The organism is Hymenobacter crusticola (assembly GCF_002154225.1).
Lineage (GTDB): Bacteria > Bacteroidota > Bacteroidia > Cytophagales > Hymenobacteraceae > Hymenobacter > Hymenobacter crusticola.
Map to the genome: position 1 here is coordinate 1 of NZ_MTSE01000023.1, position 57133 is coordinate 57133.

Consider the following 57133-nt stretch of genomic DNA (forward strand, 5'->3'; position numbering starts at 1 on the left):
TAGAGAGAGGATGCAAGGCAAGAAGCAGTTCTCCGATCAAGTGGTCACGTACTTTCGGCTCTCCGAGCGGGTACCCACCCATAACTTCTACCGCCGACTCGACGAGTTACTATGACGTAGACTTCCTCTACGAGGCCACACGCGAGCTCTACAGCCACACGGAGCAGCCCTCATTGGACCCGGTCGTGTTCTTCAAGCTCGTACTGGTGGGCTACTTAGAAAATATCACCAATGATCGGCGCCTACTCGAGCACTGTGCGATGCGGCTGGACCTGCTCTACTTTCTGGGCTACGAGCTCGACGAAGCCCTGCCCTGGCACTCGACCGTAAGCCGTACCCGCCAGCTCTATCCGGCTACCGTGTTCGAGCAACTCTTCGACCGCGTCTTTGGCCTGTGCGTGCAACAGGGCCTGGTGGCCGGGTTATAGACCTCGTGCACCGCCGAGGCAGCTAAAGTGCTGGTCACCCCGCCAATGACGTGGATCAGACCGGCGGCATCGGTGATGGCCGCCTGCCCGTTGCGGGCGGTGGGCATGGGCGCCCCGGCCGTCCAGCTATCCGTGGTCGGGTTGTAGATCTGGGTGTTGTTAACGACAACGGCAGTAGTAGTATAGCCGCCAAAGACGTAGATGCTGCCGTCAGCGCCCGCGGCCGCGGCGGCCTCGAAGGCGCCCGTAGGCAGGGCGGCAATCGTACTCCAGGTGTTGGTGCGCACGTTGTAGCGGAAAGCGTTGCGCGTAGAAGCATTGCCACCGAAACCGTAGAGAAAGTCCCCACTGGCCGCCACGGCCTGGGAGCGTTCGGCCACGGGCATGGGCGCGCCGCTACTCCAGGTATTGGTCGCCGTGTTGTAGATCTCCAGGCTGTTGAAGACGGTACCCGGTATCGAGTTATTGGTGGTGGCAATGTAGCCACCCCACGTGTAGATGTTGTTGCCGATGGCCGCGGCTCCGTGCTGGCTGCGCCGTTGCGTGAGCGGGGCCACCGGCGTCCAAGCCGGGACTACTAGAACTTGTGGCGCCGGGGTGCCTACGGCCTGGGCGGCGTGCTGCGCGGGCGGCTGGCGGCCCGGGGGCGTCCACGGGCCGGGCGCCCGTGGGGAGCGGTTCCGCCTGTTGAGCGTACGCCCCTAGGCTAGCGGCGAAAAGGCCCAGCAGGCCCGCGGCCCGCCGGCCCCAGGCCGCGGTCAGATGGAGTAAGGGTTGGGTCATGGAGAAGGGGAAATAATGGAAGATAACAGCAGGTACTCGGCTCAATAGCAGGGAGGAAACAGCAGAAGAAGGCGCTCTTGACTAAAATAATTGAAACTTAATCTGCTGATAGTGAAACTAGATATCAACGACCGGCGGTGGCGTGTAGATGACCGTTTTTGGTCGGTGGCGCTTGGTGGGTTGTTCCACAGGATTGACTGCTGGAAGCACTGGCAAGCGAACCCCCTGATTGCGACCGAACCCCCGTTAAGGTCTCTGCTATAACGGTAGCCAGGCGCCCATACACTCTTCCAATCCTGCGTTTAGAAAACGTGACAAGCGCGAACCTACGCTCTAGCCACTGGGTTCGGTTGAGCTAGTTACCGGGTTAGATAGGCCGTAAGAAGCGGAGGCCCCAATGCGAATAAATACTTCGTTCTCAAGCATCAGCACCATGTGCACAGGTTCGCTGCCTAGCTGTGGTATCAACCGCGTCATATCCGACTCTGCGGGCTCTTAAAAGCCGATCAATTCGAGTCCGATAGAAGTGGGCGGGACCATAAAGCGCGCTTTTCAGGCGCCCTTTTGCAAAAAGAACCCCGTTTACGCTTACTGCTTAAGTAGTTGGTTCTTTCTGAAAGATATTAATGAAATTGCCATCATTGTCCCGTATCATCGTCGAAAAGTTGCCCTGCCCCGAAAGGTCCACTCCTTTCCAGGCAAAGGTCACGCCCTTTTCTTCCAGCTCCACGGTCGCCCGGTGCAGGTCGTTCACCTGCAGCACCAGCGATTTGTTGCCGATGGGCAATAAGTGATTCGGCGCATCGGCAAACATTTCGTCGAGGCGAAAGCCATCTTTCGCCTGTAACACTTCCAGCCGAATATCAGCCAATTGCAGAAAGGCGACTTGCGCACCGATGGCCGGAAAAGCTGTTCTCGTCAGCACCTTAAAACCAAGGGTGGTTTCGTACCAGTGGATGGTTTTTTCGATATCCGATACGGTGAAGGCCAGATTATGCAAACCAAGGCTTTGCAAGCCATTAGCTGAGGAAGGGTTCATAGGACGTGGAGGTGATGAAGTAACTGCTCGCTGAAAAGAGAGGCAACCCGATGTATGTTTGCTTGTAAATTGCAAGTGCAAAGGTACAGTCATTTACTTTTAATTTGCAAGTGCAATTTATAGAGCAGCTAACGCCTCGTCCCGACTGCCCCATCAGCTTTTCCCGGGATGTGCTGGGTGATAAGTGGGCGCTCTTGATTTTGCGCGACCTGGTATTCGCTGGCAAATCGACCTAGGGTGAGTTCCTGCAGTCGGCCGAAAAGATGGCGACCAACCTCCTAGCCAACCGGCTGGCCACGCTCGAATCTCAGGGTTTTGTTGCCAAAGAAGTTGCGGCTGATAAGCGGTCGAAATTCACCTACCGCCTTACGGAGAAAGGCCTAGACTTGCTCCCGCTCCTCCTAGAAATTACCCTTTGGGGACCTAAGTAGCTTCCAGCCGGAGGCAAGGCCTCCCTGCTCCAGGAGCTGGCAGCCGATAAGGAGACCACTGTCCAGAAATATTGCCAGCTCGTGCAGGCTCGAAATGCCAGCTAATAGCTACCGAATTTGTCCCAGCGGCCACCGCACAAGGTCATTGATGGGTGATGTTACCCGGCTAGCTGATGGCTTAGGCAGCGCGCTATCGACCCTTTCTGTAAACAGATAATGGAGGTATCGGTGGGCTAAAGGTTGTAATCAAAACGTTCCTGAAGACACCTCCACGCATACTCCATAGAAAGCCCCTCGATAGATAGCCGATGAGGCTTCTTATTCGAGGAAATGTAGCGCGTATTCGCTTCCCAATTGCAGCCTTTCAATCGACGCGGTAACCCCGGCGATTGAGCCTAATCGGAATGTCCGGGGATTTGTGTACTAAAAGCGCTGGTTTGTATACCTCTGGAGTTTAGTGAGTACCGGACCTTTGTAGAGTACATCAAGCACTTCTTTTAAGGTCAACCCCACGGATTATGAGCATTCTCAAACAAGTAGCGCTGGGCCGCCAGGGCCTGCACGCATCGGCCGAAGGCCGGGGCCTGATGGGCCTGACGGGAATGGCCGGCGGGCAGATGAGCGTGTACGGCGCCGACGACGAAACGGAAAGCATCGCCACCATTCACCGCGCCCGGGAACTGGGCGTAACCCTGCTCGACACGGCCGACATCTTTTGGGTATGAAACATCCCGCTAAAGAATTCCAGGTACTGGCCACGGTGACGGATTACACCCGTTTTTGCGGCCTGCCCGCGCCCGCTCACCCGCTGCTCACGCTCATCGATCTGGAACTGGCCCGCAACCAGCCGTCGCCGGCGCGGCTCACCCCCATCGTGCAGCAACTCTACACTGTCTGGCTTAAGCGCGACTTCAAAGGGCGCCTACATTACGGGCATCAGTCCTACGACTTCAGCGAGGGCGTACTGGGCTTCGTGGCCCCCGGCCAAGTGTTTTCCGTGGACGAAATGTTGGACGTTTCCGAACTCAGTGGGTGGATGCTGGTCTTTCATCCCGATCTGTTGCTGAAATATCCGCTGGGCCAGAAAATGGCCGGCTACGGCTTCTTCTCCTACCAAGTGCACGAGGCCCTGCACATCTCGGCCCAGGAGGAAAAGGTGCTCGATGGCCTGATGGCCACCATCCGGGACGAGTACGAGCGGCCCATTGACGCCTTCAGCCGGGACGTGCTGGTCGCGCAAATCGAGCAGCTGCTCAGCTACGCCAACCGATTTTACCACCGCCAGTTCCTGACCCGGCGCGCCCCCGAGCGCGACCAACTGAGTCGCTTCGAGGTCCTGCTCGCCGGCTACTTCGCGCAGGACGGCACCTTGCCCCTGCCCACGGTGCACTACTTTGCCGAGGCGTTGCACGTCTCGCCCGCATACCTCAGCGACATGCTGCGCTCCCTCACGGGCCAAAACACGCAGCAGCACATCCACCACGCCCTGCTTGAAAAAGCCAAGCGTTTACTACTGACCACCTCGTTGTCAATCAACGAAACCGCCTTTCAACTCGGCTTTGAGTACCCGCAATACTTCAACCGGTTGTTCAAGAGCAAAACGGGCCTGACCCCCGCCGCCTTTCGCCGCTCGGCCAATTAAGCGGCCGGGAAGCCAGGCCGTAGCCTGCCAGTGGCTTTTACGGGTAATCGAACCCGCCGCCTAACCTCCCGCCCAACAGACCCTTTTGGATGGCTTCGGCCCTTATGGCTTTCGTGCTGAAAGCCGACGGGCTGCCTTATGCCTTTTAGCAAGGCCATTGCCTGCATTTTTTATTGTCCATCACCTTTTTAATCAACCACTTCTCTTTATGAATAACGTAATTGAAACGGATTCGCGCGTCAACCAAGCCGCGTTGAACTTCATCGCCAACGGCCCCAAGCACTTGCTGATTGACGGGCACTGGGTGCCGGCCGTGTCCGGCCGCACGTTTGACGTTATCGACCCAGCCACCGAGCAGGTGCTGACCAGGGTGGCCGAAGCCGACAAAGCCGACGTGGAACTGGCCGTGCAGGCCGCTCGCCGGGCTTTCGAGCACCCGTCCTGGGCCACCATGAGCCCCCACGCCCGGGAGGCCTGCCTCATTCGGATTGCCGAACTCATTGAGGCCAACGCCGAAGAGTTGGCCACCATTGAATCGTTGGATAACGGCATGCCCATGGGCATGGCGCATTTCTCCGTAACCGCCGCTGCCAACACCTTCCGCTACTACGCCGGCTGGCCCACCAAAGCCTACGGCAAGACCAACCCCACGGATGGTTCTTCCTTCAGCTATACCCTGCGCGAGCCCATCGGGGTGTGCGGGGCCATCATCCCCTGGAACGGACCGTTCATGTTCGCGGCCTGGAAAATAGCGCCGGCCATCGCCTTCGGCAACACCGTGGTCATCAAGCCCTCTGAGTTAACACCGCTTTCCATTCTGCGTCTCGGGGAATTGCTGCTCGAGGCCGGGTTGCCGGCCGGCGTGGTGAACATCGTGCCCGGTTACGGGCAAACCGTGGGGGCCGCCATCGTGGAGCATCCGGACGTTGATAAGATTGCCTTCACCGGCTCCACGGCCGTGGGCAAAGGCATTCTACGGGCTTCGGCCGACACAATGAAAAAAGTGACGTTGGAGTTGGGGGGCAAAAGCCCCTTCGTCATCTTCCCAGATGCGGACCTGGACAAAGCCATTCAAATGGCCGTGGTGGGCTTTACGGGCAACTCCGGGCAGGCCTGTACCGCCGGTAGCCGCGTGTTCATCCACGAGAGTATTTACGAGGAAGTGGCCGCCAAAATCGTGGCCATTGCCAACCAGTTGGTCATCGGGCCGGGCCTGAACCCCGCCACGCAAATGGGGCCTATTACCACCGAAAAGCAGTTCGAAAAAATCGAATCCTACGTGGCCATTGGCCACGCCGACGGCGCCACGCTGGCCGCTGGGGGCGCGCGGGTGGGCACCAAAGGCTTTTTCATCCAGCCCACGGTGTTCACGCACGTAACCAATGGCATGCGCCTGGCCCAAGAGGAAATATTCGGTCCGGTGGTGGCCCTCATTGCCTTCACCGACGAAGACGACGCGGTGCTGCAAGGCAACGACGTGTCCTACGGCTTGGCCGCTTCCATCTGGACCAAAGACTTGAACCGCGCCCACCGCGTGGCCAGCGCCCTGAAAGCCGGCACCGTGTGGGTCAACACTATGTACGAAATGGACCCCATCTCCCCGTTCGGCGGCTTCAAGCAATCGGGCCTGGGCAAGGAGTTGGGCGCCGAGTCTGTGGATGCCTACACGCAGATTAAATCGGTAGTGGTTCGGTATTGAGTCACAAGCGAAGCAGGGCAAGGCAATCAACCGGTGATTGCCTTGCCCTGCTCGCACCGTTGCTACCCTCGGCAGGACTGACGCTTAGTCCCTCAACAGGTTATTACGTCATTGTTGTGTTCCCCCCCCTGCCGCGCGGTTGGGAAGACGTTTGCTTTGTTCCCACCTTCTATGTCATTGCTTCACCAGTCAAAAAACCTGTTATTCGACCACCGATGGTCCGATTTTTTACTGTCGTTGATTCCGGTTGAATTTTGCCTAGCGGTGGACTTTTCCACTGTTTCGTGTATCCGCTGGCCTCTTCGGCAACCTGGGACGGGGTTGCGGAAAATAATTCTTTCTCTACACTATGCTACCCAAGGGAAGTAGGGCGATTAAACGCCTTATTTACGTTCATGGAAAACCTGCCGGAGCTTCCACCTGGGTGGAAACTAACCTACGATAAAGTCTCCAACGGGGTGTATGAAATGGCAGTTAACGTGGCAACGTGGGCCGAAAGTCGAGACGCTAGGGACTGATTTTGAAGCCATGTTGGCATGGTGTATAGCGTCGGCACTTGGCATTGAAGATTTGATGCGCCGAAGAGGTTCCATTCCATAAAACGCTCGTTTCGCGACTCGAGCCGTTTGTGCTTACCCCCCTTTGCTGAACGCCGAAAGCAGGCCATCCACCTGGTACCCAACGGCCCAAATGGCAGAGAGTGAGTACACACGTCTACGAATCATAGTTTACGAAACGCATCCTTTGGTGGCGTTTCGTAAACTATGATTCGTAGACGCGTTTTCGGTGGCCACCAATCGCCTTACGGGCCCCACTTTTTGAACCACCTACAGGGTCCCGGAAGAAACAAATCACCGAGCTGGTCTGATACCTCCGAAAGGCGTGCCTTTCCGGTCCCTACCAGGTGTCGTCAGCGGGCGGCGGCACGCCTTGGCTTCGGGTCACCGAACGGCTATCCGTTTGACTTTTGTACCAAAGCCATTTTGCCAGCTAAACGGTTGGTCGCTTATCTTTTTAAGTATCGCTCTTCAGGTAATTGGTCGATTGTAGCACAAATTTTCGACTTGTGCGAGTGACGCATACTATCATAGAAGGTAGTTACCTAGGTAGTCTACACGGCAGTAACGTGCTGTTTAATTATAAGTTATGCTTTTATAGTCGCTCTTTTTAAAGCCGCTCATGTCGCCTCGCGAATCCCTCGGCCAGTTTCACCAGCACTACTTGCAGCAGCATCTGCCGCAAGTGCCGCAGCCGTTCAACGTCTTTCCCATTGCCACCGGGGTAAGTCAGCCGAGCCTGCCCTACAGCCGACGCGATTTTTACCAAATTAGCCTCTACACGGGCGGCACCACGCAACTGCAATACGCGGGGCACTCGCTGCGGATTGAGAGCCCCGCGCTGCTGCTCTACAATCCGCTCGCCCCCTATGCCTGCACGCCGATTGAGCCGCTGCATGGGTATTGTTGTCTGTTTACCACCGAGTTTCTGCCGACGCCGGGGCAAGGGGTGCCGTGGGTAGATTCCCCCTTGTTTCAGCTGGGCGCTAGCCCCGTGTTTCTGCTCACCGACGAGCAGTGCGCCTTCCTAACCCAGCTTTTCGAGCAGATGCTGGCCGAGGTCAACTCCGCGTACCGCTACAAGTTCGACCTGCTACGCACGCACGTGCACTTGCTGCTGCACGAGGTACTGCGCATGCAACCCGACGTGCCGCAACTGGCCGACCCGAGTGCGGCCAGCCGCCTAGCCACCCAGTTTTTGCAGGCGTTAGCCGCGCAGTTTCCCGTCGCGTCACCCGCCCTACCCCTGCCGTTGCATACGGCCGAGGCCTTTGCCCAGCACTTGGGCGTGCACGTTAACTACCTGAGCCGGGTGCTGCGCGACGTAACGGGGCAACCGACCAGCGCGCACCTGGCGGCGCGTATTACACAGGAAGCCAAGCGCTTGCTACAGCACGCCGACTGGCCCATTGCCGACGTGGCCGAGGCACTGGGCTTCGCCGACCCCACGTACTTCAACCACTTTTTTCGCAAGCACGCGGGCACGTCGCCCAACGCATTCCGGCGGGCCGAGGCCGCGGCGCCCGGGCGGCTGGTCTGGTAAGGCAGGTTTGAATAAAACAAATTTTAGTGGGGTATTCGCTTAACCGGCCGGTGGGGGCCGCCGGACCTTTGTCGGGTTCACAAGTTTCTAATCCAACCCGATGCTAGCTGTTAAAGGATACGCCGCGCACGATGCGCAAACCGATTTAGCCCCTTGGACGTTCGAGCGCCGCGACCTGGCGCCCCACGACGTGCAAATTGAAATTCTGTACTGTGGCGTGTGCCACACCGACTGGCACCTGCTGCGCAACGAATGGGGACACAGCCAATTTCCACTGGTGCCCGGCCACGAAATGGTGGGCCGCGTGGTGGCCGTGGGCGCGCACGCCCAGAAGTTTAAGGTCGGTGACCTGGCTGGCGGCGGCGTGATGGTCGATTCGTGCCGCCACTGCCCCGACTGCGAGAATGGGCAGGAGCAATTCTGCCAGGTAAGTCCCGTGCAGACCTACAACAGCACCGGCCACGACGGGCTACCCACCTACGGCGGCTACAGCAACCACAACGTGGTACACGAAGACTTTGCCCACCGCATTTCCGAGAAGCTGGAGCTGGCCGCCGTGGCCCCACTGCTCTGCGCCGGCATCACCACCTACTCGCCTCTGCGGCGCTGGCAGGTAGGCCCCGGCCACAAGCTGGCCGTGGTAGGCCTGGGCGGCCTGGGGCACATGGGCGTCAAATTCGGCGTGGCCTTTGGGGCCGACGTGACCGTGCTCAGCACCTCCGAAGCCAAGCGCGAAGATGCCAAAGCGCTGGGCGCGCACTACTTTGTCGTCACCAAGAACGCCGCCGAAGTAGCGGCCGTGCAGGGGCAGTTTGATTTTATTTTGGATACGGTGGCGGCCGACCACGACATCAACCTGTACCTGCCCCTGCTGCGGACCAACGGCACCTACATCAACGTGGGCCTGCCGCTGGCGCCCTTACAGGTGCCTTCTTTCAGCCTGGCCAATGGCAACAAAACGGTGACCGGCTCGGGGGCCGGGGGCCTGACTGAAACCCAGGAAATGCTGGATTTCTGCGCCGAGCACAACTTGGTGTCGGACATCGAATTGATTGACATTAAGGATATTCACTCCGCTTTCGAGCGCATGCTGAAAGGGGACGTATGCTACCGCTTTGTCATTGACATGGCCACGTTGTAAGGGCTATCGCCAATGCCAGCCGCTAGCTTAGACAGCTGCTCGAACCAAAGGGAGAAAGAACAGCTGATTCGGGCAGGTATTCTTTCTCCCTTTGGTTCAACTAACTAATTGTAGTTATATGAGCACGCTTGGAATCGCATTGGGTGTGCTTGGTGGTGGGTTGTACTTTGGCGGGGGGAGGGGCTGCTACTGTCGCGTTTAAGCAACTCATGTCTCTTAGTAGTTTCGTTAACTTTAATCGTAAAGGAGCTTCTTAAACTCCGCCAGTCCTGCACGGGCCTATTGGCCACCTTTTGCCGAGGAAGGAAGAGAGTTTAGGAAACCGAGCCCTTTACCCTAGACCACAGCTACACTACCTAAGTTAGGTTGGGCTACCGCGCCCTGCAGTTGGATGATGAAGCGTCGAGCCGTCACCTAGCCCGCTTGAAGGAACCGGCCACCTGTAGCAAGTCCGTCCACTTGTCATCGATGTAGCCGTTACTGAGGGCTGTATTTCTCAGTTGGTTTCGGCAGAAAGCGGTAGTACAGGCACTACACGCTTGGGTGCTTCACCACTTTCGGCAACCCGAACTGGTTAGCAACACCTTGGCGGAAAGCTTCGGGGCCAGCAGTTAGGCGCTGGGCGTAGGCAGCCACGGCATCGGCTCCGGCCGGGTAGCGAAGCTGGTCTTGCTGATCGGTTGCGGCTTGGTACACCACTTCGGCAATGGCCTCGGCGGGAGCGAACGGTATTCCTTCGTGGCTGCTCATCAGCTGCTGCAGCAAGCCGGCGTATGCTTTTTGCTCCGCTACTTCGAGCGAGCGGCCCGTAAAGTCGGTGGCAGTGGCACCGGGCGAAATCGTTTTGATGTCGATGTTATGCAAGGCCAGTTCAAACGACATGCTCTCGCTCCAGCCCTCAATGGCCCACTTGGCGGCGTGATAAATCGAGCACAGCGGGAAGGCGATGAATCCACCCATGGACGTGGTACTGAGAATGCGGCCGGACTTGCGGGCTCGCAAATGGGGTAGAAAGGCCTTCGTTACCCGGATAACGCCCAGAAGGTTGGTGTTGAGAAGCTGCGTAAGCTGCTCTTCCGACGTGGCTTCGAGGGCACCCATAAGGCCATAGCCGGCGTTGTTGAATACCACGTCGACAGGGTGCAGAGCGATGGCACGCTGCACGGTGTCGGTAATTTGAGCCGGGTCGGTCACGTCTAACGGTAGCAGGTGGACGCCCGGCAGTGATGGCAACTCGGTTTCGTGCTCGGGATGCCGCATGGTGGCAATGACATTCCAGCCCCGAGCGGCGAACAGTTTGGCTGTGGCTTTCCCTAATCCCGACGAAGCGCCGGTAATGAAGATAGTTGACATGGTAATGAAAAAAGGGGGTGAAAAGGACTAAAAGAGCGGGCGGGGACGCAACTACTCTTGCTCACGCCGGCGTAGCCGGGCGCGTAAAAGTTGGCCTGTAAACAGTCAAAAAATCTACTTTATAGTGTCCAGCGCGTGGCGCCTATGCTCCGTACTGAGCTTCGGCCAGTCGCTGCCGGTATAAATAACGGGCAGCACAAGGGCGATACCTGAAAATTATCCTACTTGCTCCCGTCCCGAGAAGGAACAGTAGAGCCACAAGGCCGCCACCAACAGCAGGGCTTCCAGCACGATCGTACCCCAAACGGAGTTGGCTACCGGCCACTTCAGCAGGTTGGCCCCTATTTTATACAACAGGACGGGGGCATAAAAACCGACCGAAATAAGCAGCCCCAGCCGGAAATAAGCCGGATCACGGGCCAGCAAGAAGAGAATAGCTAGGCCCAGTTGAAAGCCCCCGTATACGACTAGGTATTCAGCGCGGCCCTGCTCGGAGAGTGTGAGGAAGCCTAAGCCCGTAGCGGTACTTCGCGGGGCCCACGTGGACCGCACGGCGATACCGAAAAACAGCAGCGAGTCGAGGTACAGGTAACCTTGTGCCATGCGGTTGTGAGCTGGTTGGAGTAAAAGACCTTGCTAGTGTTGCTTACCAAAAGGGGGCACGGCAACAGGCGGACAGGGAGTAGCTAGGCCGCAGAATCGCTCCTCTAGGCCTTGCAAATCAGCGAGCTAGGGACGTCACGTACACGCTAGACGGCGGGTGGCCGAATAGTTGCTTGAATGCGTGAGAGAAGTGGGCCAAGCTTTCAAATCCTACTTCGTGGTACACGTCGGAGGGGCGCTTGTGCTCCTCTTGCAGCAGGTAGTGGGCTTCGGCCAGTCGCTGCTGGTAAAGCCACCGGGCGGGCGAGGTGCGAAAAATGCGGTGGAAGTCCCGCTTGAAGCTCGCCAAGCTCCGGCCGGTGAAGTACGCTAGCTGCCGCAGGTCCACGTTGAAGCGGAAATGCTGCCGCATAAAAGTTTCCAGGTCAATTTTGCCAGGCGGTGCGAAATGGAACAGCACCGACTGTAGGGCGGGCTGAGCCTGGAGAAGCAACCCCAGGGCTTCCTGCTGCTTTTGCTGGGCCAGTGGCGCCGGCAAAACCTGCTCGAAATACGGTAGTAGTGATTCGCAGAAGTGCTGAAGCGACGTCGTCATGGCTAGAGCCAACACGGCGGGGCTACCCGCTGGGGAGAACTCGGCTGCCCTAGCAACTGGCGCACTGGCTGCGAGCAGCATGGGCATGTCAAATAATATCGTAATGGCTCGGAAAGGCCCGTTTTCGGCCGGGTGCTTAGTGAACTTGGCCAAAAAGTTTTTGCGGGTAAACAGCAGACTTCCCGCTTCGAACACCTGGCTTTGCCCCGCTTCTTTTACCCCCAAGCGGCCCGCCAATAGGTAGGTCAGGCCGTGCATGGCCACGCACTGGTCAGCTTCTACATAGCGGGTCGCATACTGCGAGTAGATAATGCTTGGTGCAGTAAGGGGGGGCAAGGGCTCCGTTTTCATGTGTTTTCCTGGCTACAATTGCTAGCACAAAGATCGGAGGCTGCGGACACAGGGTGTTTGCGTAGAAAGCTCAACTTTCCGTTCAGTACTTGCCGAGCGTCTTGTTCAGCTGGCTGCCACCTAATCTGACTAGAAAGTCCGTCAGCAGCTGAAAGACGTGCTTCACAAGCAGTGAAAGCCGACAAGGCAGCCGGGACAATCACTTGAATAGCAAATTTCTATTACCAATGAGGGCGGCATCTATGTTAGCTTGTCAGAAAGTTGACTCCCAACTACCCAACAGGTTTTGAGGCTCTTGTATTTCATGCTGTTACCCAGATACCTCATAGGCCATACCTACTGATTAGGTACACCAACGCAGCTATACTAGCTCCCCCTAGTTCTAACTCCCGTCGGTTGACTTTGTCAAACGTATCAGCTGCCGTATGGTGTACATCAAATAGTCGTTGATCGTCCGGGTCGTAACTGATAAGCGCTTTAACCTGGGTTTTCAGGGGACCAATGTCGACGCCGCGTTGGTTGGCCGATAATTTATCGCTCTGGTAGGGTCGCAAGAGATGGCGCCAGCGCTGAAACGTAGTCAGCACTGCCGGCGAGGCCTCTACTCGAAAACCGCGCGGCGTAAATCCCCCAGCGTCCGACTCAATAGCCGCTAGGTGAGTTTCGCTGTTTTGTCTGGCCAGCTCGGCGTACGTAAGGCCGCCACGGTTGCCGTTCTCTTCGTTCATGAATAAGACAACGCGGATGGTGCGCTCAGGATGCAATCCCGTGGCCTTGAGCAAACGCAGCACTTCGATGCTTTGCACTGTACCAGCTCCGTCGTCGTGGGCGCCCTGTCCTAAGTCCCAGGAGTCCAAGTGGCCGCCCACAGTGATGATTTCCTCAGGGTAGGTCTGCCCGCGCCATTCCCCGACCACGTTGTAGCTCAGCACATCAGGCAGGGTTTGGCAGTGCATTTCGAGTTCCAGTTCCAGCCCCGGGGTGAGGCGCAGCTGGTGGCTGAGCTGCTCGGCGCCGAGCGTACTGATAGCTGCCGCGGGAATCTTCGGGGTTTGCTCTTCGTAGCGCACAGCTCCTGTATGAGGGAGATTATCATGAGCCAGGGTTAGACTACGAACCAGTACCCCTACGGCTCCCCTTCTGGCTGCCTGCACGGCGCCTTCATTGCGTTGATCCACGGCTTCGAAATAGGCCTGAAAAGTTTCACTATGCACAGGCTGAAGCGCTCGATTGAAAAAGACAATCTTGCCGGCCACCTCTAGGACGGGCAGTGCTGCCAGTTGGGCCCAGCTGTTGACTTCTACAACGCCAGCCCGTAAGCGCCCACCAGTGCCTATTGATCCCCCTAGTGCACACACGGCCAACGGCTGCTTGTTAGCCCGACCAATGCGCACGAACGCTTTTTCGCGAGCTCCCCGCACCCAATGCGGAACCAGTACTTCCTGCAGGTAAACCCGGTCAAGGCCCAAGTTTTCTAGGGTCTTTTTGCTCCAAGCCACAGCTTGCGCTGCCTGCGGTGAACCGCTCAACCGCCCGCCAATCCGAGTAGTCAAGTGGCGTAGATTCTCGTAACTCTGGCCCCGCAGCAGGGCCTCGTCATAGAGCCGGCGGATCGTCACCGAATCCTGCCGGGTCTGCGCGCTCGCTGCAAAAGATCCGACCAGTAACGCGATAACGCCGGACACCTTCCAACACCGGCGCAAGCCAAGCGGCGCGCGTAGGAATAAAAGCCACTGCATCATGGCCGGGCAGCAATTAGGGTGATTTCAACCTGTGCCTGGCCGGGAAGGGCTGTAACGGCCACGCAGGTGCGTGCCGGAAAATCTGCCGTAAAGTATTGGCGGTAGACCTCATTCAGCGCTACGTAGTGGGTCATATCCGTCAGGTAGATCGTCACGTTAACCACGTCCCGAAGAGTAAGGTGGTTGGCTTGCAGGCGTAGTTTCAGCGTTTGCAGGATCCGGTGCGTTTCGGCGGTTACGCCGCCTGTAACTAGGCGTCCGGTCTGGGGGTCCTGGCCAGTCTGGCCGGAGAAAAAAAACAGATTCTGGGCCACGACCACTGGGCGGTATGGTCCAGTTGAGGCCGGTACCTGCACCCGGTCGGTCGAAGGTTGTTGAGCGAGAGCGGTACTGATTCCGCCCAGTCCGAACAGAAAGCCAAAGACAAAACGCTTCATATAGGTAAGAATGTAAAAACTGAAGCCGCGCCCAGTGATGCCGGACGCGGCTGAATTAGCTGACAGTCAGCTTACTGGGACGCTGTGGCGCCTGCTTACTGGCCCGTGAAATAGGTGCTATAGTTCATCGGTACCCAGTCGTAGGCGTTGCCGGTAGCTCGCACGTGACCAATACCGGGAAAGGAGATGTGGTCGACAGCCACCCAGTAGCCTTCTTTGGCCGCTTCGGCGTAGGCCCGCGCCCGCGTAGCTGCCGCTGCCTTCGCATTGACGTCGTAGACAATCGTGACGCCCGGTTTGGGAAACTGCACAGCGGCTACGTGCATCATATCCCCCCAGAACACGAGTTTCTGCCCCTGGCTTTCCAGCGCGTAAAATGTGTGACCAGGCGTGTGGCCCGGGCTAGCAATGGTACGGATACCGGGCAGCAGCTCTACGTTGCCCGTAAATGGTTGCACTTTTCCGGCTGCCACATAGGGGCTGACCTTGCTTCGGGCTTCCAGAAAATACTTTTTGTTCTCCGCCGCGGCAGCTTTCAAGCTGGCCTCACTTAGCCAGAAATCCAGTTCGGCTTGGCTCACGTGCACGGTCGCATTCGGAAAGACGCGCTGGCTACCCGCCATGAGCCCGCCCGTATGGTCGGTATGAATGTGCGTAATCAGAATGTCGGTGATTTGCTCGGCCCGGTAGCCAGCGGCCTGCAACGTGGCGGGCAAGTGGCCTAGGGTAGGCCCCAATAAATCGCCCGTGCCGGTATCTACCAGCACCAACCGGTTTCCTACTTCCAACAAGTAGGCATTAACGGAGGCCTCCACTGGATAGCTCATGTGCGCCCGCTTGAGCAAGCGGTCCACTTCAGCCGGTGTTGTATTGGTCAGCAGCTCGTGCAGGGGCTGAGGCACGGTGCCATCCGAAAGGGCTGTTACGTTAACTGAGCCAATCTTTAAGCGGTAGTATCCTGGCTGCTGCCACGCGGAAGCGACAGGGATTTGCGCAGTGGCAGATGGACCTGCCCACATACCAGTAACTAGAAAAAAAGCGGCGGCAGTTTGCAGCACACGGGGTCGAATTCTACCCTTACATGCAATGTTTTCCATTGATACACTACCAGTCGGGGAGAAATGACGTCCTACTGGTGAGTACAAAGGTGGCGGCAGTATAACGCCAGTAGCAAGTACTGCTAAATTGTTCAGGTACTGATAATTTTATCCCTATACCCCATTAGGAACGGTATAAGGTCAGATGTGTAAATCCCTTTTTATCTTTGGCCCTGCCTTGCGTAAGGCCATATCCTATGTACAAGCACAAACTAGAACGTCCACTCTTATACTGTGGCGTTGGGGTGACGATGGAGATTCTGGGCGGCAAGTGGAAGTCTTGCCTCATTCATAATATTCGGTCGGGTTTGCGGCGGCCCAGTGAGTTGCACCGCATGAATCCTATGGCCACACCCCGCGTGCTGAATCAGCAGCTCAAGGAACTGGAGGACCACGGTATTATTCGCAAAGTAATTTATCCAGTGTTACCGCCTAAAGTAGAATACTTTCTGACTCCTCAGGGTGAAAGCATGCTGCCAATTATTGACGCTATGCAACAGTGGGGCGACACGCATGGTGGCCCCTTTCGCAAGCACGAAGCTTCTCAGCATCAGGGAAGCGAGGAATTGGCTGGTGCTCTCTCGGAAGCCGCTGCGGATGGCCCCACTAAGCAGTTCGTCGTCGCTGACGAGCATACGGGCGCCTGAGTGACGACAAACCTAGCCAATTCGTAGTAAACTGGCCTAATTAAGCTGAAAACAAGAATGTGAAATCATTCGTACTTATGCGCCTTAATCATTCGCTGCAACCTTGTTGCAGATGCCTGCCGCCAAGACAATGATCTTAGTACCACTCTTGATTCTGTCGTGCTGCAAACGGTTGGCAACTGATTTGCCAAACCTTGATACACAACCACATGGGTTAGCCAAGTGGCCCGACGTTATTGGCTTGATAGCAAAAACAGTATAACGTCTTCCTCCACTATAGCTATAAGACAAGGCTGGCTTTTCGTATCCGCCGCTCTCGTCAGCATGACTATGGAATAGAGAAGTAATCGTAAAGGAAATAGTTAAGAAACGCTGGTTTGGGTGAACAAACAGCGTCTATTTAAGAGCACTCGGAATCTACATCAGCGTTGAATAAGAGCAGTTTTGCAGCGGAGTTGTTCAGGGAAACCACCCTTTTCATTGGATAGATTCTGTTAACGTATTCTAGGACTAGACACTACGCCCGTGTATACCCAAATGGACGTTAACGTGAATGAAGATACCCCTCGCTCCTAGCAGCTACTTAGGAAGATTGTTCTTTGCATTTCGACGCGTGCCTTATTAGCAGCCGAGGCTATCATCGTGCCGGTGCCGTCTTTCCAGCAACACGGCAAAGTGGTATGTTTGTCCGCTATGTCGTCGTTGCCTCCCACTGCTCCATCAGTCCTGCTACGCCCTCAGTACCGCGACCAGTGGGTGCAGTTAGTGGGTGTGCCGCTGATCACGGCCTTTGGCTACTACCTGACTTATAACAACATCCACCTAAACTGGATGATGGCCTACGAGTTGGTCAGCGACGCCTGCAAGATCTTTTTGGTGTGGCAGGTCGCACGCCAGGTGGTGCTGGCGCTTGACAAACGTTACGCGTGGCAGCACGGCTTGCTGCGGCGCCTCGCCCTGCAGGTACCCCTGACGTGCCTGGTGGGGGCGGCCACCCTCACGGGACTGGTGCATCTGGAGTATGCATTTCTGCGGGACTATCCCATGGAGCATTACTGGGATTTCGACCTCGTCATTGCCCTGATCTTTCTGCTGCTGTTCAACGTCATTTACACCGGCTTGTACTACTATGACCAGTACCGCCGCAACCGCGCGCTCTACCAACAGAGCGAAGCTGAAAAGCAGGTCTTAGCCGAGCAGATGGCCGGCTGGCACGAGCAAAGCAAGCAGCAACGCACCGGCACCGCCGCGTCGCCGGCGCAACCGGAGCACCTCGTGGTGAAGCTCGGCCGGCGCGAAGTGGTGGTGCCCTACGGGGAGATTCGCTGCTGCTACTCAGCTGGTAAGGAAACCTATCTGCTCACTCTAGATGACAAGCAGTACCTACTAGATTACTCACTAGACCGCCTGAGCGAGCAGCTGCCGTCTGCCTTGTTTTTTCGGGCTAACCGCCAGTTTTTACTCACGGCCAAAGCCGTGGAGCTGGTGCAGCCCGACACGCACGGCAAGCTCGTTGCTCAACTCACCGCGGCCCCGCGTTTGCCCGAACGCATTGTCATCAGCCGCGACCGAGCGCCCGCCTTCCGGCAGTGGCTGCGGGGTCGCCCCGAGCCGGGTGAACCCTACGATTCGTCGCCGAAATAACGGCGGTTCGGTTGCAAAACAGCCTCTTTGCGCTGGAAACGCTGTTCTAGCGCTTTTCCTTTGGGGCATGAAATCGCTCCTACTTTCGGTAGTTAGCAGGCTCGGTGCCCTGCTCGTGGCCCTGCCCCTGGCTATCTCCTGCCCCCCACAGGCCCACGGGCAGACCCTGCCTTTCGCAACCCAACAACAAATTGATTCCGTGTTTGCCCGGTGGAACAATCCCACCTCGCCCGGCGCCGTACTCGGCGTTGTGCACCACGGCCACCTGGTCTACCAACGTGCCTACGGGCAGGCCAACCTTGCCCGCCAAGAGCCGCTAACAACCGCCCACCGCTTCTGGGTGGCTTCCATGGCCAAGCAGTTCACCGCGGCCAGCATCGCTTTGCTGGCCGAACAAGGCAAGCTAGGTCTCGACGATGACATTCGCCGCTACCTGCCCGAGTTGCCCTGGCTAGGCGACACCGTGCGCATCCGCCATCTGGTGCATCACACCAGCGGCCTGCGCGACGGTTTCACCCTGATTGGCCTGACCTTGCGCGGCGAGCGGCATTACACCAACGCGAACGTGCTAGCCATGCTCCGTAAGCAACGCGGGCGCAACTTCCGCCCCGGCGAGCGGCACGAATACAACAACGGCGGCTACGTGCTGCTCGCCGAAATTGTGGCCCGCGTGTCGAGGCAGTCCTTTGCCGCCTTTACCGAGCAGCATATTTTCCGACCCTTGGGCATGACGCACACGCGGTTTGAGGGGCAACTTTCGGCAGCTATTCCGCACCTGGCAACGGGCTACGCGGTCCGTTACCCCCACGGCCAGCCGCGCTACCACGCTGCGCATTTCCGGGGCCACACTGTGGGGTCGTCGGGGCTAGTCACCACGCTGGCTGACCTGGTGCGCTGGGACCAGAACTTCTACCAGAATCAGCTAGGGCAGCGACGGCCGGAGCTGTTGCAGTTGCTGCTCACGCCGGGGCGTCTGACGGATGGTACGTCCACGGGCTACGCTTTTGGGCTGGAGGTCACCCCGTACCGCGGTCAGCCCGCCATCACTCACAACGGCACCGACCCCGGATACCAAGCCGAAATCGTGCGGTTGCCGCGGCAGCAGCTCACCCTGATCTGCCTGGCCAACACCCAGAACCTGTACGGTCTTACGCAGCAGCTCTTCCGCCTGGCCGAGCAGCTCACCCCGGCTGCCTTCGACCCTAGGCCCGCCCCGACCACCCCGGACCGGCCCCGCGCGGACCTGGCCGGCATCTATCTGGAGCCCCGCAGCCTAGCTACCGTGCGTATCCTCACCCTGCGGGACAGCACCTGGCACGCCGCTGCTTCTACACAAGGCTACGCTCGGCCGCTGCGATCTACTGGTCCGGATAACTATGTAAATCAAGGCCTTGGAGAGTACAGCTACGCGTTTGGGCGGGCGGAGAACGGGCCGGTGCAAGAGCTGCGCTACCGCGAGCGTAGCGCCGCCGCGACCTTGCACAAAACGGCCCCAGCAACGTTAACTCCCGCCGAGCTACGTGGCTTTGCGGGGCGCTACTACTCCCCGGAGCTCAACCAGCAGTACCGCCTGACGGTGCGCCGCGGGCAACTCCGGCTGAGCTTGTACCGCCTCGTGCACGTGCCGCTACAACCCCTAGCAGGCAACCGGTTTTTGGCCGACCTGCAAGGGCACAACTGCCTAGCCTTCCAACGCGACCAAGCCGGCACCCTTACCGGCTTCACGTTCCACCGCGAAGCCATCAACGGCCTAATCTTCCGCCGGCGCTAGCTCCTGCTTTCTGCTTATGGCTGGCTGCCTCGGGTGAGGCGGCCTGGCTCCCGCTTGTCTTTTCAATTCTCCCTCAACCTCTTCTGCTATGAAAACTTTTCTCGCGTCGGTGGCCGCTGTGGCCTGGCTGACGCCGGCCAGGGCGCAGTCGCTGCAGCCCGAACGACGGCATGAACTTTGGGCCGGCGGCGGCCCACTGGAACGCGTGATGCTCGATCGTCAAGCCTCCCCGCTGGTGTATCGCGCCAAGGGCTCAGCCTTCCAGCTCACCTACACGCGCCGGGGCACCCGTTCCCGGTTGAGCCTCGACTTACAACCCACCTTTGGGCAGGACCTAGCCAAGCGCTACGGCGTGCGCCGCTACCACAACGGGGTGGGGACCTACGCGATTCAGTCGGCGTACTACGATGCCAGCTTAGCGCTGCGTTACCTGCGGCGCTTGCCAACGGCTAATCCGGCGAAGCTGCGCCTGTTTGCCGGCTTGGGCGTGCAGAACCGCCTGCAGGTGTCGGATGCGGTGGCGAACCTCTACTGGGGCCTGAACGTGGCCGGGCTGTACGCGGAAGGTCGGGCTGAGTACCAGCCGACGCCTGCGCAACAACTCACGGCCGAGCTGAGTGTGCCGGGGCTGGCCGCCGTCACGCGGCATACTTATGCCAACTATCCCAAATCGACGGACGAAAGCAACCTAGGGGCCTTTTTCACGCAAGGCACGCAGTGGGCAAGCCTTGACCAATTCCAGCAGGTGCAGGCAAGCCTGCGCTACCACTATACCCTTTTTCGTCGGCTCCACGTGGGCGTGCGCTACCGCTTTCAGTGGCTGCACTACCCGGCGCCACGTCCTATCCGCGCCTACGACCAGAGCCTGCTTGGGCAGCTCGGCTATCAGTTCTAACCTTCTTATTCTCTTATACCTATGAAACGTTTTCTAAAGCAGTTCTTCCATCAACGGCTGGCGCTGCTGGTCCTGCCACTAGTGGCTACCCTAGGTGCCTGCGAGCAGGAGCTGGTGGGACCCGAAACGCCCAGCACCCCCGAGCAGAACTTTGAGTATCTATGGCAGACCTTCGACCGGCTCTACGGGGCCTTCGAGGTCAAGCGCGTCAACTGGCAAGCCCTGCACGACGAGTACCGCCCGCAGGTCACGCTTGCCACTACCGACCGCGAGCTGGTGGCTATCATGAGCAAACTGCTCGATCACCTCGACGATAACCACATCTTTATCCGGCCCCTGCAAGCCAGCGGCGCCCCCAATTACAATGGCGGCATCCTAGGTAGGCGCTCCTTTGAGGATTATGACAAAGCCGTGGCCGAGCGCTACTTAGTGACGCGCAAAACGTACGGCAACGACATGATCTACGGCTGGCTCACGCCCGAGGTGGGCTACCTGAACCTGCTCGCCTTCGACAACGATTTCGGCTACTATGCCAAGGCGATGGATACGGTGCTGGGCGAGCTGAAGGAGGCAAAAGGCATCGTGGTGGAAATGCGCGAAAACGACGGCGGCGAGGATCGGGTGGCGCAGTACATCGCCAACCGGTTTGCCTCCGCGCGGCATCTCTCGTTCACCAGCCGCGTGCGTAATGGCCCCCGTCACACCGACTTTGGCCCCGAGCTGCGCTTCTACACCGAGCCCCAAGGCAGCTTCCAGTATACAAAGCCAGTCGTCGTGTTGCAGCGGCGCGCCACCTTTAGCTCAGGCGAAACCTTTGTGCTGGCTATGAAGCAAAATCAGAACGTTGTGACGGTAGGCGACAGCACCGGCGGCGGCTTCTCCGACGCCGTGCGCCATGAGTTGCCCAACGGCTGGAACATCCGTGTGCCCATCGCCGACGTACGCGCCGCCGACGGTAAAAGCTACGAGAGCATCGGCCTAGCGCCCGACCGATTGGTGAAGAACACCCAACAGGCGCTCGCAAGCGGCCACGATCAAGCGTTGGAAACAGCGTTGCAGTTGCTCCCCTAGCCTATGGTGTAATGCAATGGCTGCGGGCCGCTTTCCACGATTCCGAAGGCTAGTGCCAAATGAGATGAGTGTTCCATCAGCAGTAGGCTTTCTGAATGCCCACGTTCGGCAGAAAGGTGCCTTCGATCAGATCGTAGCGGCCGGCCGTGTCCTGATGGTCAGTGAGTAGTTGCAGATGAGTGCCTAAAAGCCAAAAAGCCTGTTGCATGAGGGAGTTACTAAAAGAAATAAAGGATTGAAACTGGCGGCTGTTGGCTTTAGGCAGCCTTGGCGGTGAGGTTACCCCACCACTTCGCTACCCCCATTAGGAAGCCGGGCACGCCCAGCACTTCGTCGCCGACGGCGGCCATGGCCTGGGCGGCTTTTACCAGGCCGGGAGCGCCGGCGGGCTTGCTGCCCACTTCGGCCGGCACGCCTAGGGTCTTGATGAGGTGGGCAAAGCCGCTGGGCGAGGCAATGGTTAGGGCGCGAGCCGTACCGGCCGAAGAGGACTACCCGGTGCGCCACGCCGGGCGGCACCACGGCCTTCTCCCCTGCCCGCAGCACCGTGGCCCGGCCTTTGGTGAGTACCGTTAGCTCGCCGCTAAGCACATAGATCTCCTCGGCGTAGGCCTGGTGCACGTGCCAAGGAGTAGCCGAGCCGGCCGCAAATTCCCCTTCAATGAGGTCGTATAAGCCATAGCACTTGGCAGGGGCTAGCGAGCAGCAGTGAGCCGGGGCCCGCCAGCAACGTGTCCGCTTCCAGGTGCAGACGCTGCACGCCCTACGTAGCTAGGCCAATGGAGTAGGCCTCGTGAAAATGAGGCGGTAGCGCCTGCGTAATGCCCGCCGACTGCACGAACTCCAGCCCATCGAAGGCCGCAAGATGCCAGGTTTTCAGCATGAAAAGACCCGCGTCAGGCGGGTAATAGTAAGTCGTAGCGCTGCTCGACGAGTTCTTTGTCAAAGGCCACGGAGTTCTTTTCCTCGGTTAGCTGAAAGCCAAAGCGGGTGTACAAGGCAATGGCCGCCGTCTGCTCCTGCGTGGTCCAGAGGTAAGCCCGGTGGTACTGTTTTTTGTGCATGAACGCGAGGAATTCCTGCATCAATTTCTTGCCGAGGCCGAGGCCCCGGTAGTCGGGTTGGAAAATGAAATAGCGCAGCTGCAACGCGTCGACCCGGTGAAAGCCCAGCAGGAAGCCCACCATTTTATCGTCGTGCTCGCAAATCCAGACGGCGTCCTTTGCTGGGTCGTACTGCTCGGCAAATTCCTGCAAGCCAGCTAGTACATACCCTTCGAAATGAAGACCATACCCACATTCGCGGGCGTAGAGCTGGCCGTGCAGATGCGCGATGTAACCGAGGTCGCCGGGCCGGAGCTCGCGGCGTATCCGAACGTCGGGTAGCGTGCGGGAGGTGATCATGGGGTTGGGCGTAAAATGGTTGTAATAGCCTGCATGTGCCGCACCAGTTCTTGGTGCTGGGCAGGGGGTAGCGTGCGAAGCAGGGCGCTGATTTGCTCGTCCGAGGCTTGGTTCAGGGTCGTGAAGACGGCCTGGCCTGCGAGTGTCAAAGACAGCAGCGTGGTGCGTGCATCGCGCGCCGAACTCTGCTTGTGAATCAGCTTATCGTTTTCCAGCTTCTTCAACACCCGGCTCAAGTAGCTCTTGTCGATGTGCATGGTCGCCATGACTTGCGAAGCGCTGATGGGTTGGCCGGCTTGTATTTCATAGAGAATGCGCGCTTCAGCCAGCGAATAATCACTGTTGAGCAAGTGCTTGTCTAGCAAACCAATGAGGTCGGTGTAAAACCGGTTAAAGGCTCTAATCTGCGCAATGGCGTGGGCGGTTTCAATCACGATGCTTCACCGGTAAGACTTTCGACTAAGTATACGGCAAAGGTAAATAAATAGTTGACTTAGTCAACTATTTTATGAAGTAACTCAGCTAGCTTGTTGCTACAAAACACAGCAGGCAGCGAAGGTCCGACAGCACAGATAGAGATTGGATGAGCAAGTGACCCTTGCTGGTCAATGGGCACAGCCTCCCGCAAGTGCTAGCACGAGCAGATGCGGGCCGACCTGCTGGCCTTAGGCAGTTGATGCAAGGCCTTGTTAACTTCGTAGTCGAAGAAACCATACTTGTACCTCGCCGTGCAGGGCGCTCCCACTAGGTAGGCCTTATGGTTATAGCTGATTTTGCTATTGAGAAACCGACCTGCTGCCTTCATTTTACGAAAGCTAATCCTATAGAAATTCGTAGTTAGCGGATGCCATACGCATACTCGATACTATCCTATAAGGCCATCTTTCAGACCTTTGGCGTCCAAGTAATCCCTACCCTGCTAACCATGCATTACAAGGACACGCTCTATGGCTCCTTAGAACTGCCCGCGGCAGTTACGAACCTGTTGCATACGGTCCCTATTCAGCGACTGCGCGGCATTCACCAGGGCGGGGCCATCGTGCTGGCTAACCCTGCTATTAGTCATACGCGCTTCGACCATTCCGTCGGCGTGATGCTACTCATTCGGCACCTAGGGGGTAGTTTACGCGAGCAGTTGGCGGGCTTGCTGCACGACGTGTCGCATACGGCTTTCTCGCACCTGATTGACTATGTGTTGGATATGGCTGGGGAAGACTACCACGAGCAGCGCTACGAAGCGGTGCTGACGCACCCTGAGATTCGGGTAGCACTGGCCCGCCACCACTTTCACTACCTGGATTTTCTCGACCTCGACCAGTATGCCCTACTTGAGCAACCCCTGCCCAACCTAGCCGCCGATCGGATTGATTACACCCTGCGCGACTTGCGCCAGCTAGGTGTGCTATCCGCCGACGACAGCACGTGGTTTCTGCAGGGCTTACGCGTGCACGAGGGCCGCATCGTCGTCAATAGCGTGGAGCACGCTCGCTAATTTAGCCAGCAGTACGCTTACCTCACCCAGCACTATTTTGCGGGCGCGCAAAGCCAATCGGCCAACTGTTTTCTACGCGGGCTCATCCAGTTGTATTATAAAACCGGTCAACTAACGCTGGACGATTTTCATCAGGACGATGCGCATCTGCTACGCCGGCTGCACGCTCTCAGCGGGCGCCCAGTGGCCGACCAGTACGCCGCTTGGATACTGGCCCAGCCACCTGGCTCGCCCATCGCCATGAAGCCGCGGCGCGTGGACCCGAAAATTCTACTTGGTAAGCAGGTAATTCGTTTATCGGAACTATAGAGAACCTAGGGTCGCGATGAGCGAGCATACCACAGGACCTACGTAGTTTTTGCTGAGTGAGTATTGGCTCAAAATGTCCGACTATTGACCTTTGGAGCCAGAGAAGACTTGGCCTTACGGGCTGATACGCTGCACCAGCAGGAACGAATTGCCTATCTGCTGGCGCAAAAGCCAGCAGTACTGCCCTAGGACACCGCTCGACTAGACTTGTGCAGAGGGAGCTATAAAGTCAGCAACCTTCCTCTACGCCTGTTTCGAGCCGAGCATTTCGTTCGAAACAGCAAGCAATACGATTGAACTTTTAGCAACATTTTTTGATCCTTTTGCGACAATTATCCCTCATGGGGCCCGGTACTTTTGTGCTGTTCTAACACACTTCATTAACAGTACTAAACCAACCCATGAAGAACATGGCAGCAACTCTGGCCGCATCTGCTCTGCTGAGCACCAGCGCCTTGGCGCAAACTTTCACCCTAAAAAGCCCGGAGCTAGGTGGGCAGCTCACCAACAAGCAATTCTTAAATGGCATGGGCTTTACGGGCGAGAACCAATCGCCGGCCCTGACGTGGGAGCACGCCCCCGCCGGCACGCAAAGCTTCGCCGTTACCATTCACGACCTCGATGCGCCCACGGGCAGTGGATTCTGGCACTGGGTAGTGTTTAATATCCCCGCTAGCGTCATGGAATTGAAGTCGGGTGCCGGTGACCTAAGCAAGAACCTGACGCCCGCCGGGGCCGTGCAGAGCAACACCGACTTCGGCCAGCCTGGTTACGTGGGGGCGGCTCCCACGCCCGGCCCCGCTCACCGTTACTTGATTACGGTGCTAGCATTGAGCAAAAAGCTGGACCTAGATAAGAACGCCACCCCGGCCTACGTCGCCTTCAACTGCAACAGCCTCACGCTGGGCAAAGCCTCCCTACTCGTCTACGGGCAAAAGAAATAGTTAGCGGCCGCTTACCTGGACGGCTCAGCGCAAGGCAGGTTTGACAAAACGACTTGCGGTGCCTCTACTACTTCCACTGGATTAGGTGGGAGTAGTAGAGGCACCGCAAGCCCGGCCACGGCTCTTGGGCCTTTTTCTATCGGTTTACGCATGCCATCTTTTCATTCCTTGAACGTGGACCAGCACGCAGCAACTTCCTCTTTTAAACTCTTCCGGTTTGGCCCCGTGGGCCGCGAAAAGCCCGCCGTCGAATACCCCGATGGCACGCGCCTAGAGGTAACCGCCTTTGGCAGCGATTACAACGAGGCCTTTTTTGCCACCAATGGCTTGCCGCGCCTACGCGCTTGGCTGCTGACGCACGCGGCCACCTGCCCGCCCGTAGCTCCCACGGAGCGCTTCGGCCCCTGCGTAGCCCGGCCTTCCAAAATAGTGGGGGTAGGGCTCAATTACCACACCCACGTGCAGGAAGCGCAGGTAGCGGTTCCGGCCGAGCCCGTGCTCTTCCTGAAGGCGACCAGCGCCCTCGCTGGGCCGTTTGATGCGATTCCGATGCCGGAGGGTTCCACGAAGCTAGATTGGGAAGTGGAATTGGCCGTCCTTATTGGCAAGGAAGCCTCGTTGGTTACCGAAGCCGAGGCCCCGAACTACATTATGGGTTATGCACTGGCCAACGACGTCAGCGAGCGGACTTACCAGCTGGAAGGCACCGGGGAATGGACTAAGGGCAAGAGCTTCGACGGCTTTGGCCCCCTAGGCCCCTACCTCGTACCAGCTGACCAAATCGCTGACCCGCAAAGCCTAGCGCTACGCCTGACGGTGAATGGGCAGGAGCGGCAGGCCGCTAACACCGCGGAAATGGTTTTCGGCATCAACCACTTAGTCAGCTATGTAAGCCGCTACATGACGTTGCTACCCGGCGACATCCTCCTAACGGGCACACCGGGTGGCGTGGGACTCGGCTATACGCCACCTGTCTTTCTCGCAACCGGCGATACCGTCGAGCTGACCGGCGAGGGTCTAGGCACACAGCGCCAGCTCGTGGTGCCCTACTTGGAGCGCAAGCGGGCGCTAGCCTAAGAAAGAATCCGTGCTTCAAGCAGCGAGCTAGCCACAGGCTCTTGTAACAGCGCTTAACGCTGTGGCTGGGTTTGCCAGTGAGTGAATAAGAATAGTCGGTAGATTTCCCAGGAAAAGAGCCAATAGAGCCGGCCCCCTTAGTCAATTACCTTTTGCCCCGATGAGACAGGTTTTGCTGCCCGATGATTTAATGCCCCGCACGGGGGCGGCCTACCCGGCGACGTACCTCGTGCCGTACAATACCGCGTCGAATAGTGAGCGCACCAAAATCACATTGCGTTATCACCTATTCAGCTTTTTAGTGGAAGGCGAGAAAGTAGTGACGTACCCGACGGTGACGGCGCGCATCGTGCCCGGGCAGTTTCTGCTCTTGCCGGCGGGCAACTGCCTCATGAGCGAAAAGCTCGCGGGCCCAACCCACGCCTATCAAAGCATGCTACTGTTTTTCTCGAATGAGGCCCTCACGGCTTTTTTTCAGAAGCACCCCGACCTGGGCATGGGAGTAGGCACTGAACGGGTGGCCCCTCCTTTTCACGTGTTCGAGGCCGACGAGTTTTTAACCAACTTCGTGCGCTCATTAAGCCTGCTGGCCAGTTCGGGCGCCGAGCTCACCGCTAGCATTCAGCAGCTGAAGCTGGAAGAACTGCTGCTGTACGTGAGCCGCCAGCAGCCGGGCGCCTTGCACGCCCTGCTTGCCAGCGCCAGCGAAACGGCCGAAAATCAACGCATCCGCGCCGTGATGGCCGCCGACCTACCGGTACACATTACCGTGGAGGACCTCGCCTTTCTGTGTCACACCAGCCTTTCCACCTTTAAGCGGCGGTTTGCGCGACTCTACGGCACCCCACCCAATAAATGGCTCACCCGCCAGCGCCTAGCCATGGCCGCACAGTTGCTACGGCAGGGCACGCTTAAAACCAGCGACATCTACGACCAGGTGGGCTACGAAAACGTGTCGAGCTTCATCCAATCCTTCAAGCAAGCCTACGGGATAACCCCCAAGCAATTTCAGATGCAGCAGACCTCCTAGAACCTGTTTGGCGGGTGCGTAGGCAGAAGCGTACAGGGGGGGACCACGCGCTACCATGAAATAACGGTGTTTTCCAGGACGCAGCCGTTGCTTTGTGCTAGGTATGTACAAAGCGCCGTACGCTGGGACTTACAACCTGTCAGCACGTTTACTAAAACTCAACCTCAGAAAATGTATGGCGCGTTCCGCTAATAAGGTAGTCGTCATCACCGGCGGGAATCGTGGCATCGGCTTGGCCGCAGCAAAGTGCTTCGCGGCGGAAGGGGCCTCGGTAATCATTGCTGGCCGCAGCGCTGAGAAACTTGCCAAGGCAGCTCAGGCATTCGCCGGCGTGGTTGACGTGGTACGTGCTGATGTTGCGCACCTAGATGAGTTAGATACCCTGTTCACCTAGGTGCGCGAGTGGTCTTTATTCGCGTGCTTTCCGCTATAGCCCAGTTTTCTACTGATGTTTGCTGGGGACTGCACCGATGAGAAATGAAGTGTTGCTTCTAGTGGTGATCACCCTTGTGGTCGGCGTAGGCTACTACCTGTATCAGCGCCCGCAGTGCGCTACAACATTGAGCGCGCCGCAAGTCGCTTCCCTGCGCCAGCACTATACACCCGAAGAACTGACGTACTTTGCCCAAGTTGCCTTTGGCAATGACTTGGGTACGTTGCCAGCCACGATCTACAAGTGGAACCGTCCCCGCCCGCGTGCAGGTGCGCCTCATGAGTGCCTGTACCGCGGCCGTGCAGGCGGAAGTAGCGCACGTGCTGGGCGAGCTCAATGCCATTAGCCGCTCCACGCAGTTTGTGCTCGGCGACCAAGCAGAGCCTGACCTGAAGATCTATTTGGTACCTAAAAAAGAAATGGGGCGCTTATTTCACGGGGCCCAGGAAGGTTCCAACGGCATGTTCGGCTTTGAGACGAGTGCGTGCGGGGAGAGCCTAAGTACCACGGTGGCCGTGTCGACGGGGGTGGAGCTACCGGGCTGGAAAGAATCGATCATTCGCGAGGAGATTGCCTAAAGCATCGGCTTGCCCAAGGATACGAACTGCTACACCAAAAGCGTGTTCTCCTCCAACCGGCAAATTGTGCTGCCGGATACCGAGCATACCAAGGAGCTGTTCGCCACCGAGTCTTTGCCCATTGATTGGAAGCTGATCGATCTACTCTACAACTCGGGGATTCCTGTCAATACGACCTTGGCGGATTTCACAGCCCAGGTGTTGGCCAAGTAACGAGTGCTCAGTTGACCCAGAGAACGTCCCGTGCGGGCAGCGCTGCCAGGTGCCAAGTAGTTTTTCCGATGGACAAAGGCTATAACGTTTCTAAACGTCGGTGGCTGTTGCAGAACTCATCCCCCATCAAGCCACCAGCGCAGACTAGCTGCTTTGCCTAGGTAAAAAGGCGTTCAAACGTCCTTTTTACCTTGATTTAGCGCATAGCGCCTGTGCTTGGGGTGGCGCGTCGAGTGCTGCAACCGCCACGTGCGTTTACGAAATGCCACACGCCCTGCCCCATCGATTTGCCCTTCTGAACCGGTCCGGCAAGCACACCAAAAAAGCCCCCACCGGGAAGGGTCGGGGCTGACACAGGGGGAACACAAAGCGTGATCGCTTCCGGTAAGCGTTACGCTTAACTTACCACGCCCAAGTACTTAATCAGGTCGGCATAGGCACGCTTGGCACTGGCCTCGTCCGGGTACGTAAATTTTGTTTCCACGGAGTAGGTGTGTGCGATGATAACGACATGCTCGTACCCATCACGCGTCTGGCGGTCTACGGCTCGTTTGATGCTCACCACATTGTCCAGATTAATGACGTGTTGGTTTTGGGGGTTTTGCGGGTCGTTGATGGAAATAAAAGCCATGAGGGAAAGGGGGTTAGGTGGCGGGAGCCAACCAGTTGCCTAGCGTATAAATCCGCCTGCTTGAAAGACCTAGCGCTTACCGAGCCGCTTTGCGCGGCTAGCGGGTAAGGCCTACTCCTGCGGCCGCTTTTGCTTTTTAATAGCTGCCCGCACGGCGAAGAAGAAGCACAGGCCAGCCATCACTGCCCCAGCCAAGAGCAGCGTGGAACTGGAGGAGTGCGTGGGGGGAGTGGAGACCTTCTGCGCCAGGGCAGGGGCGGCGGCCGGGAATAGGCTACTGAGTACAAGTGCTTTCATGCCGGCTAATATAGGGAACAAGAGCAGGACAATGGCCTCAAGTAGGCGGTGAAAGATAGACTACCCGCCGTGGCGACGCGAGACCTGCGCGTTGCGTAGCGGCCGAGCTTCCAATAGCTTACTTGTTAGGCCTCCAAAAAACGCTCGTTTTTTGGAGGGTTTGCATCCCACGAAAACGGCCCAGAAACGCAGATCTTTCGGGTTGTTTTGGTGCACCGTTTTTGGAGGGCAAGACGGCCTTCAAGTGTCCAAAACAAGGCATGAAAAAGGCTCCGAAAAACCATGTTTCCGGAGCCTTTGGACTAGGTAGTAGAAGTGTCCAGGAATCAAGTAAATGGTTAGTAACCAACGATAACCAGCTAATACCTCACTCAGTTCTACTGTGTTTGAACCTGCGTGTAGTGGTTGTATTCCGTGATAATGTTAATCAAGTCGGCATATTTGTAGCCCTTCTGCTGCTGGCTGACCTTCTGCGCTAAGGCAGTGTCCTCTTTCACGTAGGCACTGACTTGCTCGCTAAAGGTTTTCTTGTCTACGCCGATCAGTTTCCCATCCCGGCGTAAGTACCACTGGGCAAGAACATGCTTGGCTTTCACCAGGGCCACTTGCGGGTCGGCAAACACGAAGACCTCTACCGGGCCCTTGACGACGCGTGGGACGAGTGCCTGGGGAATTTCGCCCATCGCCTGCAAGGTTTCATAATAGCGCCCCCGCTGAACCATTGATTTCACCTCACTCAGTGGAAGTGTGTAAATGGGAGGACGATAAGGACGTACCTCGGGGTTGCGGGTGCAATAGTGGATTGCCTGTACAAGGCCGTATTCTCCCACATTGAAGTAGCCCTTCATGACTTCCTCTCCTTTCACCAAAGTGACTTCGCTCCAGGCAAAGCCGCTTTGTGGGCTAGTATCGACAGGTGGTGCATTGTCTGTTTGAGCCTGGAGCGGTTCTGAAAGGCCCACTAGCAGACTCATGAGCAAACCGAAGAAAAAACGCATACGGAACGACTACGATCTTGTGTGCTCTAAAAATACAGGTGAGGAGCGTGCACTGCTATCCTGGAGCAAACCATTTATTCTTTAGCAGCAGTACCGCACGAAAACTAAACGGTTTCTACGTACTCTCAGCGCACGCGAATACAGGCTGCAAACGCGGTTTTTGCGCCCCATTTTACCACCTGTTTTATGCACGGCGTTATTACCAGATAGGGTACAATTTTCAGTTTGAAGATTTTACCCCGTTTATGTAACAACTTTCCTTCGCTACTCCTGATGCGTCTATAGTGAGCATACAAACTGGAAAGACAAACTTTGTGATCCGCAAATCGAGGATTGCGGAAAGCTATGCGGAAGTTCAACGGATTGCGGCCACAGGACATTGTCCTGCTCTTAAAGCTAGCTGCGCATGGGGCGCGACACCATTGGCAAAGCAAGGAATTAGCCAACTCGTTGGATCTAAGCACGTCGGAGGTTTCTGACTCGCTAGCCCGCTGTCGCTACAGTCGATTATTAACTGCTGACCCGCAACGGTTAGCGGTGCATAATCAAGCCTTGCGCGACTTACTCGTGCACGGTCTACCCTACATCTTCGCCGTGCATCCTGGCCCTTTGGCTCGTGGGCTAGTCACGGGGGCCAGCGCTCCACCTCTCAGCGATACCTTTGGCATCGAACCAGCTTACGTATGGCCCGATGCCGAGGGAGAAACATGGGGAACCAGCATCGAACCCTTGTATGCTGGCGTACCCGCTGCTGCCCAGCGCGATGAGCGGTTACACGGGCTATTAGCGCTCGAAGATGCTCTACGGCTAGGCCGTCCGCGCGAGCGAGCCATAGCGAGCAAGTTACTCAACGAGTATCTCCCGACCGCCGCTTCTTACCATACAGAATAAGTCGCGTAATCTACCGCGTTTGATGGCAGTGGCGCACGCGCCAGGTCCCCTGCGTGACCGGGTGGTTTTTGCGGGTGGGGCGACCGTGAATCTATATAGCATGGCCACCTCTGCTACCCCAGAGCCGCGCACAACGGACGATGTGGATTGCATTGTAGAAGTTACGCCGCGAAGCGCTTTCTACCAATTAGAGGAGGAATTGCGTGGGTTAGGATTTAGCCATGCTATGGAGGCGAACTACATCGGCCGTTGGAAATTGCCAACGGGCCTCACGGTAGATATGATCCCAACTAGCCCCGAGATTTTGGGCTTCAGCAATCTTTGGTATCCCGCTGGCTTTGCCCTCGCTGAGCCGTACGTACTACCAGATGCCACGAGGATTCGCATTTTAAGCCCACCCTACTTTTTAGCTACGAAGTTGGTGGCTTTGCGCAATCGCGGCTGGCCAGATCTGTGGACCAGCCAAGACCTGGAAGATATCGTCCATGTGCTGGACAACCGTCCGGCTCTTCCTACAGAAGTGAGGGTCGCAGACCCAGAGTTGCGCACGTACGTGAGTCAGCAGGTAGTTGCGTTGCTAAGCCGGCCCGAACTCTTAGACGTGTTAGAAGGGGTGTTACCACCTAGCTCGGGGTATAAACGCAAATACGAAGTAGAGCGTCGCTTGCGACAACTGCTCGACAGCTAACCTAACAGCAGGCTCGTAAACCGAGCACAGACTAATAAGCGTGTTCTCATGAGTTATGATCAAGCTGTACAGTTAACCCATCAAAGGCGTCTATCAACTGTACTTTGATATATTGTACAATAATTCCAAACCATTTCCAAGCCCTTTTACCGCTCCTAATTGCCTCTTTTCCAGGCAGCAGGTTGTTCACTTAGAGGCAAATGATCACGAAAAGCCGAAGAGGTTGTGTGCTCTAGAAAATTGTCAACCTCTTTCTGGACAAAACAGATATGTGATCCGGAGTGGCACTTTGAAAGCTCATGTCAGCAGTTTTGTGAGCGAGTAAAAATCCTCACAGGCGACCCATCGATTTCGGCGACTCGTTTCGAAGGTGTTATATCTCGGAGAAGTTTGCCCTGAAACTGGACGGCGATTCGCCGGTTTTGGTCATAAATAGTCTACTAAAATACGCCGGATCATCGTACCCAAGCGTGTAGGCAATTTCCTTTGCGGTGAGGGAAGTATGCGCCAGTAGCCGTTTGGCTTCCAATATGATCCGATTCTTAATGACCTCATTCGGCTGCGGCAACCGGAGACGGTTAAATTTGTGTGTGATGGTTTTCGGTGCCATACACAGTAAATCGGCGTAATCAGCGACGGTGTGTTTGGACTTATAATGCTCTTCGACGAGCCGGGTAAACTTGCGAAAAAAATCCAAATCGCTTTGTTGATCCGCTAGTTCAGTGGTCAAATGCTGTCTTTTCCATGAGCGCGTCGCGCGGATGAGTAATTGTTTGAGATAGGTGCGGACCATCTCTTCCAAGGAACTGTCATGAAGGTTGAATTCCTGAAGCATTTCGTTGACCAACCCGCTCAGAAAAGTGTCTTCAACATTCGAAAGCTCCACTTTGGGCATATTGCGGATGTTGTTGAACAGTAACCCATCACACGCCACTTCTTGGTCGTGGATCTGAATGCAGTAAAAATCGCGGTTGTAAAAAATGAAATACCCGCGTTCCTGGCCGGCTGCTTCTAGTTCCAGATATTGGTTTGGGCTGATAAAAAACAAGGTTGGTTGCTGCGTGTCGTAACAGGCAAAGTCTACTTTAAGCCTATAGCCAGCAGGTAGATACAGTATCTTAATGTATTCCTTATAAGCTGGTCCGTTGATGGCGTGGGTTTGCTCCTGACTTACCTGCAGCAAACCCAACGTTTTTAAATTGTTGTTGAAAACGGTTGTGCTCATAGCTCTATGTGCTGGCGAATAGTAGGATTTTTATCTTTCAAACTAAACGATTACCCCTGCCAAGTGACGATGCGCTTGACAGGGGTAATCGTTTAGTTAATTTCTAGCGAATTTTTCAAGCTCCGCGTTGAACTTATCCATTTCTTCCAGGAAGAACCCGTGCCCACCTTTTTCAAATTTGACGAGGTAAGACCCTTTGATGGCTTTGTTGAGTTGTTCGGCCTGGGCGAAGGCGCATAATTTGTCGTTTACGCCGTGAAATATTGCGACCGGCAGGTTGATTTTTGACAACTCAGGCCGCAAGTCTAAGTCACGTAAGGCCGTAATAGACTGCGTAGTAGCGTAAGGAGAGGCATTCAGGTTGATGCTTTCCAGCCATTTGATAGATTCCGGCGACAGGCCGCCTTCCTGACCCTCAAAGTCCTTTCCAAACCCGGCCACCAACTGCTCCCGGTTCGTTTTCGTCTGCTTGATCAGATCAGCGGCGCCCTGGTCGGTGATGCCGTACGGGTAGCCTTCGCGCTGTTTCCAGGAGGGGCCAGTTGCGCCGAATAAAGCTAATTTTTTGATATGGGCGCCCTTGTATTTGGTCACGTAGTGCAGGGTAACCGCACTCCCCATGGAAAATCCTCCCAGCGTGGCCTGCTCGATTTTAAGTTTTTCCAACACTACCTTAATGTCGTCGGAAAACGTATCAAAGTCGTATTTGCCGTAGGGTCGATCTGATTTGCCGAAACCGCGCAAGGAAATGCCAATGACCCGGAACCCTTTTTCAACCAGATACTGGTACTGGTATTCGTACATCTCATTGTTCAGCGGCCAGCCGTGGATAAGGACGACGGGCTGGCCCTGGCCCAGGTCGATGACGTGAAGCTTTACGTTCTTTTCTACCTCAATGTATTCTTCTCTTCCCAAGGAGGCTGGCTTGCGGGTTTGGGCAAAAAGGCACTGACTTTGAAGAAAAGTGAACAGGAAGGCGATGGTCAAGGCAATTGTTTTCATCTAGGTAGTAAGGTTGTTTTTTTGAGTTAATCTGCTAACCGTTAGTAAGTTGTTGCTGTGTTTCGACCTTACAAAGGTGGCAGGTTTACTCCCCTAGAAGAATGGATAAAAGGCCATGTGCCTGGTACATTTTTCCCGAAAGGTGAATTTAGGACTCGTAAAAAGTCGCAGCTGATGTAATCGCCGCTTCACCAGTTCCTGCTTCATCGGTTCAAATCGGGCCAGCTCCACTTTATTTTTGGTAACGACGACATAAAATGGCTGGGGTGTAAATTTATGGTTTAGCGGTTTCATGCCCGCCTCGCGGAAGCTTTGAAAAACACTTTCCGGGGCAATTTGTACCCGTTGCGAGGGGCCGTTTTAAAGGGAGGAATGCAGTTTCTGCGCACCTGTAGAAGCTGAAAAAAACAGCGTTGCCCCAGCTGACATTGCCCATGTAAACCGCATTTTTCTGATCATAAATGATTCAATTTGAGTTAGAAAAGACTTGGCCGAAATGCCTTGTGAACATACTGTTCAAAGCATTCCGGCCAAGTTGACTACTAAACCAGTACTCTATAATCTTCAACCAACTCCTAGAGGCGCCCTCTAAAAGTTGAGTCTTATCTCACCGATTTTGGAAAATCACTCCTTCTCGTTAGCAGTGCCATCGGGCAGTGGGGCAACTAGCATGATCACGTTTGCGGACGCTTAGCGAACAGCACATTCCGTCTTAGCCACCACAGTGTCCTGACAAGCATTGTCTAAGATCTGCTCCATTTCCACAAGTAAGCCGGGGATAGGCGTATCACTTGTGTTGGTTAGGCAAAGCGAACCGTTGGTTGTCAAGGCCCCAATCGTCTGTTCCATGCCTTTCCCCGAGCGGACCATGGGGCCATACAACGCTTCGAGTTTTAAGGGACCGAAATCTGTTTTATACCGTACCCTAACTAGGTTAGTAACCATGATATGATGGTTGAAGGCCTGTTTCAATGCATCCAGCATTTGCTGTATATCATTGTGGCCGAAGACAAGGCTGCCGAAAAACGACAAATAGCCTCTCGTATAGTCAATGGAACTGGTTCCCCCCAGCCCAGCCTTGGCCAGTCTGGCCAAATCCCAGAAAGACATGTAGGGCTGGTGGTCAAAAAACACGGATTGGGTGGTGATATTCAAGCCAACATTATCGTCCAGGTGGAGGGCCCCTCGTGTGCAAACAGGCGAAACCAACTCCATCCTGGTCTGGACCCATCCCGGACGCATTTTCCTTGAAGCCAGTAACACGGCCGCGCAAAGGGCGCCGTGGACGCTGGTATTTTCCTGTCTGGCGCGTTCGAGCAGGGTGCGGGTGGTGCTTGCCGAAAAGCGGTGCGAGGAAACCAAGGGGTGGACTACCTCCGTCTTCATGTTCAGTCCGAGCACTTGCTCAGCCGTCTGGGCAGGTAAATCTTCCGGCAACTCGAGGGTTTGGTCATTTGACACTGGCGGCTCCATCAAGGCAAGCTCTTCTCCGGTAACGGCGAGCAATAGGTCTCGGGTCAAATAGCTCAAGGACGTCCCATCGGCCACCGTGTGGTTTGCCGCCAGGATCAGCACGGTGCTGTCTGGCTTTTGCAGCAAAACAACCCGCAAAAGCGGGCCTTCAGCCGTGTTAAATCGTACGGAAAGCTCTTTCTCCACCTCCTGTTCCCACCGGTAATTTTGCTCTACCTGCACCACGCGCAGCGGAATGGGCAGGTTTTCCACAGGCTGTAAGGTAGGGCGCCCTAGCTCATCGAGCGTAACCCGGACCGAGAGATTCGGATGGCGTTGTTGTACCAGGTCGATGGCCTGCCGCCATTTCTCAACGGGCTGGGTTCCCGCGATGTCCGCGGCCAGGCAAAAATCCTTGGAATCAATTTGATCCAGCAGCCAAAACGTTTTTTCGAATGCCCCTAAGGGGCGGTTTTGTTGTCTTTTCATTTTGCATTGAGTTAGATGAGAGGTAGCGACAGGGAAGTTCCTGCGCTATCCTGAATGCAAAATTGGCCGACTGAGCCGGGGGAGAGAATGGACAAAAGTCGAAGGGACATGCACATTTAGCCATCCCTGTAATCCATTCCAAGATCACGTTAAATGACGATTTATGACGATTGGCTTTTCTTACTGGTTCACCTTGCCGGTGGTCTTTTACTAACGAATAAACTTGGTATAGTACACTGCTCAGTTTCTGTGCATGCTGCGTGAATAAAGGGCCTGTTACAAATAGATCTATCTCGCACTAGTCAGTTTTCAATTAATGGCATAAGTGAAGGTTGGTTTCATTGTACAACCCAGGCGAAAAAATGCTCCTATTCTGTAGTGACGTAGATTCTCAATAACTCTGATGCGAGACTACCTATTCACCTTTGATTAGCCTACTTGTAAGCTTTTCTATTTACCAGCCAGCTAGGCTTATCCTCAAGACCCAATTTGAAAGACGCATTAGATAAAGATGCGGTTACCAGAATAATTACCTCGAAACTCCTTGGGAGTGCAGTTTTTACGTCTTTTAAACGTGCGATTGAAGTTCGATATATTATTGAAGCCGCACTTATAAGCTACTTCTGTTACGCTAAGAGTGGTGTCGATAAGCATGCGCGTGGCGTGACCTAACCGAATCTCATTAAGACTGTCAATGAAGGTATTGCCGATCCGTTTTTTGATAAACCGGCTAAACGACGTTTCGGGCATGTTGGCGACCTTGGCTACCTCGGCCAAGGTGATAGGCCGGCTGTAATGAATGTTCATGTACTCGAATACTTTTTCGATACGCCGGCTATGATGGTTGAATTGCTCATTATCCGATGAGGCGTCGGAGAGCATGCGCATGTTACGCGAGATAGATAAGTCGTGCAGTATTGAAAACAGTTCTAGCACTGAATCAAACCCATGCTTTTGCTCTAATTGCAACAGCCTAGGTAACAAGCGCTCAATGGTATCATGCGCAAAGAGGATACCCCGTTGCGACATTTCAAACATCGTTTTGATGAAACTTAGTTGATTACGCCGCAGCAGTCGGTCATCAAATAAGTCTTTGTGAAATTGAATGGTAAGCTCCCGAATCTGTTTGCCTTGGCACTTGTGAGTGAACCAGGCATGGTAGAGGTTAGGGCCTACTAACACCAACTCTACGTCATCAATCTCTTCCACGTGGTCGCCCACGATGCGCTTAGCTCCTTTGGCGTTGAGAATGAGGTTTAGCTCATACTCTTCGTGGTAGTGCAAAGGGAAGTCGAATTTTTCTTTCACCCGCGAAAACAAAGTGAAACAATCACTCTGGGTGAGCGGCGTGATTTCCCGCATGATTTCCTTCTTCTCTTTCTCTTTCTTCATATAACGAGGGGACAAGCTGACGCAGTAAAAGACACTTTTGCAACAAAAATATACCAGTATGCTATCAATACCTATCAGCGAGTTTTCTGCTAAGTAATCTTGCTTCTTCCTCACAAAGACAGTAAAGACATAACAGTCATCTTTACTGGCGCTAATAATTAGCAATTAAATGACAAAATAGTATTAATAACGTCTACGTGAATTCTGGACCTTTGCATTATTTCAGCTTTTTCATCGCTGAGTACTTGAAAGATGGGGTACTCGCTCCGACAAGCGCGTTGCTCACTTGATGAAGTTCAAACCTAGTGTTCACCTATAATGATACGGCCGAGGAGAGCAGTTTGCGTGTGGTAAGGCAAACTGGTCGGACTAAGGAAAGTCCTGGGGTACTATCCTAAGATACTAGTGACGTAGCAAGTCGCTCTTATTTTGCGTTCCTCACTTTCCACTCGAAGTTCCTACATGAAGTTACAGCTCATCGACTTTCTCATCATCGCGATTTATCTACTAGCGACGGTGTTCATTGGCCTTTACTACCGCAACAAAGCGCGACAGGATAAGGACAGCTACATGTTAGGGGGACGCACCCTGCCCTGGTACAAGCTAGGTTTGAGTGACGCCTCCGACATGTTTGATATTAGTGGCACGATGTGGATGGTGAGTTTGTGCTTTGTGTATGGCATGAAGAGCATCTGGATTCCGTGGCTGTGGCCGGTGTTCAATCAGGTATTTCTGATGATGTATCTGTCGCGTTGGCTACGACGCTCCAATGCCGTTACTGGGGCCGACTGGCTAGCTACCCGGTTTGGGCAGCATGGGCCGGGGGTGCAGGCATCCCAACAGGTAGTCATTGCGTTTGCCTTACTGAGCTGCTTTGGGTTTCTAGCCTACGGTTTTGTAGGGCTAGGCAAGTTTATGGAGATTTTTATACCCTGGAAGCTGGTGCAAGGCTACGTGCCCTTCGAGGTAGCACCGCAGTACGTGCCGCACCTCTACGGCATCGTGTTCACGCTGTTTGCTATGTTCTACTCCATTGTGGGCGGCATGCACAGCATCGTGCTGGGTGACATTATCAAGTACGCTATCATGACCGTAGCCTGCTTGGTTATCGCCGTAATTGCTTACCTCAACCTGCGTGGGCACGAGTTAGCGGTACCAAAAGATTGGTTTAATCCCCTTTTTGGTTGGCGCCTAGGACTCGATTGGGCTAAGCTGATCCCAGAGGTCAACAGTAAGATTGCCCGGGATGGGTACTCGCTGTTTGGCATCTTCTTCATGATGATGGCCTTCAAGGGCGTATTTGCGTCGCTAGCTGGTCCTGCTCCGAACTATGACATGCAGAAAATCCTCTCCACCCGCTCGCCCGAGGAGGCCAGCAAAATGAGTGGGTTCGTGTCGATCATCCTGCTTCCTATTCGCTACTCCTTGATTATTGGGCTCACCATTTTGGGGTTGCTCTACTACCATCAGTTGAATTTGAAAGCACCAGACGGCACCATCGACTTTGAGCGCATTCTGCCTTTAACGATCAATAACTTTCTACCAGCTGGCTTAGCAGGGCTAGTGCTTACAGGGCTGTTAGGCGCTTTTATGGGCACCTTTAGCGGTACGGTGAATGCGGCGCAGGCCTACATCGTCAGCGATATTTACCTTAAGTACTTCAACCCGCACGCTAGCACCAGCCGCATTATCTCGATGAACTACCTAGTGGGGGTGGTGGTAGTGGCCATAGGTGTGTTATTGGGCTTTTTGGCCAAGGACGTGAACACCGTGCTACAGTTCATTGTGTCAGCGCTTTATGGGGGGTACATCGCGGCCAATGTGCTTAAGTGGCACTGGTGGCGCTTCAATGCAATGGGCTTTTTCGTTGGGATGAGCACGGGCATCCTGACGGCGCTGGTGTTCGGCGTACTACTCCCGACCGGCAACTTACTGTACTGGTTTCCGCTGCTGTTTGCCATCTCGCTAGCTGGCTCTGTACTTGGCTCTTACCTAGCCCCTCCTACCGAAGCGGCCGTGCTGCATCGCTTCTACACCACGGTGCGGCCTTGGGGTTTCTGGGGACCAGTACTAGCTCAAGTGCAGGCGCAACATCCGACGTTTCAGCCCAACCGCAACTTCAGGCGCAATGCGTTCAATGTGGTGCTAGGCATCATCGCACAACTCTGCTTAACTATTCTGCCTATGTACCTGATATTGGGTCAGCACCTTCCGCTGGCCATCGTAGTGGTGCTGCTGCTAGTGGTAGGTTTTATTCTGAAAAAATCCTGGTGGAACCGCTTGAGCGACGATTGATTTCAAGCGATAATAAGCTTTTGCTTTCTCCCCTGCTATCGTTTTTCCACCCATTATGAAGTCTGCCAGCTGCTATGTCTACTGTCTTTGACCATCGTCTTCGCCTGCTGCACAGCCAGCAGCAGCACATGCTTGCTCTACCCAACCAGCCCGAAGAGCTAGGCAATGGTGTATTTACGCGCTATATCCACCCCGTACTAACGGCAGGCCATATCCCGCTCACTTGGCGTTACGACTTTAACCCCGCCACCAATCCGTTCTTGATGGAGCGCATTGGTGTGAATGCAGCGTTCAATGCTGGGGCCATCAAGTGGCAGGGCAAGTACGTGCTCGTCGCACGCGTGGAAGGAGTCGATCGGAAGTCATTTTTCGCGGTGGCTGAGAGCGATAATGGAGTCGATAACTTTCGCTTTTGGGAGCGTCCGATCACCATACCCGAAACGGAGGAGCCTGACACTAACGTGTATGACATGCGCTTAGTCGCTCACGAAGATGGGTGGGTGTACGGCTTATTTTGCACGGAGCGCCGCGACCCCAGCGCGCCGGCAACCGACCAATCAGCGGCCCTAGCCAAGTGCGGTATTGCTCGCACCAAGGACCTGATAACTTGGGAGCGGCTGGCTGATCTGACGACCAACTCGGCTCAACAACGTAACGTGGTGTTGCACCCCGAACTCGTGCAAGGTCAATACGCTTTTTACACCCGGCCGCAGGACGGCTTTATCGACGCGGGCACGGGCGGCGGCATCGGCTTTGGCTTGTCCGACTCCATTGAGCAGGCGCGGGTGGAGCACGAGGTACTAGTCGACAGGAAGCAGTACCATACTATTTCGGAGCTGAAAAATGGCCTAGGTCCGGCTCCACTCAAGACGGAGCTAGGTTGGTTGCACTTGGCCCACGGCGTGCGCAATACGGCCGCGGGGCTACGCTACGTGCTTTATCTGTTCATGACGGCGCTCGACGATTTGACCCATATTATCCACAAGCCCGCTGGCTACTTTCTAGCACCTCAGGGAGATGAGCGTGTCGGCGACGTGTCCAACGTGGTTTTCGGCAACGGCTGGATTCTAGACGACGACGGCCGCGTGTTCATCTACTATGCCTCGTCGGATACACGGATGCATGTGGCGACCTCTACGCTCGCGCAATTACTCGACTACGTGGTAAATACGCCCGAAGATGGCCTACGATCAGCGGCCTCTGTTCAGCAAGTCAACACGTTAATCGACCTTAATCTAGGCGTGCCCACTCCTACTGTTGCCGACCGAGTAGCCAAGGCGGCGCGAATTAAGTAGCCAGTAGATTACTGTATTTGCTAGTTCTATGCTGCAAATTTTTGACTTTCAACAAGAGTTAACCAACATCCTAACTTACTGGGCTACTTACGTGCCCGACCCGGAGCATGGTGGGTTCTACGGGCAGCTCAACAATGACAGCCAGCCCAACCCGTTGGCACCTAAAGGCGCCGTGCTGAATGCCCGTATTTTGTGGACGTTTGCCGCTGCCTACAACCACGAGCCTCGAGCCGATTACCTAGCTTTGGCTCAGCGAGCGTACCAGTATTTTGTGACGCACTTCCTGGATGCGGAGTTTGGTGGGGTGTACTGGTCGGTAGACTATAAAGGGCAGCCGCTAGATTGCAAAAAACAAGTTTATGCGTTGGCGTTCAGTATTTATGGCCTTGCCGAGTACTACCAAGCCAGCGGCGATGCCGATGCGCTGAAACATGCCCAAGCCTTGTACCACACCATTGAAGCGCACAGTTTCGATGCCGAGCGCGGGGGATATTTCGAAGCACATGCCCGCGACTGGCAGCCGCTCGCCGACCTGCGCCTGAGTGCCAAGGACGCCAACGAGAAGAAGAGCATGAACACCCACCTCCACGTACTGGAGGCTTACACAACACTTTACCGAGTATGGCCTAATGCAGGTTTACGGCAGCAGTTGAAGGCGCTGCTAGTGAACTTCACCGACCATATTATCGACGCTGATACCTCCCACCTACACCTGTTCTTCGACGAAAATTGGCGCCCTAAACCCGACGCTATTTCTGTTGGCCACGATGTGGAGGCAGCCTGGCTGCTGCTCGAAGCGGCTGAGGTGTTGCAGGAGCCGGAGCTTATCAAGCAGTTTCGGCAGCTTGCGGTTCAGTTAGCAGCCGGGGCAACCGAGGGCCTAGCCCCCGATGGCAGCCTGCTTTACGAGCGCGAATTCGACGGCCACTGGGTAGCCGACCGGCACTGGTGGGTGCAGGCCGAAGCCGTAGTAGGTTTCTACAATGCATATCAGATCAGCGGCCAGATGAAATTTTTGGCCTATAGTGAAGGAGCATGGCGCTTCATTCAGCAGCATCTTATCGATCGTGAGCGAGGCGAGTGGTTTTGGGGAATTCGCGCTGACTACTCAATCATGCCTGGTGAGGACAAAGTAGGTATCTGGAAGTGCCCGTATCACAATAGCCGCACCTGCCTCGAAATGCTGCGGCGGCTTTCTAGTTAGGCTCCAGCATACTAATAGCAGCTTTTGCCCTGCGGGAACCTAGTCAGCTTAGGCACGCCTTATTTCACGCTAAACTAGGCTAGCTTTTTTTCGGCAGGTGCCAACAACCATCGTTGCTTAGCTGGTAAGCTAGCTTTGTTTTTGGTCCCCTCAGTCAACGTTAGTGAGCATATGCCTTCGTCGCTACAAAAGCACACTACGTAGTAGTGGTAGAACCACCTGCTATAAAGCTACCTGTTTTAAGCTAGGTAACGCTAAATTATAATTAATAATATAATTCGCTTACTCACAGAACTTTATGTTTAAATACATATGCAATTATCTGCATTTTAATACAAAAGAATGATAAAATATCATTATACACTGCACGGGAATGCATCGCACCTTTGATTATTGGCTTCCCACCTAATACATCATTTATGAAGACCTCTTTACACACAGCGGTTGTACTGCTTTGCAGTACGACGTTGGCCTTTGCTCAGCAGCGAACAGTGCAGGGCGTCGTGACGGACAGCAAGGGCGAGCCTTTGCCAGGGGCAACCATCTTGGTAAAAGGTACGACTACGGGCGCTACGGCTGGCGCCGATGGCAGCTTTCAACTAGGGCTGCCTGCTACTGCTACTACGCTGGTTGTAAGCTCCGTGGGGTCTAAAACCCAGGAGATATCGATTGGAACGCAAACCACGTTTCGCATCACTTTAGATGCTGATGCGCAGGCTTTGAGCGATGTAGTAGTGGTGGGTTACGGTACGGCCCGCAAGAGCGACCTCACCGGCTCGGTAGCTAGCGTGAGTGGGGCACAGCTCACGCAAGTAGCCACTTCTGACCCCGTGCAGGCCCTGCAAGGTCGGGTGGCCGGCGTCGATATTACGTCGAACAGTGGCCAGCCCGGCTCCGGCACGCGCATTCGAGTACGCGGCGTAGGTACCATCAACAACAGCGACCCGCTGTACGTGGTGGACGGCGTGCAGACTGGCGACATTAGCTTTCTGCTCCCTACCGATATTGAATCGACGGAAATTCTAAAAGACGCCTCGGCTACAGCTATTTATGGTTCGCGCGGGGCGAATGGCGTGGTGATTATCACGACCAAGCATGGTAAGGCGGGCAAGACCCAGTTCAACTTGTTTGGGTACACGGGCTTTCAACAGATACGACGCGAATTACCGCTAGCTAATGGCCAGCAGTATGCGACGCTAGTGACGGAGGCATACGCCAACGGTGGGGCTCCTGTACCCGCCGATTACACGGCTATTCTGAACGGCGCTTTGCAGAGCGGCGCAGCAGGTACCAACTACCAGGATTTTGTGACCCAACGCGGCCTGATCACCAACTATAGTTTATCGGCGTCGGGTGGTACGGAGCAAAACCGCTATTTGATCAGCGGCAACTACTTCCAGCAGGATGGCATTGTCAAGCAATCAGGGCTCAAGAAGTACGTGGTGCGGCTTAACGACGACGCGACGCTAACCAAGTTTTTGAAAGCGGGTGTGTCGGCAACGTTCACAAACGCAAATCAGACGGGAGGCGGCGACGGCACCGGCAACCCATTTTACAGCACCGTGCTGCAAAATGCAATTCAGGCTAACCCCATCACGTCACCCTACAATGCCGACGGGAGCTATTCGTACAACACAATTACCAGCTTCACCCCCAACCTAGCACGCTACCTCAAAGAGCAGAAGTACAACAAAACGAGGAACACCACCCTGTTTTCCAGCGCCTACCTCGACGTAACCATCCTGAAAGACCTGACTTTTCGCTCTACGTTCGGAATCACCTACAACAACCTCCATCCGAAGGCCTACCTACCACAGTACTACCTAGGTCCCAACGATCAACGCTCCCAAAGCTCGTTGGTAGAGTCGCGGCTCGAAAACGTGAGCTGGGTGTGGTCGAACTACGTGAACTATGCCAAAACCTTCGCTGACAATAGCAGCTTCACCGCTACCCTAGGTCAGGAGGCGCAACGGAGCTATGGCAACGGCATCTCGGTAACGGGCTACGATGTGCCCGCTGATGCTACCCTGCAATACATCTCGTCGGCGCGGAGTGCCACCTCAACCATCCGCAGTTCACAGTACGACGGGTCATTGCTCTCGTATTTTGGCCGCGCCAACTACAACTTCCGCGACCGTTACTTGGTGACGGGTACCTTGCGCTTCGACCAGACGTCACGTTTCTTAAGTTCGCAACGCACGGGCGTTTTCCCGTCGGTGGGTGCAGCCTGGAACATTTCTAATGAGAACTTCCTCAAGGATGTAACTGCTGTTTCGCAGATCAAGCTGCGCGCTAGCTATGGAGCCGTAGGCAACCAGAATGCCGCCCCTAACTACGGCTACGCCTCAACGGCAGTGAACAACCAGAACTACGTATTTGGTATTGACCAGACGCGGGCACCAGGCATCGCCATTGCCACGCTCAGCAACCCCGATCTGAAGTGGGAAACAGCGGTTACGGTTGACGTAGGGGTAGACGCGGCTTTCCTGGACAACAAGCTGACGTTCACGGGTGATATCTTCGAGCGGCGCACCAAGGATATGATTGCTTTGCTGCCCGTACCCGACTACATAGGCCAAGCCCCGGCCACGGCCAATGTGGGCACGCTACGCAACCGGGGCCTCGAGCTGGCCCTCAATTACCGCAATGAGATTGGAAAGCTTCAGTATAACGCGGGAGTCAACTTCACTAAGATCAACAACCTCATCACCGACCTAGGTGGCGCTAATCCCATTGCCAGTGGCAACGTGATTTCCCAGATCGGCAATACCACCCGCACCGATGTAGGCCACGAGGTTGCGTATTTCTACGGCTTGAAGGCCGACGGCATTTTCCACACGCAGACGGAAGTTGATAGCTACCGAAACGCAGCGGGAGCCCCGCTTCAGCCGGGGGCGCAACCCGGCGATGTGCGCTACCAGGATGTCAACGGTGATGGTAAAATCGACGCCACCGACAACACCTACCTAGGTAGCGCTACGCCGAGCTTCACGTACGGGGCATCCTTGAACCTGTCGTACAGCAACTTCGACTTCAAAGTACTGCTCTACGGCGTGCAAGGCGCCGAAGCCGTGAACGCCGCCGCGTTTAACCTAGACAAATCGAGCATTTTCTCTGGCCTATGGACCAACTTCTACGCCGACCGCCTGGATCGTTGGACCCCCAGCAACCCCAACAGCAGCCAGCCCCGCGTCACGTCAAACGACACCAACAACGGCGGTGGCTACAACGATCGGTTTAGCAGCCGCCACGTGGAAAATGCCAGCTTCTTGCGGGCCCGCAACATGGAGCTAGGCTACTCGCTGTCGAGACCAGTATTGGATAAGTTCAAAATCAACGGGTTCCGAGTGTTCGCGTCGGTAGATAACGTGTTTACCGTCACCAAATACCGCGGTCTGGACCCCGAAATTTCAGCTACCGGCTACTACAACAATCCGCTGGCCTACGGCGTCGATTACGGCAACTATCCCCAGCCGCGCACTTACCGCCTTGGCTTCAACGTGCAGTTCTAACGCTATTCCCACCCGCTACTTCCGATGAAAACTTCTTCTACAGCTCGCCTGCTTGCTTTCGCGGCAATAATGGGACTGACACCAAGCTGCCAGAGCTTTTTGGATAAAGAGCCCTTGGGCGCTGTTACTCAAGCAGTTCTTTTTAACGACCCAACCAACGCAACACAGGCCGTGAACGGCATTTACGATGTCGCTTCCTGGGACCAAGGCCCTAAGTTCGGGGTAGGTGACTACGTGGGGCAGACCTACGAGTGGATGTTTGGCGATGTCATGACCGATGACGCCGAAAAGGGCAGCACCCCCAGCGACTTTACGGCCCTGACCGAGCTCAAGACCTGGACCATGACACCTGCCAATTCCCCTGTTAACACGCTGTGGGTACACAGCTTTACGGGTATTGCGCGGGCGAATACGGTGATTAATAACATTGATGCGGGCACCATTGATCCGGCGCTGAAATCGCGCTTGAAGGGCGAAGCCTTGTTTCTGCGGGCGTATTTCTACTTCAACCTGGTGAAATCCTTCGGGGGCGTACCGCTGTTTGAGCAATCGGTGCTACCTACCAACACGGCCAATGTCAAGCGCAGTACTATTGCCGAAACCTACGCCTTTTTGGAGAAAGACCTAAAGGCCGCGGCCACGCTGCTGCCGGAGAAAAGCGGCTATTCCTCAGCCAATGTGGGCCGCGCAACGAAAGGTGCCGCCAATGGCTACCTAGCCCGTGCCATCATGTACCAACTCGGCACCGACAACGGCAATAACCACACGTGGCAGGAAGTATATGATTTGACGAGCACAGTTATCTCTTCCAACGAGTACAGCTTGTTAGCTAACTATGCCGCCATTCACCAAGAAATCGGTGAAAACAGCAGCGAATCGCTCTTCGAGATTCAGTTTGCGACCTCCAACGAAGGCTACGGGCCTATCATGACAGGTACTACCAACAACGTCTTCCAAAACAACCGCAAAACCTTCGGCTATGGCTTCAATAACCCGACCCAGAACTTGGTGAATGAATTTGAAGCCAACGATCCGCGCCTTCCCATTACGATCATCAAAGACGGCGACGTGGTGCTAGGGGTGCTCAACCGCATTGACCTGTCAGAAAACGCTACTGGCTACCTCAACCGCAAAGTAGCCATCCTCCCCCCAGCCGTTAACCAGTCAGGGCTACAGAATATCCGCAAGCTACGCTACGCCGATATTCTGCTAATGAAAGCCGAAGCAGCCGCTCAAACCAACCGCAGCGGGGAAGCGGTAGCATTAGTCAACCAAGTGCGGCAGCGTGCCCGCGCCGCTACACAGCCTCCGGGTACCACTGTAGGTTCTACGGCCTATGCAGCTGCCAACACCCCCGCCGGCACGTTGCCCAACCTAGCCACTGGTTTGTCGGGTCAAGCCCTGCTAAATGCCATTTGGCACGAACGCCGGGTGGAGTTTGCCGAAGAATCGCTCCGCTTCTGGGACTTAGTGCGTACGGGCCGGTACTTCTCTGTGCTGCCCGCCAACGTAGCGGCCCGTGCCCGTACGCGCAGCATTACGACTGGCGTCGTGAATCCTATGCCGCTGCTGCCCATTCCGCTGCAGGATGCTCAAACCTGGGGAGTAACTCAGAACCCTGGCTACTAAGCTAGCTATCAATGCACCATCTGTTGGGCTTGCACCCGGGCGCACTCAGCAACCGCTCCTGATGCGGCTGTTGAGTGCGCCCGGTTGCAAGCCCAACAGATGGTGAGCGATGCCTCCTACCCTTTCCTCCACCCTGGCTCTCTGTTTCTTCATTTGTGCGTTCATTTTCTACCATTTTTCTAGGTTTCGCGAGCCTACTGTCTTTGCTCTTCACAGAGCCAGCAGCGGCGCAGCCGGCCGCGGCAGCTTCTAGCGCAGCTAGTAGTAAAACCGTTCAGCCCATTCTCACGGGCTGGCGCTTTCGCCAAGCAGGTAAAGACAACTGGGCTCCAGCGGTTGTTCCCGGCTGCGTACACACCGACCTATTGGCTACCAAGCAGATTGAAGACCCGCTGTACCGCGACAATGAAATGAAGCTTCAGTGGATAGGCCACACTGACTGGGACTACGAAACGACCTTCGACGTGACGCCGGCCATGCTCCAGCGTCAGCACTTAGAGTTGGTCTTTAAGGGCCTCGACACCTACGCGGACGTCACGCTTAATGGCCAAGCCATTCTGCACACCGACAATATGTTTCGGGAGTGGCGTGCAGAGGCCAAACCCCAGCTAAAGGCCGGGGCCAACCACCTGCTGGTGCACTTCCGCTCACCGCTGAATGAGGTAGCCGGCCTGCCCCAGAAGTACGGCTACAACCTGTTTGCCATCAACGACGAACAGGCCATGGGCATCGTTGGCGAGAAGGGGCCGGTGCTAAGCCCTTACACCCGCAAGGCGCCCTACCACTACGGATGGGACTGGGGACCTAGGTTTGTTACCTCTGGTATCTGGCAGCCGGTGCAACTCGAAGTTTGGGACGCGGCTAAGATCACCGATTTTCACGTAGTGCAGCGTCAGCTGAGCCCACAGACTGCGCAACTCAACCTAGTTGTGACGTACGAGGGAGCGGCGGCCGCCAGTGGCCCGGCAACCTTGCTCGTTGAAACGACCGGCCCCGACGGGCAGCCTGGCCCTCGGATAGAGCAGGCCGTCACCTTGCAACCCAATCGCCACGACGTAACGGCTGATTTGCGCTTGCCTAACCCAAAGCTATGGTACCCAGCCGGCTACGGCGCCCAGCCACTTTACTCCTTTAAGGCCCACCTACTACAAAACGGCAAGCCCCTCGACGACGCACGTACCCGCATCGGCCTGCGCACCGTGGAGCTGCGCCGCGAGAAGGACGCTTACGGCAAATCCTTCGAGTTTGTGGTCAATGGCATTCCAATTTTTGCCAAAGGCGTGAACTGGATTCCGGCCGATATTTTTCAGACGCGCGTGACGCCGACCCGCTACCATAAGTTGCTGCAAGCCGCCAAGGATTGCAATATGAACATGGTGCGCGTGTGGGGCGGTGGCATCTACGAGAACCAATATTTTTACGATACCTGCGACGAAATGGGCTTGCTGGTGTGGCAGGACTTCCTATTTGCCTGCTCCTTCTACCCCGGCGACCAACCCTTTTTGGATAACGTGCGGGAGGAAGTCACCTACCAAGTGCGCCGCCTGCGCGACCACCCAAGCATTGCTATTTGGGTAGGCAACAATGAAAATGAGGTAGCCTGGCAGCAATGGGGCGTGCCCGAAAAAATGGGCTCGCACAAGCTGGAAGTGTGGAGCAACTACCTCAAGCTCTACCGCGACCTAATTCCGACGGTATTACATGAGCAAGACCCAGCCCGCCCGTATTGGTCTTCAAGCCCCTCGTCCGACTTCGAAGACATGGCCGGCTCACAAACCAACGGCGACATGCACTACTGGGACGTATGGGGCGGCACCGCGCCCATCTCAGACTACGAAAAGCAGGTGCCTCGCTTCATGAGCGAGTACGGCTTCCAGTCATTCCCAGAGCTGAAATCGGTGGCGCAGTTTACCGTGCCCGCCGACCACGACATTGCCTCACCGGTGATGAAGGAACACCAGCGCAGCGCCGTCGGGAACCCGCGCCTGAAGGAGTACCTGCTGCGCGATTACAAAGAACCCAAGGACTTCGCTTCCTTTTTGTATGTGAGCCAAGTACTGCAAGCCCAAGCAATTAAGCTGAGCGCCGAACACCTGCGCCGCAGCCGCCCCCGCACCATGGGCTCTATGTACTGGCAACTCGACGACTGCTGGGGTGTGGCTTCGTGGTCGTCTATCGACTACTACGGCCGCTGGAAAGCGCTGCAATACTATGCCAAACGGTTCTACGCGCCAGTGCTGGTAAGCCCCCACGAGGAGGGCGACAACGTGCGCTTCTACGTAGTATCAGACCGCACGACAGCGACGCCAGCCAGCCTGCAAGTGCGCCTGCTTGACCTTAACGGTAAGGTGTTGTATCAGCAGGCTACCCCGCTGCAAGTAGCGCCGCTGGCTAGCCAGGTGTACCTCGATATTCCGAAAGCCAAGCTGCTCAAAAGCCATGACGCCAACCGCGTGGTGCTAAGCTGTGAGCTGACGGCCAACGGTCAGACGCTCTCGAGCAACACGCATTATTTCGCCCTACCCAAGAAAATGGCGCTGCCAAAAGCTAACATCACAGCCACTTGGCAACAAAGCAGTGACAGCACCTACCAGGTAACACTCGTGAGCAAGACCCTCGCTCGCGAAGTGTGGTTGTCACTAAGCCAAGGCGACGGCTTCTTCGAGGACAACTATTTCGACTTACTGCCCGGCCAGACCAAAACCCTGACCTTCAAAGGCGAAGGGGCTGCCTCACTCACCGAGTTACGCAAGCGCTTGGTAGTGCGCACCCTAGCCGACGCTTTCTAAAGCACTTATCGACCTACCTAGGTAGCCTTTCCAACTTCTTTATACTCTTGTCAATGCCCGCTCGCTTCGCCGCCGCTCACCTCAAAAAGCTACGATCATTCAGCCACCGCGCCGTGCCAGCATTCGTCGGGGCAGCGGCTTTGTTGGCGGCTTGTCAGCGCACGGGCCTCACTCTGCCGGCTGCCACTGCTCGCACGCCGGCAACCAGCTCGTCGGTGGGCACCCCAGCGGCCCCGCAGTGGAGCCCACGCGTGGCAAAGCTGCTGCGGGAAATGACGCTGGAGGAGAAAATTGGGCAGATGACCCAGTTGACCAACGCCGCCATCAACCACACGGGCGAGCAGAAAGACGTGAGCCTCGACTCGGCGAAGCTGGTGCCTTTTGTCCGCGAATATGGGGTAGGCTCTTTTCTGAACGGCGAGGCGGTGCCGCCGACGCAGTGGCTGCGCACGCTCACAGCCTTGCAACGCATTGCCATGCGCGAGTCGCGGCTGCACATCCCCATTATCTATGGCATCGACCATATGCACGGGGCGAGCTACGTGAGTGGGGCGGCCATTTTTCCGCATAACATCAACCTAGGGGCGACCTTCAACCCCGAGTTTGCTCGCCAAGAGGCCCGCGCCACGGTGATGGAATCGGCTGACCTAGGGCACATTTGGGTATTTGCGCCCGTGCTCGACCTAGGGCTGAACGTGTACTGGCCGCGCTTCTACGAAACCTACGGCGAAGACCCGCTGGTGGCCGCGGAGCTAGGTGCCGCCTATGTGACCGAATTACAAAGCAACAAAGACATTTTGCCCTATAAGGTGGCCGCTTGCGCCAAACACTTCATCGGGTATTCCGACCCGCGCAACGGCTGGGACCGCACAAACGCACTCATCCCCGACCAGCGTTTGCAGGAGTTTTTCCGACCCTCGTTTCAAGCCGCCATTGATGCGGGTATTAAGTCGGTGATGGTGAACAGCGGCGAAATTAATGGCGAGCCAGTGCACTCATCGCGCAAGATTCTGACTGACCTGCTGCGCACGCAAATGGGCTTCAAGGGCGTAGCCGTGACCGACTGGCAGGATATTCTGCGCTTGGTGACAGTGCAAAAAACCGAGCCCAACGAGAAGGAAGCCACGTTCCGGTGCATTGACGCCGGCATTGATATGGCCATGACGCCCTACAACACCAATTTCTGCCGCATCGTGAAAGAGCTGGTGCAGGAAGGCCGTCTCACCGAGGAGCGCATCAACCTCTCGGCTGGGCGGGTGCTGCAAATGAAAGACGAGCTAGGTATGTTCGACAACCCGTTGCCCCGCGCCGACCGCCTCAGCCGCATTGGGGCCCCCGAGCATAAGCAGCATGCCTTAGAAGCAGCTCGGGAGTCGGTGGTTCTGCTCAAAAATGAGAAAAACACCTTACCCCTATCCCCTACCAAAATAAAGCGCCTGCTGGTAGTCGGCCCTGCCGCCGATTCCAAAGCCAACCTCGCGGGCGGCTGGACCCTAGCTTGGCAGGGCCGCGCCGAGGCTCAATACCCAGCCGAGGTGCTTACCCTTTACACGGCTCTGAAGCGCGAATATCCTAACGCCCAGGTCGAAACCATACCTTACCAAGATGCCACCGGTAAGCTGCAACTAACTAGCGTAGCGGCCGCTGCCCGCCGTGCCGATGCCGTGGTGCTAGCCTTGGGCGAACGACCGTACGCCGAAGGCCTAGGTAACATCAACGACCTGACGCTGCCCGACGACCAGCAACAGCTGGTGCGCACGGCTCAGGGCGCGGGTAAGCCCACGGTACTCGTCATGATTGGCGGACGGCCAAACATTATCCGGCCGGTAGCCGAGCGCTCAGAAGCCATTCTGTGGGGCGGCCTGCCGGGTTTCGGGGGCGGTCAGGCCATTGCCGAAATCATCAGTGGCAAGGTGAACCCTAGCGGCCGCCTCCCCTTCACCTACCCGCAGGCGGCCGGGCATATTGCCAACTACCACCACGACAATAACGAGAACAGCCTAGAGCTGAGCGACTTCGGGGTTGGCTTCGAGAACCGGGGCGGCAAGGCCAAAAGCACCATGCTTACGGAATATGGCTCCGGGCTGAGCTACACCACTTTCCGCTACAGCAACCTGCAACTCGCCGACTCCGTGCTGACCGGCGACAAGCCAGTGCAAGCCACCGTGCGCGTGACCAATACCGGTTCGCTTCCTGGCAAAGAAGCCGTGCTCTGGTTCCTGACCGATGAAGTAGGCCGCATCACGCGCCCCGTGCGCTTGCTGAAGCACTTTGAGAAACAGCAGTTTCAGCCCGGCGAAAGCAGGGAGCTAACCTTCACTATTCGGCCTCAAGAATCCTTGAGCTACCCCGCTGCCGACGGCCGACGCCTACTCGAAGATGGGTTTTTCACTTTGCGCGTGGGCGACCAACAGCGCCGCTTTCGCTACGCCGGAACGACGACGGCAGCGGTTCCGCCGACCCACAAGTCAGCGGACAGAAAGTAGTTCTCATACTAAGCAGACCTAGGTTGCTTAGCACCAATCGTCCGTCTTTTCCCGATTTATGTACCTCAGCCTTCCTAAGAAACTATCGGTAATGCTGCTGGCCGCCGGCCTAGGTACTGGCCGGCTGGCTCATGCTACCGTGCGCTTACCGGCACTCGTCGGCAACCATATGGTCGTGCAGCGCGATGTGCCAGTACCCGTATGGGGCTGGGCTGGGCCCGGCGAGCAGGTGGCAGTCACGTTCCGGGGACACAGCTACCCGGCCACGCCGAACGCTGCGGGGCGGTGGCAGGTAGCCTTACCCGCTACGCCAGCTGGTGGGCCGTATACGATTACCATTAAAGGACAGAACACGCTTACGGTGGAAGATGTGCTGGTAGGCGACGTATGGCTAGCCTCGGGGCAGTCGAATATGGAACTACCACTGCGCGACAAAAACGCGCCTGCTCCCGGTGCTTATCCCCTTATTCTGAATGCTGAACAGGAAGTAGCCATGGCTGACTTTCCGCAGATCCGGCAGTTTACGGTAAAGAAAGTGGTGGCGTATCAGCCCCAAACCCAGAACGAGGGCCACAGTTGGCAGGTGTGCAGCCCCACTACGGCCAGCAGCTTCTCGGCCGTGGCATACTTCTTTGCCCGCGACTTATACCAGCGCTACCACGTGCCTATTGGAATAATAAGCAGCCCGTGGGGCGGCACGCCAGCCGAAGCCTGGGTGAGTACCGAAAGCCTTCAGCAACTTCCTGACTTTCAAGCTTCAGTAGACGCTTTGGCGCAGCGCTCTACTGCGCCAGAGAAGGATGCTCAGAACACCCCTACTGTGCTCTACAACGGTATGATTGCGCCCCTGCAACCCTACGCCCTGAAGGGTGTTATCTGGTACCAGGGCGAAAGCAACACGGGTCGGGGAGCCCAGTATCGCACGCTATTTCCGGCCCTTATTCGCGACTGGCGCGACCATTGGGGGAGTAACTTGCCCTTCTTGTTTGTGCAGCTTGCCAACTTCACCAAAGCCCTCCCGCTGCCAGGCCCTTCTGACTGGGCCGAGGTGCGCGAAGCCCAAGCGCAGGCCTTGGCCTTACCCCACACCGGCATGGCCGTGGCTATCGACCTAGGTGACCCCGACGACATCCACCCCGCCAACAAACAGGACGTTGGGCACCGCTTAGCCCTGGTAGCGCGCCAAGTGGCGTATGGCGACAAGAAGGTAGTAGCCGCGGGCCCTACCTTCCAACGTATGCGTGTGAACGGTAATCAGGTACAGTTGACGTTTGGTAATACCGGCACGGGCCTGATGCTGAGAAGCGGCACCACGACGCTTAGCGGCTTTGCCGTGGCCGGGGCCGACGGGCAATTTCACTGGGCCGCCGCTACGCTCGCCGGCCCGGCCGAGGTGGTGCTGACCTGCGCGGCCGTGCCTGCTCCGGTGGCCGTTCGCTACAGCTGGGCCAATAATCCGCTCGGCAACCTGTACAACCGCGAGGGCCTCCCCGCAGTGCCTTTCCGAACTGATACGCCAATGGCCGCGGCTAGTCGACCCTAGCCCTACCCTGCTCTTCCCTTCTTCTTATATGAAATACGTCTCCGCTTTACTGCTACTGACGCTGTCCTTGCCAGTTAGCGCAGGAGCTAAGCCCAAGCCTACCATCTTCTATCCTGCCGATAATCAGCATATTCAGTACACCGGTCGCATCGATTTTAGCGACGCTAAAAAGCCTCGCTGCTGGGCGCCCGGGGCATACTTCACCGCCCGATTTGCGGGGCCATCCTGCGCAGTAGTCGTCAACGACGAAATGCTGTGGGGCAAGCACAACTACTTAGAAGTGGTCGTGGATGGCAAGCCGTCGCGCCTTCTCTTGACGGGCAAGGAAAACACGGTGACCGTAGCCGAGAATCTGCCGGGTAAGGTCCATACGCTCACGGTGTGCAAGAACACTGAATCGAACATAGGCTACCTAGAGTTTGTGGGTCTGCGCTGCGCCAAGCTACTCCCCCCACCAGCTCGGCCCACGCGGCGCATTGAGTTCATCGGCAACTCTATTACCTGCGGAACGGGCAGTGATGAGTCGGTTGTGCCCTGCGGCAAGGGGCAATGGCATGATCAGCACAACGCCTACCAGGCCTATGGCCCTACCACCGCCCGCACCCTAGGTGCCGAGTGGCAGCTCACCGCCGTGTCGGGCATCGGTCTGATGCACAGCTGTTGTGATCTGCCGCTAGTCATGCCCCAGGTATTCGACAAAATTAATCTGCGTGAGAACCTGCTGCCGTGGGATTTCAGCCGCTACCAGCCCGATGTAGTTACCGTTTGCCTAGGCCAAAACGACGGCGTGCAGGATTCGACTACGTTTTGCCGCAATTACCTGTCATTTCTTCAAACCCTGCGCCGGCGCTACCCCAAGGCGCAGCTGGTGTGCCTCACTAGCCCCATGGCCGACGCCCGGCTAACGGCCGTGTTGCGGCGCTACCTGACTGGCGTAGTTGCCCAAGCCAACGCGGCGGGCGATGCAGCCGTGCGTAAGTTTTTCTTCTCGCGCAGCTATACCAGCGGCTGCGACAGCCACCCGAGCCTAGCTGAGCACCAGCTAATTGCAGCTGAGCTCACGGCTTTCCTAAAGAGCACCCTAGGGTGGTAAACAGGGCTGGCTTTTTCCTTTTTCAACCGTAGGAGTCGACGCTTTCTGGACGGCTCTACCGCTACAACTAACATTCACGATATGTCACACTTCAACCAACAGCACAACCTATGGGGTCTTGACCTAGGCGGCACCAAAATAGAGGGCGTCATCCTGAAGTCAGCCCAAGAACCTGAGGTCTTATTCCGGCACCGCGTACCGACTGGAACAACCCACGGCTACGACCACATCCTGGGCCAGGTAGCCCAGTTGGTGCAGCACCTGGAGGCCGCCGCCGGTTACCGCGCGGAGCAGGTAGGCATTGGCACGCCGGGCACAACCATTCCGAAATCGGGGCTCATGAAAAACTGTAACGCGACCGTGCTCAACGGCCAGCCAGTGCGCGCCGACTTAGAGCAGCTGCTAGGTATGCGAGTAGTTATGGCCAACGATGCCAACTGCTTTGCCCTCGCCGAGACCCGCTTAGGTGTAGTAAAAGAACGCTTTCCCGAGGCGAAAGTGGTATTCGGCATCATCCTCGGCACGGGCGTAGGGGGCGGTCTAGTCGTGAATGGGCAAATTCTCGAGGGCTACCACGGCATTGCCGGCGAGTGGGGCCACAACTACCTAAGTGCGGCAGAAGGCGACCTTTGTTTCTGTGGTAAAACGGGCTGCAACGAAAGCATTTTGGCAGGCCCCTCATTAGAGCGATATTACGCCCGCCACAGCGAGCAGCCGCGCAACTTGCCGGAAATAGTGGAACGCGCCACTCATGGCCACGACGCCGTTGCGACTCAAACTATAGAGCGCCTCACCAGCTTTTTCGGACTCGCGCTCAGCAACGTAATCAACCTGCTCGATCCCGATGTGATTGTGATTGGAGGCGGAGTAGGCAATATTGACTACCTCTACGAAGCAGGTGTGGCCAGCATTCAGCAACACATTTTCGACCATCAATTTGAGGCGCCGATAGTCAAACCACTTTTAGGTGACAGCGCGGGCGTGTTTGGCGCTGCTTACCTGGTTGCGGAGCCCATTCCGGTCCAGGCGGACGTAGCCTGATTTAAACTGTAGGCTGTAGCATTAGTCATCTCCATGATCTTGCGGAATTTTCTCTCTATTAATTTGCTGTGCTGGGCGCAATTTTCCTTCGCGCAAGCCCCACCTGAACCAGGTAGAGAGCGGTATTCAATGGATGCTCACTGGCGCTTTGCGTTGGGGCACCCCTTCGACACCAACCAGGACTTTACCAACGGCACTAGCTACTTCTCCTACTTCGCTAAAGCAGGTTACGG

At 56.1% G+C, this 57133-nt stretch carries 54 protein-coding genes and 1 pseudogene (1 of these 55 cut by a window edge); 33 read left to right on the top strand and 22 right to left on the bottom strand.

The window, feature by feature from the left end; translation table 11 throughout:
- The first annotated feature begins 185 nt into the window (after positions 1-185).
- Positions 186-428: a transposase gene (locus tag BXP70_RS30010; protein ID WP_179197811.1), complete on the top strand. Its 243-nt coding sequence runs from the start codon at positions 186-188 to the stop codon at positions 426-428.
- Here the strand turns inward: BXP70_RS30010 and BXP70_RS24225 are convergent.
- The 3 genes from BXP70_RS24225 to BXP70_RS24230 all read right to left on the bottom strand — a co-directional run bounded on the left by BXP70_RS24225 (position 347) and on the right by BXP70_RS24230 (position 2250).
- Entirely contained in the window at positions 347-985 is a 639-nt protein-coding gene (locus tag BXP70_RS24225; RefSeq protein WP_086596713.1) for a Kelch repeat-containing protein, read from the bottom strand. The two genes, BXP70_RS30010 and BXP70_RS24225, sit on opposite strands and share 82 nt — an antisense overlap.
- Positions 891-1211: a hypothetical protein gene (locus tag BXP70_RS30015; RefSeq protein WP_179197812.1), complete on the bottom strand. Its 321-nt coding sequence runs from the start codon at positions 1209-1211 to the stop codon at positions 891-893. Before BXP70_RS30015 ends, BXP70_RS24225 begins: the two co-directional genes overlap by 95 nt.
- Before the next feature lie 595 nt (positions 1212-1806).
- Positions 1807-2250: a VOC family protein gene (locus BXP70_RS24230; protein ID WP_179197813.1), complete on the bottom strand. Its 444-nt coding sequence runs from the start codon at positions 2248-2250 to the stop codon at positions 1807-1809.
- Positions 2251-2495: 245 nt separating this feature from the next.
- Between BXP70_RS24230 and BXP70_RS30650 the strand changes: the two genes are divergently transcribed.
- From BXP70_RS30650 to BXP70_RS24260, 6 genes are all read left to right on the top strand, one after another.
- On the top strand, positions 2496-2681 hold the full coding sequence (locus tag BXP70_RS30650; RefSeq protein WP_317044487.1) for a winged helix-turn-helix transcriptional regulator: 186 nt from the start codon (positions 2496-2498) through the stop codon (positions 2679-2681).
- 518 nt (positions 2682-3199) lie between these two features.
- Positions 3200-3406, top strand: a complete 207-nt coding sequence (locus BXP70_RS24240; RefSeq protein ID WP_086596715.1) for an aldo/keto reductase — start codon at positions 3200-3202, stop codon at positions 3404-3406.
- A complete protein-coding gene (locus tag BXP70_RS24245) occupies positions 3403-4323 on the top strand; it encodes a helix-turn-helix domain-containing protein (protein ID WP_086596716.1) in 921 nt (306 codons plus the stop codon). The genes BXP70_RS24240 and BXP70_RS24245 overlap by 4 nt, the downstream gene beginning before the upstream one ends.
- A 208-nt stretch (positions 4324-4531) precedes the next feature.
- A complete protein-coding gene (locus BXP70_RS24250; RefSeq protein WP_086596717.1) occupies positions 4532-6022 on the top strand; it encodes an aldehyde dehydrogenase family protein in 1491 nt (496 codons plus the stop codon).
- A gap of 1179 nt (positions 6023-7201) precedes the next feature.
- The gene (locus BXP70_RS24255; RefSeq protein ID WP_086596718.1) at positions 7202-8122 is read left to right on the top strand and encodes a helix-turn-helix domain-containing protein; all 921 of its coding nucleotides are present in this window, start codon (positions 7202-7204) and stop codon (positions 8120-8122) included.
- Between the two features lie 100 nt (positions 8123-8222).
- On the top strand, positions 8223-9263 hold the full coding sequence (locus BXP70_RS24260; RefSeq protein ID WP_086596719.1) for an NAD(P)-dependent alcohol dehydrogenase: 1041 nt from the start codon (positions 8223-8225) through the stop codon (positions 9261-9263).
- Between the two features lie 531 nt (positions 9264-9794).
- Here the strand turns inward: BXP70_RS24260 and BXP70_RS24265 are convergent.
- The 6 genes from BXP70_RS24265 to BXP70_RS24290 form a co-directional block, all read right to left on the bottom strand.
- Entirely contained in the window at positions 9795-10616 is an 822-nt protein-coding gene (locus BXP70_RS24265; protein ID WP_086596720.1) for an SDR family oxidoreductase, read from the bottom strand.
- A 216-nt stretch (positions 10617-10832) separates the two neighbouring features.
- Positions 10833-11219 carry a hypothetical protein gene (locus BXP70_RS24270; RefSeq protein WP_086596721.1) on the bottom strand — a complete coding sequence of 129 codons (387 nt, stop codon included), beginning with the start codon at positions 11217-11219 and terminating at the stop codon, positions 10833-10835.
- 118 nt (positions 11220-11337) lie between these two features.
- Entirely contained in the window at positions 11338-12165 is an 828-nt protein-coding gene (locus BXP70_RS24275; protein ID WP_086596722.1) for a helix-turn-helix domain-containing protein, read from the bottom strand.
- A gap of 323 nt (positions 12166-12488) precedes the next feature.
- On the bottom strand, positions 12489-13907 hold the full coding sequence (locus tag BXP70_RS24280; protein WP_086596723.1) for a M20/M25/M40 family metallo-hydrolase: 1419 nt from the start codon (positions 13905-13907) through the stop codon (positions 12489-12491).
- Positions 13904-14344: a Rid family detoxifying hydrolase gene (locus tag BXP70_RS24285; protein ID WP_086596724.1), complete on the bottom strand. Its 441-nt coding sequence runs from the start codon at positions 14342-14344 to the stop codon at positions 13904-13906. Before BXP70_RS24285 ends, BXP70_RS24280 begins: the two co-directional genes overlap by 4 nt.
- A gap of 95 nt (positions 14345-14439) precedes the next feature.
- The gene (locus tag BXP70_RS24290; protein ID WP_218779860.1) at positions 14440-15363 is read right to left on the bottom strand and encodes an MBL fold metallo-hydrolase; all 924 of its coding nucleotides are present in this window, start codon (positions 15361-15363) and stop codon (positions 14440-14442) included.
- Positions 15364-15638: 275 nt separating this feature from the next.
- Here BXP70_RS24290 and BXP70_RS24295 point away from each other — a divergent pair, with 275 nt between their 5' ends.
- The 5 genes from BXP70_RS24295 to BXP70_RS24315 all read left to right on the top strand — a co-directional run bounded on the left by BXP70_RS24295 (position 15639) and on the right by BXP70_RS24315 (position 21469).
- Positions 15639-16088, top strand: a complete 450-nt coding sequence (locus BXP70_RS24295) for a winged helix-turn-helix transcriptional regulator (RefSeq protein WP_086596726.1) — start codon at positions 15639-15641, stop codon at positions 16086-16088.
- Between the two features lie 693 nt (positions 16089-16781).
- On the top strand, positions 16782-17732 hold the full coding sequence (locus tag BXP70_RS24300) for a LytR/AlgR family response regulator transcription factor (protein WP_086596727.1): 951 nt from the start codon (positions 16782-16784) through the stop codon (positions 17730-17732).
- A gap of 67 nt (positions 17733-17799) precedes the next feature.
- On the top strand, positions 17800-19503 hold the full coding sequence (locus BXP70_RS24305; RefSeq protein ID WP_086596728.1) for a serine hydrolase domain-containing protein: 1704 nt from the start codon (positions 17800-17802) through the stop codon (positions 19501-19503).
- 88 nt (positions 19504-19591) lie between these two features.
- Positions 19592-20398, top strand: a complete 807-nt coding sequence (locus BXP70_RS24310; protein ID WP_086596729.1) for a hypothetical protein — start codon at positions 19592-19594, stop codon at positions 20396-20398.
- 21 nt (positions 20399-20419) lie between these two features.
- A complete protein-coding gene (locus BXP70_RS24315) occupies positions 20420-21469 on the top strand; it encodes a S41 family peptidase (protein ID WP_086596730.1) in 1050 nt (349 codons plus the stop codon).
- A gap of 76 nt (positions 21470-21545) precedes the next feature.
- On the opposite strand, the gene BXP70_RS30855 is transcribed toward BXP70_RS24315, so the two are convergent.
- From BXP70_RS30855 to BXP70_RS24330, 5 genes and pseudogenes are all read right to left on the bottom strand, one after another.
- Positions 21546-21677: a cupin domain-containing protein gene (locus BXP70_RS30855; protein ID WP_262490767.1), complete on the bottom strand. Its 132-nt coding sequence runs from the start codon at positions 21675-21677 to the stop codon at positions 21546-21548.
- 49 nt (positions 21678-21726) lie between these two features.
- On the bottom strand, positions 21727-21882 hold the full coding sequence (locus BXP70_RS30655; protein ID WP_245849737.1) for a hypothetical protein: 156 nt from the start codon (positions 21880-21882) through the stop codon (positions 21727-21729).
- Between the two features lie 88 nt (positions 21883-21970).
- Positions 21971-22132: pseudogene (locus BXP70_RS31105) on the bottom strand (cupin domain-containing protein); the annotation flags it as partial.
- 233 nt (positions 22133-22365) lie between these two features.
- Positions 22366-22872 (bottom strand): GNAT family N-acetyltransferase, encoded by a 507-nt coding sequence (locus BXP70_RS24325; RefSeq protein WP_086596732.1) that lies wholly within the window; start codon positions 22870-22872, stop codon positions 22366-22368.
- A complete protein-coding gene (locus tag BXP70_RS24330; protein WP_218779862.1) occupies positions 22869-23306 on the bottom strand; it encodes a MarR family winged helix-turn-helix transcriptional regulator in 438 nt (145 codons plus the stop codon). Before BXP70_RS24330 ends, BXP70_RS24325 begins: the two co-directional genes overlap by 4 nt.
- Positions 23307-23797: 491 nt before the next feature.
- Here BXP70_RS24330 and BXP70_RS24335 point away from each other — a divergent pair, with 491 nt between their 5' ends.
- The 6 genes from BXP70_RS24335 (at position 23798) to BXP70_RS24360 (ending at position 28118) form a co-directional block, all read left to right on the top strand.
- Complete coding sequence (locus tag BXP70_RS24335) at positions 23798-24364, top strand: HD domain-containing protein (protein ID WP_179197814.1); 567 nt, start codon at positions 23798-23800, stop codon at positions 24362-24364.
- Positions 24365-24454: 90 nt separating this feature from the next.
- Positions 24455-24673 (top strand): hypothetical protein, encoded by a 219-nt coding sequence (locus tag BXP70_RS24340; RefSeq protein WP_086596734.1) that lies wholly within the window; start codon positions 24455-24457, stop codon positions 24671-24673.
- 410 nt (positions 24674-25083) lie between these two features.
- Positions 25084-25617 carry a YbhB/YbcL family Raf kinase inhibitor-like protein gene (locus BXP70_RS24345; RefSeq protein ID WP_245849738.1) on the top strand — a complete coding sequence of 178 codons (534 nt, stop codon included), beginning with the start codon at positions 25084-25086 and terminating at the stop codon, positions 25615-25617.
- Between the two features lie 150 nt (positions 25618-25767).
- Positions 25768-26694, top strand: a complete 927-nt coding sequence (locus BXP70_RS24350; protein WP_086596736.1) for a fumarylacetoacetate hydrolase family protein — start codon at positions 25768-25770, stop codon at positions 26692-26694.
- A 160-nt stretch (positions 26695-26854) separates the two neighbouring features.
- Positions 26855-27724, top strand: a complete 870-nt coding sequence (locus BXP70_RS24355; RefSeq protein WP_086596737.1) for a helix-turn-helix transcriptional regulator — start codon at positions 26855-26857, stop codon at positions 27722-27724.
- Positions 27725-27899: 175 nt separating this feature from the next.
- Positions 27900-28118, top strand: coding sequence for an SDR family NAD(P)-dependent oxidoreductase (locus BXP70_RS24360; RefSeq protein ID WP_179197815.1), 219 nt, complete (start codon positions 27900-27902; stop codon positions 28116-28118).
- 97 nt (positions 28119-28215) lie between these two features.
- Here BXP70_RS24360 and BXP70_RS29630 read toward each other — a convergent pair whose 3' ends face one another.
- Positions 28216-28437, bottom strand: coding sequence for a hypothetical protein (locus BXP70_RS29630; protein ID WP_143436663.1), 222 nt, complete (start codon positions 28435-28437; stop codon positions 28216-28218).
- Here BXP70_RS29630 and BXP70_RS24365 point away from each other — a divergent pair.
- Both BXP70_RS24365 and BXP70_RS24370 read left to right on the top strand, forming a co-directional pair.
- The gene (locus tag BXP70_RS24365) at positions 28436-28735 is read left to right on the top strand and encodes a hypothetical protein (protein ID WP_143436664.1); all 300 of its coding nucleotides are present in this window, start codon (positions 28436-28438) and stop codon (positions 28733-28735) included. The genes BXP70_RS29630 and BXP70_RS24365 overlap by 2 nt on opposite strands.
- Before the next feature lie 9 nt (positions 28736-28744).
- Positions 28745-28948, top strand: coding sequence for a hypothetical protein (locus tag BXP70_RS24370; protein WP_086596740.1), 204 nt, complete (start codon positions 28745-28747; stop codon positions 28946-28948).
- A 397-nt stretch (positions 28949-29345) separates the two neighbouring features.
- Here BXP70_RS24370 and BXP70_RS24375 read toward each other — a convergent pair whose 3' ends face one another.
- The 3 genes from BXP70_RS24375 to BXP70_RS24385 form a co-directional block, all read right to left on the bottom strand.
- Positions 29346-29579 (bottom strand): hypothetical protein, encoded by a 234-nt coding sequence (locus BXP70_RS24375; RefSeq protein ID WP_086596741.1) that lies wholly within the window; start codon positions 29577-29579, stop codon positions 29346-29348.
- A 111-nt stretch (positions 29580-29690) separates the two neighbouring features.
- Positions 29691-29876, bottom strand: a complete 186-nt coding sequence (locus tag BXP70_RS24380) for a hypothetical protein (protein WP_086596742.1) — start codon at positions 29874-29876, stop codon at positions 29691-29693.
- A gap of 377 nt (positions 29877-30253) precedes the next feature.
- Positions 30254-30874 carry a hypothetical protein gene (locus tag BXP70_RS24385; protein WP_086596743.1) on the bottom strand — a complete coding sequence of 207 codons (621 nt, stop codon included), beginning with the start codon at positions 30872-30874 and terminating at the stop codon, positions 30254-30256.
- Between the two features lie 345 nt (positions 30875-31219).
- On the opposite strand from BXP70_RS24385, the gene BXP70_RS24390 reads away from it, so the two are divergent.
- Together BXP70_RS24390 and BXP70_RS24395 are read left to right on the top strand one after the other, a co-directional pair.
- Positions 31220-31765 (top strand): hypothetical protein, encoded by a 546-nt coding sequence (locus BXP70_RS24390; RefSeq protein WP_086596744.1) that lies wholly within the window; start codon positions 31220-31222, stop codon positions 31763-31765.
- A gap of 22 nt (positions 31766-31787) precedes the next feature.
- Positions 31788-32453: a nucleotidyl transferase AbiEii/AbiGii toxin family protein gene (locus tag BXP70_RS24395; protein WP_086596745.1), complete on the top strand. Its 666-nt coding sequence runs from the start codon at positions 31788-31790 to the stop codon at positions 32451-32453.
- Between the two features lie 373 nt (positions 32454-32826).
- Here BXP70_RS24395 and BXP70_RS24400 read toward each other — a convergent pair whose 3' ends face one another.
- The 4 genes from BXP70_RS24400 to BXP70_RS24420 all read right to left on the bottom strand — a co-directional run bounded on the left by BXP70_RS24400 (position 32827) and on the right by BXP70_RS24420 (position 38013).
- Positions 32827-33678: a helix-turn-helix domain-containing protein gene (locus tag BXP70_RS24400; RefSeq protein ID WP_086596746.1), complete on the bottom strand. Its 852-nt coding sequence runs from the start codon at positions 33676-33678 to the stop codon at positions 32827-32829.
- A gap of 96 nt (positions 33679-33774) precedes the next feature.
- Positions 33775-34680, bottom strand: coding sequence for an alpha/beta fold hydrolase (locus tag BXP70_RS24405; protein ID WP_086596747.1), 906 nt, complete (start codon positions 34678-34680; stop codon positions 33775-33777).
- Positions 34681-35370: 690 nt separating this feature from the next.
- Positions 35371-36621, bottom strand: coding sequence for a condensation domain-containing protein (locus BXP70_RS24415; RefSeq protein ID WP_086596749.1), 1251 nt, complete (start codon positions 36619-36621; stop codon positions 35371-35373).
- Positions 36622-37122: 501 nt separating this feature from the next.
- Positions 37123-38013 carry an AraC family transcriptional regulator gene (locus BXP70_RS24420; protein ID WP_086596750.1) on the bottom strand — a complete coding sequence of 297 codons (891 nt, stop codon included), beginning with the start codon at positions 38011-38013 and terminating at the stop codon, positions 37123-37125.
- Between the two features lie 462 nt (positions 38014-38475).
- Here BXP70_RS24420 and BXP70_RS24425 point away from each other — a divergent pair, with 462 nt between their 5' ends.
- The 11 genes from BXP70_RS24425 to galA all read left to right on the top strand — a co-directional run.
- A complete protein-coding gene (locus BXP70_RS24425; protein ID WP_086596751.1) occupies positions 38476-40308 on the top strand; it encodes a sodium:solute symporter family protein in 1833 nt (610 codons plus the stop codon).
- 74 nt (positions 40309-40382) lie between these two features.
- Positions 40383-41603: a glycoside hydrolase family 130 protein gene (locus tag BXP70_RS24430; protein WP_086596752.1), complete on the top strand. Its 1221-nt coding sequence runs from the start codon at positions 40383-40385 to the stop codon at positions 41601-41603.
- Between the two features lie 28 nt (positions 41604-41631).
- A complete protein-coding gene (locus BXP70_RS24435) occupies positions 41632-42807 on the top strand; it encodes an AGE family epimerase/isomerase (protein WP_086596753.1) in 1176 nt (391 codons plus the stop codon).
- A gap of 419 nt (positions 42808-43226) precedes the next feature.
- Entirely contained in the window at positions 43227-46319 is a 3093-nt protein-coding gene (locus tag BXP70_RS24440; protein WP_086596754.1) for a SusC/RagA family TonB-linked outer membrane protein, read from the top strand.
- Between the two features lie 24 nt (positions 46320-46343).
- Positions 46344-47948 carry a RagB/SusD family nutrient uptake outer membrane protein gene (locus BXP70_RS24445; protein ID WP_086596755.1) on the top strand — a complete coding sequence of 535 codons (1605 nt, stop codon included), beginning with the start codon at positions 46344-46346 and terminating at the stop codon, positions 47946-47948.
- Between the two features lie 155 nt (positions 47949-48103).
- A complete protein-coding gene (locus tag BXP70_RS24450; protein WP_086596756.1) occupies positions 48104-50737 on the top strand; it encodes a beta-mannosidase in 2634 nt (877 codons plus the stop codon).
- Positions 50738-50790: 53 nt separating this feature from the next.
- On the top strand, positions 50791-53223 hold the full coding sequence (locus BXP70_RS24455; protein ID WP_086596757.1) for a beta-glucosidase: 2433 nt from the start codon (positions 50791-50793) through the stop codon (positions 53221-53223).
- A gap of 58 nt (positions 53224-53281) precedes the next feature.
- A complete protein-coding gene (locus tag BXP70_RS24460) occupies positions 53282-54766 on the top strand; it encodes a sialate O-acetylesterase (protein WP_245849739.1) in 1485 nt (494 codons plus the stop codon).
- Between the two features lie 28 nt (positions 54767-54794).
- Entirely contained in the window at positions 54795-55859 is a 1065-nt protein-coding gene (locus tag BXP70_RS24465; protein ID WP_086596758.1) for an SGNH/GDSL hydrolase family protein, read from the top strand.
- An 81-nt stretch (positions 55860-55940) separates the two neighbouring features.
- Positions 55941-56900, top strand: a complete 960-nt coding sequence (locus BXP70_RS24470; RefSeq protein WP_086596759.1) for an ROK family protein — start codon at positions 55941-55943, stop codon at positions 56898-56900.
- Between the two features lie 129 nt (positions 56901-57029).
- Positions 57030-57133, top strand: partial view of a beta-galactosidase GalA gene (galA, locus tag BXP70_RS24475; RefSeq protein WP_086596760.1) — the 5' portion only. Its footprint extends 2674 nt past the window's final position; only the first 104 of its 2778 coding nucleotides appear in the window; it begins with the start codon at positions 57030-57032; its stop codon lies off the right edge, out of view.

What these genes read in the sequence shown, in the direction of transcription:
- BXP70_RS30015 (WP_179197812.1), bottom strand. Translation starts at nt 1,211, where the DNA reads ATGACCCAACCCTTACTCCATCTGACCGCGGCCTGGGGCCGGCGGGCC.
- BXP70_RS24230 (WP_179197813.1), bottom strand. Translation starts at nt 2,250, where the DNA reads ATGAACCCTTCCTCAGCTAATGGCTTGCAAAGCCTTGGTTTGCATAAT.
- BXP70_RS24240 (WP_086596715.1), top strand. Translation starts at nt 3,200, where the DNA reads ATGAGCATTCTCAAACAAGTAGCGCTGGGCCGCCAGGGCCTGCACGCA.
- BXP70_RS24245 (WP_086596716.1), top strand. Translation starts at nt 3,403, where the DNA reads ATGAAACATCCCGCTAAAGAATTCCAGGTACTGGCCACGGTGACGGAT.
- BXP70_RS24250 (WP_086596717.1), top strand. Translation starts at nt 4,532, where the DNA reads ATGAATAACGTAATTGAAACGGATTCGCGCGTCAACCAAGCCGCGTTG.
- BXP70_RS24255 (WP_086596718.1), top strand. Translation starts at nt 7,202, where the DNA reads ATGTCGCCTCGCGAATCCCTCGGCCAGTTTCACCAGCACTACTTGCAG.
- BXP70_RS24260 (WP_086596719.1), top strand. Translation starts at nt 8,223, where the DNA reads ATGCTAGCTGTTAAAGGATACGCCGCGCACGATGCGCAAACCGATTTA.
- BXP70_RS24265 (WP_086596720.1), bottom strand. Translation starts at nt 10,616, where the DNA reads ATGTCAACTATCTTCATTACCGGCGCTTCGTCGGGATTAGGGAAAGCC.
- BXP70_RS24270 (WP_086596721.1), bottom strand. Translation starts at nt 11,219, where the DNA reads ATGGCACAAGGTTACCTGTACCTCGACTCGCTGCTGTTTTTCGGTATC.
- BXP70_RS24275 (WP_086596722.1), bottom strand. Translation starts at nt 12,165, where the DNA reads ATGAAAACGGAGCCCTTGCCCCCCCTTACTGCACCAAGCATTATCTAC.
- BXP70_RS24280 (WP_086596723.1), bottom strand. Translation starts at nt 13,907, where the DNA reads ATGATGCAGTGGCTTTTATTCCTACGCGCGCCGCTTGGCTTGCGCCGG.
- BXP70_RS24285 (WP_086596724.1), bottom strand. Translation starts at nt 14,344, where the DNA reads ATGAAGCGTTTTGTCTTTGGCTTTCTGTTCGGACTGGGCGGAATCAGT.
- BXP70_RS24290 (WP_218779860.1), bottom strand. Translation starts at nt 15,363, where the DNA reads ATGTGGGCAGGTCCATCTGCCACTGCGCAAATCCCTGTCGCTTCCGCG.
- BXP70_RS24295 (WP_086596726.1), top strand. Translation starts at nt 15,639, where the DNA reads ATGTACAAGCACAAACTAGAACGTCCACTCTTATACTGTGGCGTTGGG.
- BXP70_RS24300 (WP_086596727.1), top strand. Translation starts at nt 16,782, where the DNA reads ATGTCGTCGTTGCCTCCCACTGCTCCATCAGTCCTGCTACGCCCTCAG.
- BXP70_RS24305 (WP_086596728.1), top strand. Translation starts at nt 17,800, where the DNA reads ATGAAATCGCTCCTACTTTCGGTAGTTAGCAGGCTCGGTGCCCTGCTC.
- BXP70_RS24310 (WP_086596729.1), top strand. Translation starts at nt 19,592, where the DNA reads ATGAAAACTTTTCTCGCGTCGGTGGCCGCTGTGGCCTGGCTGACGCCG.
- BXP70_RS24315 (WP_086596730.1), top strand. Translation starts at nt 20,420, where the DNA reads ATGAAACGTTTTCTAAAGCAGTTCTTCCATCAACGGCTGGCGCTGCTG.
- BXP70_RS30855 (WP_262490767.1), bottom strand. Translation starts at nt 21,677, where the DNA reads ATGCAACAGGCTTTTTGGCTTTTAGGCACTCATCTGCAACTACTCACT.
- BXP70_RS24325 (WP_086596732.1), bottom strand. Translation starts at nt 22,872, where the DNA reads ATGATCACCTCCCGCACGCTACCCGACGTTCGGATACGCCGCGAGCTC.
- BXP70_RS24335 (WP_179197814.1), top strand. Translation starts at nt 23,798, where the DNA reads ATGCATTACAAGGACACGCTCTATGGCTCCTTAGAACTGCCCGCGGCA.
- BXP70_RS24345 (WP_245849738.1), top strand. Translation starts at nt 25,084, where the DNA reads ATGGCAGCAACTCTGGCCGCATCTGCTCTGCTGAGCACCAGCGCCTTG.
- BXP70_RS24350 (WP_086596736.1), top strand. Translation starts at nt 25,768, where the DNA reads ATGCCATCTTTTCATTCCTTGAACGTGGACCAGCACGCAGCAACTTCC.
- BXP70_RS24355 (WP_086596737.1), top strand. Translation starts at nt 26,855, where the DNA reads ATGAGACAGGTTTTGCTGCCCGATGATTTAATGCCCCGCACGGGGGCG.
- BXP70_RS24360 (WP_179197815.1), top strand. Translation starts at nt 27,900, where the DNA reads ATGGCGCGTTCCGCTAATAAGGTAGTCGTCATCACCGGCGGGAATCGT.
- BXP70_RS24365 (WP_143436664.1), top strand. Translation starts at nt 28,436, where the DNA reads ATGAGTGCCTGTACCGCGGCCGTGCAGGCGGAAGTAGCGCACGTGCTG.
- BXP70_RS29630 (WP_143436663.1), bottom strand. Translation starts at nt 28,437, where the DNA reads ATGAGGCGCACCTGCACGCGGGCGGGGACGGTTCCACTTGTAGATCGT.
- BXP70_RS24375 (WP_086596741.1), bottom strand. Translation starts at nt 29,579, where the DNA reads ATGGCTTTTATTTCCATCAACGACCCGCAAAACCCCCAAAACCAACAC.
- BXP70_RS24380 (WP_086596742.1), bottom strand. Translation starts at nt 29,876, where the DNA reads ATGAAAGCACTTGTACTCAGTAGCCTATTCCCGGCCGCCGCCCCTGCC.
- BXP70_RS24385 (WP_086596743.1), bottom strand. Translation starts at nt 30,874, where the DNA reads ATGCGTTTTTTCTTCGGTTTGCTCATGAGTCTGCTAGTGGGCCTTTCA.
- BXP70_RS24390 (WP_086596744.1), top strand. Translation starts at nt 31,220, where the DNA reads ATGCGGAAGTTCAACGGATTGCGGCCACAGGACATTGTCCTGCTCTTA.
- BXP70_RS24395 (WP_086596745.1), top strand. Translation starts at nt 31,788, where the DNA reads ATGGCAGTGGCGCACGCGCCAGGTCCCCTGCGTGACCGGGTGGTTTTT.
- BXP70_RS24400 (WP_086596746.1), bottom strand. Translation starts at nt 33,678, where the DNA reads ATGAGCACAACCGTTTTCAACAACAATTTAAAAACGTTGGGTTTGCTG.
- BXP70_RS24405 (WP_086596747.1), bottom strand. Translation starts at nt 34,680, where the DNA reads ATGAAAACAATTGCCTTGACCATCGCCTTCCTGTTCACTTTTCTTCAA.
- BXP70_RS24415 (WP_086596749.1), bottom strand. Translation starts at nt 36,621, where the DNA reads ATGAAAAGACAACAAAACCGCCCCTTAGGGGCATTCGAAAAAACGTTT.
- BXP70_RS24420 (WP_086596750.1), bottom strand. Translation starts at nt 38,013, where the DNA reads ATGAAGAAAGAGAAAGAGAAGAAGGAAATCATGCGGGAAATCACGCCG.
- BXP70_RS24425 (WP_086596751.1), top strand. Translation starts at nt 38,476, where the DNA reads ATGAAGTTACAGCTCATCGACTTTCTCATCATCGCGATTTATCTACTA.
- BXP70_RS24430 (WP_086596752.1), top strand. Translation starts at nt 40,383, where the DNA reads ATGTCTACTGTCTTTGACCATCGTCTTCGCCTGCTGCACAGCCAGCAG.
- BXP70_RS24435 (WP_086596753.1), top strand. Translation starts at nt 41,632, where the DNA reads ATGCTGCAAATTTTTGACTTTCAACAAGAGTTAACCAACATCCTAACT.
- BXP70_RS24440 (WP_086596754.1), top strand. Translation starts at nt 43,227, where the DNA reads ATGAAGACCTCTTTACACACAGCGGTTGTACTGCTTTGCAGTACGACG.
- BXP70_RS24445 (WP_086596755.1), top strand. Translation starts at nt 46,344, where the DNA reads ATGAAAACTTCTTCTACAGCTCGCCTGCTTGCTTTCGCGGCAATAATG.
- BXP70_RS24455 (WP_086596757.1), top strand. Translation starts at nt 50,791, where the DNA reads ATGCCCGCTCGCTTCGCCGCCGCTCACCTCAAAAAGCTACGATCATTC.
- BXP70_RS24460 (WP_245849739.1), top strand. Translation starts at nt 53,282, where the DNA reads ATGTACCTCAGCCTTCCTAAGAAACTATCGGTAATGCTGCTGGCCGCC.
- BXP70_RS24465 (WP_086596758.1), top strand. Translation starts at nt 54,795, where the DNA reads ATGAAATACGTCTCCGCTTTACTGCTACTGACGCTGTCCTTGCCAGTT.
- BXP70_RS24470 (WP_086596759.1), top strand. Translation starts at nt 55,941, where the DNA reads ATGTCACACTTCAACCAACAGCACAACCTATGGGGTCTTGACCTAGGC.